The sequence below is a fragment of the Corallococcus sp. AB045 genome (assembly GCF_003668895.1).
In the GTDB taxonomy this organism is placed as follows: domain Bacteria; phylum Myxococcota; class Myxococcia; order Myxococcales; family Myxococcaceae; genus Corallococcus; species Corallococcus coralloides.
This window is the reverse complement of record NZ_RAWN01000068.1, coordinates 1-44,711: the sequence shown is the minus strand read 5'-3', so window position 1 is coordinate 44,711 and position 44,711 is coordinate 1. Positions and strand designations below refer to the sequence as shown.

The 44,711-nt window shown below is 67.1% G+C and carries 32 protein-coding genes, 1 tRNA gene and 1 pseudogene; 21 read left to right on the top strand and 13 right to left on the bottom strand.

Going from position 1 to position 44,711, the window contains the following annotated elements; all coding sequences use genetic code 11:
- Nucleotides 1-95: 95 nt before the first annotated feature.
- From D7Y21_RS18250 to D7Y21_RS18235, 5 genes and pseudogenes are all read right to left on the bottom strand, one after another.
- Nucleotides 96-707 carry a hypothetical protein gene (locus D7Y21_RS18250; protein ID WP_233612172.1) on the bottom strand — a complete coding sequence of 204 codons (612 nt, stop codon included), beginning with the start codon at nucleotides 705-707 and terminating at the stop codon, nucleotides 96-98.
- Nucleotides 708-1,372: 665 nt separating this feature from the next.
- On the bottom strand, nucleotides 1,373-2,500 hold the full coding sequence (locus D7Y21_RS42790; RefSeq protein WP_233612171.1) for a hypothetical protein: 1,128 nt from the start codon (nucleotides 2,498-2,500) through the stop codon (nucleotides 1,373-1,375).
- 225 nt (nucleotides 2,501-2,725) lie between these two features.
- Nucleotides 2,726-3,139 (bottom strand): annotated as a pseudogene (locus D7Y21_RS43665) (toll/interleukin-1 receptor domain-containing protein); the annotation flags it as partial.
- Nucleotides 3,140-3,342: 203 nt separating this feature from the next.
- Nucleotides 3,343-3,441 (bottom strand) — tRNA-Sec (locus D7Y21_RS18240).
- Nucleotides 3,442-3,483: 42 nt separating this feature from the next.
- Nucleotides 3,484-4,452 carry a cyclopropane-fatty-acyl-phospholipid synthase family protein gene (locus tag D7Y21_RS18235; protein WP_121714673.1) on the bottom strand — a complete coding sequence of 323 codons (969 nt, stop codon included), beginning with the start codon at nucleotides 4,450-4,452 and terminating at the stop codon, nucleotides 3,484-3,486.
- A gap of 178 nt (nucleotides 4,453-4,630) precedes the next feature.
- Here D7Y21_RS18235 and D7Y21_RS18230 point away from each other — a divergent pair, with 178 nt between their 5' ends.
- A complete protein-coding gene (locus tag D7Y21_RS18230; RefSeq protein ID WP_158627310.1) occupies nucleotides 4,631-7,015 on the top strand; it encodes a DUF3857 domain-containing protein in 2,385 nt (794 codons plus the stop codon).
- A gap of 3 nt (nucleotides 7,016-7,018) precedes the next feature.
- On the opposite strand, the gene D7Y21_RS18225 is transcribed toward D7Y21_RS18230, so the two are convergent.
- Nucleotides 7,019-7,312, bottom strand: a complete 294-nt coding sequence (locus tag D7Y21_RS18225; protein ID WP_121714681.1) for a hypothetical protein — start codon at nucleotides 7,310-7,312, stop codon at nucleotides 7,019-7,021.
- Nucleotides 7,313-7,341: 29 nt separating this feature from the next.
- Nucleotides 7,342-8,415 carry a metallopeptidase family protein gene (locus D7Y21_RS18220; RefSeq protein WP_199735439.1) on the bottom strand — a complete coding sequence of 358 codons (1,074 nt, stop codon included), beginning with the start codon at nucleotides 8,413-8,415 and terminating at the stop codon, nucleotides 7,342-7,344.
- 88 nt (nucleotides 8,416-8,503) lie between these two features.
- On the opposite strand from D7Y21_RS18220, the gene D7Y21_RS18215 reads away from it, so the two are divergent.
- Together D7Y21_RS18215 and groL are read left to right on the top strand one after the other, a co-directional pair.
- Entirely contained in the window at nucleotides 8,504-8,860 is a 357-nt protein-coding gene (locus D7Y21_RS18215) for a response regulator (protein WP_120546639.1), read from the top strand.
- 181 nt (nucleotides 8,861-9,041) lie between these two features.
- Nucleotides 9,042-10,685 (top strand): chaperonin GroEL, encoded by a 1,644-nt coding sequence (gene groL / locus D7Y21_RS18210; RefSeq protein ID WP_120568284.1) that lies wholly within the window; start codon nucleotides 9,042-9,044, stop codon nucleotides 10,683-10,685.
- An 84-nt stretch (nucleotides 10,686-10,769) separates the two neighbouring features.
- Here groL and sinK read toward each other — a convergent pair whose 3' ends face one another.
- Nucleotides 10,770-12,287, bottom strand: coding sequence for a hybrid histidine protein kinase/response regulator SinK (gene sinK, locus D7Y21_RS18205; RefSeq protein ID WP_158619470.1), 1,518 nt, complete (start codon nucleotides 12,285-12,287; stop codon nucleotides 10,770-10,772).
- A gap of 170 nt (nucleotides 12,288-12,457) precedes the next feature.
- Here sinK and D7Y21_RS18200 point away from each other — a divergent pair, with 170 nt between their 5' ends.
- Nucleotides 12,458-12,847, top strand: coding sequence for a demethoxyubiquinone hydroxylase family protein (locus tag D7Y21_RS18200; protein WP_120568286.1), 390 nt, complete (start codon nucleotides 12,458-12,460; stop codon nucleotides 12,845-12,847).
- A gap of 15 nt (nucleotides 12,848-12,862) precedes the next feature.
- Here the strand turns inward: D7Y21_RS18200 and D7Y21_RS18195 are convergent, their stop codons facing one another.
- On the bottom strand, nucleotides 12,863-14,251 hold the full coding sequence (locus D7Y21_RS18195) for a diguanylate cyclase (protein ID WP_120568287.1): 1,389 nt from the start codon (nucleotides 14,249-14,251) through the stop codon (nucleotides 12,863-12,865).
- A gap of 52 nt (nucleotides 14,252-14,303) precedes the next feature.
- Here D7Y21_RS18195 and D7Y21_RS18190 point away from each other — a divergent pair, with 52 nt between their 5' ends.
- From D7Y21_RS18190 to D7Y21_RS41470, 6 genes are all read left to right on the top strand, one after another.
- Entirely contained in the window at nucleotides 14,304-15,116 is an 813-nt protein-coding gene (locus D7Y21_RS18190; protein ID WP_233592097.1) for a chemotaxis protein CheW, read from the top strand.
- Nucleotides 15,117-15,233: 117 nt separating this feature from the next.
- Nucleotides 15,234-16,499, top strand: a complete 1,266-nt coding sequence (locus tag D7Y21_RS18185) for a PleD family two-component system response regulator (protein WP_121714669.1) — start codon at nucleotides 15,234-15,236, stop codon at nucleotides 16,497-16,499.
- Between the two features lie 53 nt (nucleotides 16,500-16,552).
- Entirely contained in the window at nucleotides 16,553-20,032 is a 3,480-nt protein-coding gene (locus tag D7Y21_RS18180) for a valine--tRNA ligase (protein ID WP_121714667.1), read from the top strand.
- A gap of 9 nt (nucleotides 20,033-20,041) precedes the next feature.
- On the top strand, nucleotides 20,042-20,917 hold the full coding sequence (nadC, locus tag D7Y21_RS18175) for a carboxylating nicotinate-nucleotide diphosphorylase (protein ID WP_199724693.1): 876 nt from the start codon (nucleotides 20,042-20,044) through the stop codon (nucleotides 20,915-20,917).
- 1,527 nt (nucleotides 20,918-22,444) lie between these two features.
- Entirely contained in the window at nucleotides 22,445-28,996 is a 6,552-nt protein-coding gene (locus D7Y21_RS41475; RefSeq protein WP_158627309.1) for a polymorphic toxin type 17 domain-containing protein, read from the top strand.
- Nucleotides 28,997-29,007: 11 nt separating this feature from the next.
- Nucleotides 29,008-29,259 carry a hypothetical protein gene (locus D7Y21_RS41470; protein ID WP_147443431.1) on the top strand — a complete coding sequence of 84 codons (252 nt, stop codon included), beginning with the start codon at nucleotides 29,008-29,010 and terminating at the stop codon, nucleotides 29,257-29,259.
- A 543-nt stretch (nucleotides 29,260-29,802) separates the two neighbouring features.
- On the opposite strand, the gene D7Y21_RS18150 is transcribed toward D7Y21_RS41470, so the two are convergent.
- On the bottom strand, nucleotides 29,803-31,416 hold the full coding sequence (locus tag D7Y21_RS18150) for an alkaline phosphatase family protein (protein ID WP_121714665.1): 1,614 nt from the start codon (nucleotides 31,414-31,416) through the stop codon (nucleotides 29,803-29,805).
- A 93-nt stretch (nucleotides 31,417-31,509) separates the two neighbouring features.
- Here D7Y21_RS18150 and D7Y21_RS18145 point away from each other — a divergent pair, with 93 nt between their 5' ends.
- The 4 genes from D7Y21_RS18145 to D7Y21_RS18130 all read left to right on the top strand — a co-directional run bounded on the left by D7Y21_RS18145 (nucleotide 31,510) and on the right by D7Y21_RS18130 (nucleotide 33,999).
- Complete coding sequence (locus tag D7Y21_RS18145; RefSeq protein ID WP_120599800.1) at nucleotides 31,510-31,920, top strand: thioesterase family protein; 411 nt, start codon at nucleotides 31,510-31,512, stop codon at nucleotides 31,918-31,920.
- 41 nt (nucleotides 31,921-31,961) lie between these two features.
- Nucleotides 31,962-32,927 carry a class II fructose-bisphosphatase gene (gene glpX / locus D7Y21_RS18140; RefSeq protein WP_121714663.1) on the top strand — a complete coding sequence of 322 codons (966 nt, stop codon included), beginning with the start codon at nucleotides 31,962-31,964 and terminating at the stop codon, nucleotides 32,925-32,927.
- Between the two features lie 47 nt (nucleotides 32,928-32,974).
- Nucleotides 32,975-33,400: a type II toxin-antitoxin system RatA family toxin gene (locus D7Y21_RS18135; protein WP_014396139.1), complete on the top strand. Its 426-nt coding sequence runs from the start codon at nucleotides 32,975-32,977 to the stop codon at nucleotides 33,398-33,400.
- 419 nt (nucleotides 33,401-33,819) lie between these two features.
- Nucleotides 33,820-33,999, top strand: a complete 180-nt coding sequence (locus tag D7Y21_RS18130; protein ID WP_043321424.1) for a hypothetical protein — start codon at nucleotides 33,820-33,822, stop codon at nucleotides 33,997-33,999.
- Nucleotides 34,000-34,104: 105 nt separating this feature from the next.
- Here the strand turns inward: D7Y21_RS18130 and D7Y21_RS18125 are convergent, their stop codons facing one another.
- Nucleotides 34,105-35,193, bottom strand: coding sequence for an ADP-ribosylglycohydrolase family protein (locus D7Y21_RS18125; protein ID WP_120568307.1), 1,089 nt, complete (start codon nucleotides 35,191-35,193; stop codon nucleotides 34,105-34,107).
- Nucleotides 35,194-35,273: 80 nt separating this feature from the next.
- On the opposite strand from D7Y21_RS18125, the gene eno reads away from it, so the two are divergent.
- Genes eno through D7Y21_RS18110 form a run of 3 tightly spaced genes read left to right on the top strand, consistent with a single transcriptional unit; the run spans nucleotide 35,274 to nucleotide 38,295 of the window.
- Nucleotides 35,274-36,572: a phosphopyruvate hydratase gene (gene eno, locus D7Y21_RS18120; RefSeq protein WP_121714661.1), complete on the top strand. Its 1,299-nt coding sequence runs from the start codon at nucleotides 35,274-35,276 to the stop codon at nucleotides 36,570-36,572.
- Nucleotides 36,573-36,574: 2 nt separating this feature from the next.
- Complete coding sequence (gene surE / locus D7Y21_RS18115; protein ID WP_120568295.1) at nucleotides 36,575-37,366, top strand: 5'/3'-nucleotidase SurE; 792 nt, start codon at nucleotides 36,575-36,577, stop codon at nucleotides 37,364-37,366.
- A gap of 44 nt (nucleotides 37,367-37,410) precedes the next feature.
- Nucleotides 37,411-38,295, top strand: coding sequence for a peptidoglycan DD-metalloendopeptidase family protein (locus tag D7Y21_RS18110; RefSeq protein ID WP_233592098.1), 885 nt, complete (start codon nucleotides 37,411-37,413; stop codon nucleotides 38,293-38,295).
- Here D7Y21_RS18110 and D7Y21_RS18105 read toward each other — a convergent pair.
- Nucleotides 38,292-39,302 carry a 2-dehydropantoate 2-reductase gene (locus D7Y21_RS18105; protein WP_121714659.1) on the bottom strand — a complete coding sequence of 337 codons (1,011 nt, stop codon included), beginning with the start codon at nucleotides 39,300-39,302 and terminating at the stop codon, nucleotides 38,292-38,294. The two genes, D7Y21_RS18110 and D7Y21_RS18105, sit on opposite strands and share 4 nt — an antisense overlap.
- On the bottom strand, nucleotides 39,299-40,819 hold the full coding sequence (locus D7Y21_RS18100; protein WP_233612170.1) for an acyl--CoA ligase: 1,521 nt from the start codon (nucleotides 40,817-40,819) through the stop codon (nucleotides 39,299-39,301). Before D7Y21_RS18100 ends, D7Y21_RS18105 begins: the two co-directional genes overlap by 4 nt.
- Before the next feature lie 139 nt (nucleotides 40,820-40,958).
- Between D7Y21_RS18100 and D7Y21_RS18095 the strand changes: the two genes are divergently transcribed.
- From D7Y21_RS18095 to D7Y21_RS18080, 4 genes are all read left to right on the top strand, one after another.
- Entirely contained in the window at nucleotides 40,959-41,741 is a 783-nt protein-coding gene (locus D7Y21_RS18095; protein WP_120568298.1) for an SDR family oxidoreductase, read from the top strand.
- Between the two features lie 63 nt (nucleotides 41,742-41,804).
- The gene (locus tag D7Y21_RS18090) at nucleotides 41,805-42,836 is read left to right on the top strand and encodes a CsgG/HfaB family protein (RefSeq protein WP_233592100.1); all 1,032 of its coding nucleotides are present in this window, start codon (nucleotides 41,805-41,807) and stop codon (nucleotides 42,834-42,836) included.
- Between the two features lie 17 nt (nucleotides 42,837-42,853).
- Nucleotides 42,854-43,996: a lipopolysaccharide assembly protein LapB gene (locus D7Y21_RS18085; RefSeq protein ID WP_120568300.1), complete on the top strand. Its 1,143-nt coding sequence runs from the start codon at nucleotides 42,854-42,856 to the stop codon at nucleotides 43,994-43,996.
- Nucleotides 43,997-43,998: 2 nt separating this feature from the next.
- Nucleotides 43,999-44,616: a hypothetical protein gene (locus tag D7Y21_RS18080; RefSeq protein WP_199735438.1), complete on the top strand. Its 618-nt coding sequence runs from the start codon at nucleotides 43,999-44,001 to the stop codon at nucleotides 44,614-44,616.
- Nucleotides 44,617-44,711 lie beyond the last annotated feature (95 nt).

Genomic DNA, 44,711 nt, shown 5'->3' with positions numbered 1-44,711 from the left:
ACCCCCGCCATCGAGCGCCGCATCAAAGCCGCTCTTACACATGGAGCGAGCCGCCAAAGGACGAGGCAACATCATCGTCGTCGCAGCCACTCCCGCTAACACAGGTGTTTTGATGACAGTTCCGGCACCGCGAGCAGGATGCAGTACGTAGTCCACGTCCAAAGGACCGCCGCCATCATGGCCTGGGGGTTGGCCATGTCCTTGAAGGCGTCCATCATCTCGTCCCGTACGACGCCCTGGGCCAGGGCCATGGCCAGGGCGTAACGGCCATCCCCAGCGACAGTGGGGCTCTCCACCAGGAGGCTCAGGCAATCGCCGGGCTCGTTCGTGCGCCCGCACCAGCGCAGGTATGCGCGCGTCAACTCCACCTCTGTTGAGGGGGGCTCGCCGTCCAGGTGTTCGCCCGGTCCCAGCGGGATGACACGGTGGCTGCGCGACTCGTACAGGTACGAACCGCTGCGCGGATCCATCTCGAAAAACCGCCGGGCCGTTTCCTGGGGATGCGTGGACGGCCGCACGTTCCGGGCGAGCGCTTCTACGGCTTCAACGAAGTCGTCTTCGTCCAGAGCCACCGGGGCGGTATCGCCGCTGCGTGGGGTAAGGACGATGGACTCGCCGTGGCCCGTGTGCAGGCGCACGGACTTCGTGGTGCCGCTGCATCCAGCCAGCATCACGAGCAGTAGGAGAATTGACCATCGCGGCAGCACGTGGAGCCCTCCTGGCGCGGGCCCCCTTCACTCGGGAGCGCATCGGTGGCGCAAGGCCGGGTAATACCAGATAGAGCTGACAGATGCTCCGGGCTGCCCCGCCTGTGGTGGAGAGCATGGGGCCGACTGCGTGCCTACGGAAACGTCACTCCCGAGAGCGAGATCGCGCGCAGCCCGCCCGACTCCCACAGCTTGAGGGCGAACGGCCCCGTGCTGCATCCGGTGGTACCTGGAACTTGTCTCCGGCCCCGGATTTTGAGCGCGACTTAGTCCTCGTCCTTGTGGTGGACCTGCTCACCGTACGAGCAGCGGCCCATGTACATGTATGGAATCGGGTGCTGATGCATCAACACTCCACGATCCGCTGCTTGGGGCGGGAGCAGGCGCCGCGGGGGGGCACACAGCTCAACGCAACTTGACTGCAATATGCGAAACAATAGACAGATGTCGACCTGAAGAGGAAACTGCACAAGCTCGTTCCTTGCGTAGTCGATGAGCCGGTCCAGGCGGTGCGGCGGTTGCTCGCTGCGACGCTTCTCGCGAAGCTCTCTGCCTGGTTCCGCCACTGCCTATCCTTACGTCAGATCAACTGCACTCCGCGTTAGCTGGCGGCGGGTGGGGGGCGATCCTGTGTGAGCACGGGAGTGAGAGTGTTTAGATTGAGACTACGAATCATATCTCCCCGGATCCCAGGAGAAGATCTTCTTGGCAATGGCCAAGCGTCCTTTGGTCAGGCCTTGGCACACGACTTCAACCTCTGCGACGAGAAGCTCACGTAATGGTGGCTTAGTGCTGAGAGGTTCCTTGATTGAAATTTCTATGTGTTGATAGACGTATCGCTCCAGTTCCTTCAAATGGGCAGTGGTTGCGATCTCCATTTTCCCATCCTCCCGTATTGCTCCCTCTGGGACACGAAGTGGTTGCGCAAGCGGTGGGATGTCGGCTAGGTGTTTCGCAGAAATGCCTTGCAGCCACCGGCGCCATTCCTGCTCGTGTAGTCGCCATTTGCACTGCGCCGAAGCGATGCTGAAGGGCGCCTTGCCATCGTTTCTCACTTGGATCGTTTGTTTTCTCACGCCGTCCGAGAGAGAGCCCATCCCCAATAGGAGCCGGGGGAGCACTGTGAGTTCTTGTTCTCGTTTCTCAAGTTCTAGTTCAGCAAGCCGCTGAGTGTAGTCCTTGTTCTTGGCGTGTTCCGCAATTGCGCTGTGGCGAATGGTGTTTATGTTGAATGTTTTGGGCACATTTAGTGAGCCATCTCGGCTCTTGGAGGGGCTAGGCGGAGAAGAGAGTTGGCTCCCTGTGGATTGACTGTTTAGGGTGGGTGAGGAAGCGCTGAGAACACTCGGAAGCTCTTTGCCAGTTATGAGTTTGAATGTGCGTTGTGCGTATGTGTTGTCCGGGTGTTGCAGGCATATGCGTTCGATGCGATCGAATTGTTGCTCGAGTTCTGGTGAGAATGTTTGAGACATGTGGAGAAGTGCAGATAGGCTCATCTCGACTGTGTGTTCTGGCACCGTTCCCTCAAGCAGCAGAAAGATCTGCTCTCGTGCGCCGGGAATCGTCGTTGCAGAATAGGCCAGATTGAGGCCGGTTTTGGGACGACCGGCAAAAGTATCCTCTGCCAGGGAACGGGTGAGTCGCGTGATGGCGTGATGTGATTCAGTGGTCTTGCAGGCCGTGATACGTAGGAGCAAGTCGTACGCTGTCTCATCATCCGTCGCCGTATCGGAGACAATGTCTGCCGCAGCCTCTATTAAGTCAGACGGAGGAAGGCTCTTGGCGGCGACCAAGGAATTCCAGCGACTCAATCCCTCTTGCCTTGTTATAGGTCGCTTCTGGGTAATGAGTCGTTTGACCTCGGCCCACTCAAGAGGCTTGTCGTCGGGTGGGGATGGTGTCGGACCTGATTGTGAATTTGCTTTTGAGCTTGTGGATGGGACATTGCGAGCGAAAAGAGGCGGGCCAAGAGGTGGAGGTCCTTGACGTGCTTCCAAGAGGCTCCGTAGGAGTTCTTGAAACCCTGCAGGGCTTTTGGGATCTTCTCTTAGATCGATCATGAGCGCAGCAACACACCAACTGGGGGATGCCTCGGACCACGAGCCGTCGCGCAGAACCGGAATGAATTTTTTCCGATTTACGCCGGTCAAGACTTCTCCGGTGATTACCCCTCCCTCGTAACCCACACCTCCTCTCCGATTGTCTGATCTGGCCTTGTATTGGGGGGTACAGATGAGGACTACGAACCTGCTATCTCGAATCGCCCCCTCCATAAAGGCAGAGAGTTCTTCTCCCGGGTGGACGTTCCACCGATCTAAAATTGCATCAACCCCGTTGTTCCTGAGACGTGTTGCCAGGTCAATTACCCATGCCTTGTGCTCTTCGCTGTCCCATGAGTAGGAGATGAAGACTTTGGGTGGTGTAGATTCCATAAAGGAGGCAGGCGTCACTTCGGTGGACTCGGAACTGGGCCTTTGGGATGGCATGCCCAATGGCGGGTAGCATGCAGGACAGGCGAAGATTCTTCTTCGTACTGCCTAGTGCAGAGAGTGGCCGGGCACCAATCAAGAGGTGCCAATCTTGTATCAAGACTCGTACCTTACCCCGGCAGCAACGGCGATCGAGGCCGTGTAATTGGCGGTAGGGCACGGGAATCGAACTCGCCAGGGACTGCTCTCGCAGCCCCTCACCGGTTTTGAAGACCGGGCCGGCCACCAGGTCCGGAGGCCCTACCGCGGGTGATTACCGCCGCTCCGCGCCGGTCCGTCAACCACGGTCACGGCTTGCGCGCGGACACCACGGCGTACTCGTCGCAGTTGAACAGCGCGGGCCACTGGAGTTGCTCCGGCGTCATCCGCATCGCCTTGTGCACGTCCGCGCGCACCTGGTGCAGGGACGTGCTCCCCGGACTGCGCTCCAGCTGCGTCATGCCCCGCAGCGCCACCAGCGCCGTGTTCACCGCCGGGTATACGTCATCCGCGATCGACTCCACCTTCGCGTCCTGGAACCCCGCCCGCCGCAGTTCCTCCCGGTAGCGCTCCGTCGACCAGACGTTCTCCTCCGGAAACGCAATCAGCCCCCGCCAGTAGCGGTAGCGCAGCCTCGCGCGCAGTCCCGCGCCCGACTCGCGGTCCGTCTTCTGCGCCATGTCCGCCATCACCAGCCGGCCTCCCGGCTTGAGCACCCGGAAGGCCTCGCGCAGGAAGTCCTGCCGCGTCCGGAAGTGCATCGCGGACTCCAGCGCGAACACCACGTCGAACGCTCCCTCCGGCCCCGGCAGCGCCGTCGCGCTCCCCACCTCCAGCCGGACCACGCCCTCCAGCCCCGTCAGCTTCACGCGCTCCCGGCCCACCTTCACCTGGTTCGGCGTGATGTTCACCCCGACGATGCTCGCGGGCTTGAACTCCTCCGCCCACAGCAGGTCCTGGTCCGCGTACCCGAAGCCGCAGTCCAGGACGGCATCCCCAGGCCCCAGCTTCGCCGTCCTCGCCAGCAGGCGCGCCATCTCCGCCTGCGCGGACCGGAACAGCTCCCCAACGCGCTCCACGTTGGAGTCGTCCACCTTCTCCACGTGCTTCCAGTAGCCCAGGTTGATCCAGAAGGGCTCCCGGCCCGTCGTCACCCGGATGTCCCGCGGCGTCGGCATCCCCGCCACCCAGGCCCCTGTCTCGTTCGTGTAGAAGCGCTCCGGGTCCGCCAGGAACGCACTCTTCAGCCGCGTCGCGACCTGCTTCACGTTGACCATCCCAAGCCTCCTTGGACTCCCAACCGATGGCCGGAACCCTAGCCCGTGTCACGGCAATTCCAGACCTGGCTCGCATGTCGGTTTTCACTGGTGAATGGAGCGGGGACGCTCGCCCGGTGTCCCAGGGGGTGCCTTGCCCGGCGCGTCATCCGGGCTCCATGATGGGCGCCCTTCCTCCATGCGCCGAACCCTCCGTTCCGTCCTCCTGGCACCGGGCTTCCTGCCGGTGTCCGTCCTGCTGTTGTGTCTGTGTCTGTCCTTGAGCGCGCATGCGGCGACGGCGTTGCCCTTCCGGGTCGGGCCTCCCTCCAGGTGGGTGAAGCCGCTCCCCATTCCTCCGGACTCCCGCCCGAAAGCAGCGGGTGACGACGAGACGAGCGTCGCCTGGCTGCTGACGGATAAACAGGTGCGCGTGTCTGGCCCTTCGCGCGAGCAGTACGTGCACGCGGCCCGGAAGGTCCTCTCGCCGCAAGGCATCGAGCGCGTCACGGACATCCAGATCCGCTTCGACCCGACCTACCAGAAGCTCACCGTCCACGGCATCTGGCGCATCCGCGACGGCCGCCGCGAGGACGTCTTCCAGGCCTCCGAAGCCCGCGTCATCCAGCAGGAGACCGAGCTCCAGAACCGGCTCTACAACGGCACCCTCTCCGTGGTGCCGTTCCTGCGCGACGTGCGCGTCGGCGACACGGTGGAGGTGGCGTACTCCCTCGCAGGGGCCAACCCCGTCTTCGGCGGCCGCTTCTCCGACGCCGTCGTCGCGGGCCAGCCTTTCCCCGTGGTCCACTTCGCCTACCGGCTGCTGTGGCCGGAGGGGCGGGGGCGCACGCTCTTCATCCGGGACTTCGCCGCGCCGGGCCTGTCGCGCTCGGAGTCGATGCTGGACGGCGAACGGGAAATCGTCCTGGAGCGCCGCGACGTGCCCTCCGTCCGCTCCGAGGACCACGTCCCCGGATGGCAGCCCGTCTACCCCTGGGTCCAGCTGAGCGAATACAAGGACTGGAACGACGTCGCGCGCTGGGCCTCCTCGCTCTTCCAGGTGCCCACGCGCTCGAAGGCGCTGGAGCAGGAGGTCCGCCGGCTCGCGAAGGAGCCCACGCCCGAGGCGCGCTTCCTCGCCGCGCTGCGCTTCGTCCAGGACGAGGTGCGCTACCTGGGCATCGAGATGGGCCCCAACTCCCACCAGCCCCATCCGCCCGACGAAGTCCTCCAGCGCCGCTTCGGCGACTGCAAGGACAAGTCCCTGCTGCTGGTGGCGCTGCTCAAGGGCCTGGGCATCGACGCGCGGCCGGCGCTCGTGAACACGGACCTCACGCAGCTGTTGGACGGCTGGCGTCCCACCTCCACCGCGTTCGACCACGCCATCGTCCACGCCACCGTGGCCGGCCGTGAGCTGTGGGTGGATCCCACGTCGACGCTGGAGCGGGGAGGACTGGACAGCTACGAGCCGCCTCCCTACGGCCGGGCCCTCATCGTCGCCCCCGGCACCACGGCGCTCTCCGTCATCCCCGCGCCCACGCTGAAGGAGCCCTCCGTCTTCGTGGACGAGACCTACGTCGCGAAGGACCGCGACGGGCCCGCGACGCTCGACGTGGTCACCACCCGCACGGGCGAATCCGCCAACTCCATGCGCCGCATGCTCGCGAGCACGTCCCTGTCCGAGCTGTCCCGCTACTACGTCAACTACTACGCGAAGAAGGACGCGAAGATCACCGTCGAGAAGCCCATGACGGTGGACGACGACACCGCGAAGAACGTGCTCGTCCTGCACGAGCACTACCGCATCGAGGACTTCTGGTCCTCCGACGGCCGCCGGGACTTCAGCGCGCACACCCTCCGCGAGTACCTCACCGAGCCGAGCTACTCCCGCCGCGCCTTCCCGCTGGAGGTGCGGCACCCCGTCTTCGCCCGCCACCGCATCACGCTGAAGTCCAGCGAGCCTCTTCCCGGTGGCAAGGAGCACAGCGCCGTGGACGATCCGGCCTTCCGCTTCGAGGCCGACACACGCGCCGACGGCAAGACGGTGGTGCTCGACTACCGCTACCGCAGCCTCGCGGACTCCGTCCCGCCGGAGCGCATCGCGGAGTACGTGAAGGCCGTGCGCACCACCGACGATCATCGCGGCTATTACGTCCAGCTCGGGAGCCGTCCTGCCCGCCGGGCCTCGCGAGCTCCGTCCGGCGATGCGGATACCCTCCTCCTGGGCGTCATCACGACGTGCCTCGTGCTGTGGTTCGTCATCGCGCAGGGGGGCCCGTTGGAGCTCTGGCGCAAGGGCCGCGCCTGGGGCCGGCGCCGCGCCTTCGCACGCAAGTTCGACGCCGACCACCGGGGCGACAGCGCCGGGTCCGCCATCCCCATCACCAGCCCCCAGGAGCTGCTGTCCACGCTGGGCCGCCTGCGCTGCGCCTGCGGGGCCTCCAGCGAGGCCCCACGGGACTCGCTCCGCCACGAGACCATCGTCCTGGGCGACCGCCACCTCACCCTGGTGCAGTGGCAGTGCCCCGCCTGCGCCCGCGCCCGCCGCGCCTACTTCGAGGACAAGGGCTCGCGCGCCGCCTGACGCCTACTGGCAGATGCCCGGACAGTCCGCGCTGCCCCCGGGCTGGCACGTGTCGGACGGATCATCCACGCAGGTGTTCCCGGACACGTTCCCCGCGCAGCCCCCGAAGAGCCCGCCGCAGCACTCGACATACCCCTCCGGCACGTCACACGGCGTCGGGAAGGACTGGCACGTCTCGCTGTCCGAGCGCGCGAACACCACCACCTGCGGACACGTGCGCGGCTCTTCGTTGTCGTCGCCCAGGCAGCCCGTCAGGCCCAGCACCGCCATCAGCCCCAGCTTCGTCCATGCATGCATGGCGCGCATCAGGGCAGGGGAGAACGGCGCTAGTCCAGCCCCCGCTCCCACAGGTCGTCTTCATCCAGACCCATCAAGTGACCGACTTCGTGCATCACCGTGATGCCAATCTGTTCGATCAGCTCCTCGCGGGTGCGCGCGAAGCGCTCCAGGTTCTTCTGGTACAGCACGATGGAGGGCGGGAAGTGATCCGCCGCGTCCATCACGCTGCGCTCGCCCACGGGCGTGCCCCGGAACACGCCCAGGATGCACGGCGACAGTGGCGGCTGCTGACCCAGCAGGTCCTCATCCGACGGCAGGTCCTCCACCGCCAGCGTCACGTTGTCCATGTACTGCTTCACCTGCGAGGGCAGGGCGCGCATCGCGTCCTCCACCGCGCGGTCGAACGCCGCCTCCTCCAGCGCCACCGGCGGCGGCAGCTCCTCCGGCGCCAGCGCTTGCGCCCGGGAGAAGCGCTTCTTCGCCTCCTTCGCATCCTGGCGCCGCTCGGCGACGAGCCCCAGGTAGTGGTGCGCCCACGCCTCGTCCGGCGCGTCCTTCAACACCCGCTCGAAGGCCTCCTGCGCGGGCTGAAAGCGGCACAATTCGAACAGCGCGATGCCCCGCTCCAGCTGCGCGTCCGGCGAGCGCGGCATGTGCGCCAGCGCCTGGTCCAGGATTTTCAGCGCGGACTCGCACTCCCCCAGCTGGTTGAGGCCCATGCCCTCCAGGAGGAGGAACTCGTAGACGAGCTCCACGTCGTCGTCCCGCTGCGCCAGCTTCCGCCCGCGGCCGCACCACTCCAGCCCTTCCTCCACCGCCTCGCGGTCCTCGCCGGTGCGGCACACGAGGAACTCCGCCGCGCCAAAGAGGATCTCCAGGTCTTCCGGGGCCATCTTGAGGGCGGCGCCATAGGCCTTGCCCGCGTCCTCCAGGCGGCCCACCTCCACCAGCGCGGCGGCCCGGTAGTGCAGGGCTTCTGGTGAGTCGGGAACGTCCCGGAGCAGGGCGTCGGCGCTGGTGAGCGCGGCCTCGAAGTCCCTCGCCTCGAAGGCGTCCGCGACCCCCTCCAGCCGCGCGTCCATGTCCCGCGCCTCCCCTTGCTTCGCCATGCGCTTCGCCATACGGGCCGGCAGCTAAGAAGCCGCCCTTCGCGTTGTCAACGACCGGCGTCGCTGTTACCTTCCAGCGCCCCGTTTCGGCCCGAACCCCGTGAACATCCTGGTCGTCGATGACGATTACGAGCTGTGCACCATGCTCTCTCGCTACCTGGAGATGCATGGCTACACCGTGTTCTCGGCGTCGGACGCGCTCCAGGCCCTGGACATCATGGAGCGGCACCCCGTGGGGCTGGTCATCACCGACTACCTGATGCCCCACCTGGACGGCATCCACTTCACGGAGATGCTGAAGGCGGACCCCCGCTTCCAGAACATCTCCGTCCTGATGATGACCGCCAGCACGGATGCCAACATCTCCGACCGGGGCCTGCGCAAGGGCGTCGCCATCACCCTGCAGAAGCCCCTGGACATGGGGCAGCTGCTCAACCTCGTGCGCTTCGCGGAGTAGGGCCTTCCTTGAGGCTGCCTGGGCCCCCCACCCGGGCGGGCCGGAAGGCGTCCTCAGGCCCACACGCCTGCCCCTTTCCGTTGACATCGTCGATGCGGCCCTTATGTTGGCGCTCGACATGGCCGAGTGCTAACGGCCATCCCCATTTGTAGAAATTCCCCAAGTATTATCGGAGGTTACGATGGCAGCGAAGGAAATCTTCTTCCACCAGTCCGCGCGCGATTCCATCCTGCGCGGCGTCCGGATCCTCGCGGATGCGGTCGCGGTGACGCTCGGTCCCAAGGGCCGCAACGTGGTCATCGAGAAGAGCTTCGGCTCGCCCACCATCACCAAGGACGGCGTCACCGTCGCCAAGGAGATCGATCTCGAGAACCGCTTCGAGAACATGGGCGCGCAGATGGTGAAGGAGGTCGCGTCGAAGACCTCCGACAAGGCCGGCGACGGCACCACGACGGCGACCGTGCTCGCGCGCGCCATCTATGAGGAGGGCCTGAAGCTGGTGGCCGCCGGCCACAGCCCCATGGACCTCAAGCGCGGCATCGACAAGGCGGTGGAGGTGGTGGTGGCGGAGCTGAAGAAGCTCTCCAAGCCCACGTCCGACAAGCAGGCCATCGCGCAGGTGGGCACCATCTCCGCGAACGGTGACGAGACCATCGGCACCATCATCGCGGACGCGATGGAGAAGGTGGGCAAGGAGGGCGTCATCACCGTCGAAGAGGCCAAGGGCCTGGAGACGACGCTCGACGTGGTGGAGGGCATGCAGTTCGACCGTGGCTACGTGTCGCCGTACTTCGTCACGAACCGCGACCGCATGGAGGTCGTCCACGAAGACCCCTACATCCTCATCAGCGAGAAGAAGGTCTCGTCGATGCAGGACATGATCCCCGTGCTGGAGCAGGTGGCGCGCTCGGGCAAGCCGCTGCTCATCATCGCGGACGACATCGAGGGCGAGGCCCTGGCCACCCTGGTGGTGAACAAGATCCGCGGCGTGCTGAACGTGGCCGCGGTGAAGGCGCCGGGCTTCGGTGACCGCCGCAAGGAGATGCTCAAGGACATCGCCACGCTGACGGGCGGCATGGTGGTGAGCGAGGAGCTGGGTCACAAGTACGAGAACCTGACCCTCAACGACCTGGGCCGCGCCAAGCGCATCACGGTGGACAAGGACAACACCACCATCGTGGACGGTGCAGGCCAGAAGGCGGACATCGAGGGCCGCATCAAGCTCATCCGCACCCAGATTGAGACGGTCACCAGCGACTACGACCGCGAGAAGCTCCAGGAGCGCATGGCGAAGCTCGTGGGCGGCGTGGCGGTCATCAACGTCGGCGCGGCGACCGAAGTGGAGATGAAGGAGAAGAAGGCCCGCGTGGAGGACGCGCTGCACGCGACCCGCGCGGCCGTCGAAGAGGGCATCGTCCCTGGCGGCGGCGTGGCCTACATCCGCAGCCTCAAGGCGCTGGACGGCCTGAAGCTGGGCGGCGAGCAGAACTTCGGCGTGGACATCATCCGCAAGGCGCTGCAGGAGCCGCTGCGCAAGATCTCCAGCAACGCCGGCGTCGAGGGCGCGGTCGTCATCAACAAGGTCAAGGACGGCACCGGCGCGTTCGGCTTCAACGCCCGCACGGAGACCTACGAGGACCTGGAGAAGGCCGGCGTCATCGACCCGACGAAGGTCGAGCGCACCGCGCTGCAGAACGCCGCCTCCGTGGCGTCCCTGCTGCTCACCACCGAGGCGATGATCGCCGAGCGCCCGAAGAAGAAGGCCAAGGGCGGCGCGGGCGGCGGCGCCATGCCGGAGTACGGCGGCGACGACATGGACTACTGAGCCGGCTGAAGGCTCCGTAGCTCCGTAAGGGTTTCCGGCCCCGGTGGGCCTCGCGAAAGCGGGGCGCCCGGGGCCGGAGTCTTTTCAGGAAGCGGTCTTCTTGAAGGCCAGGCCCAGCTCGCGGCTGAGCGCCGCGGTGTCGGAGAGCAGCTTGGGCAGGCACGCGGCGGCCCCGGCGCGCAGCGACGCCAGCGCCGTGTCCATGGTGAGGTGTTCCGCCAGGACGACGAAGGGCGCGCCCTGGCTCAGGGCCCGGGCCAGCTCCAGCGCCTTCTTGCCGTAGGCCGGCGCGAAGTCCCACGACACCACCACGCCCACGGGCGGCTCCATCGTGACCACCTCCGCGCCCGCGACGACGCGCGCCTCCAGCCCCAGGAGGGTCAGCGCCTCCGAAATCAGCCGCGCGGTGGCCGGGTTGTCCTCCAGCACGTCCACCCGGCGCACGGCGGCGCTGGGGGCCGGGACGGGCGGCGCGGCCGGCGTGTACAGCGCCTGCCGCAACAGCGCGCGCACCTGGCGGATGTCGTCGAAGGGCTTGAGCAGGTAGTCCACCACGCCCAGTTGGAGCGCCTGCTGCGTCGTCACCAGCGAGGGGTATCCCGTCATCAGGATGACGCGCGACGCGGGGTCCAGCTTCCGCGCGTGCTGGGCCAGCTCCAGGCCGGAGATCCCGGGCAGGTTCTTGTCCGTGACGATGAGGTCCACGCGCGACGAGCGGAGGATTTCGAGCGCGGCCTCGCCCGTGGCCGCTTCAATGACTTCGCACTCCTTGTCCATCAGGTCCTTGAAGACCATCCGGATGATGCCCTCGTCGTCCACCACCAGCAGGCGCTTGCGCGGCGGGCGCGGCGCGTCCGTGGGCGGGAAGAGCACGCGGAACACCGTGGCCGGGGGCGGCACCTCGCGCAGCGTCGTGGGCGGCACCAGGGCAATCTGCGCGTGGTGCTCCTGCGCGATGCGGCGACAGACGGCGAGCCCCAGGCCCGTGCCGCGTTTGCTGGCGGAGACGTAGGGCTCGAAGATGCGCGTCTTGAGCTCGTCCGGGATGCCCGGTCCCCAGTCGGACACGTAGAGGGCCGCGGAGGCGCCGTCGCGCGCGAGCGTCACCTTCACGCGGCCCCGGCCGGACATGGCGTCGCGGGCGTTGTTGAGCAGGTTGAGCGTGAGCTGCTCAATCAGCCGCGCGTTGCCCTGGATGGTGAGGTCCTCGGGGGCCTCCACCTCCAGGGAGATGCGCGCCGAGTCCGGGTTGACGCTGAACACCTTCGCCGCCGCCCAGATGGGCGCCGCCAGGGACAGCCGCTGCTGCGGGGCCGGCCGCTCGCTGGCCAGGCGGATGAAGTCGGAGACGATCTGCTCCATCCGCTCCACCTGCGCGAGCAGCAGCTTCAGCGGGCCGCTGGAGCCAGCTTCCTCGGCGAGCAGCTGGGCGTAGGCCTTCGCGCCCAGGAGGGGCTGACGCAGCTCGTGGAGGACCTCCGCGGCGACCTGATGGGTGTGGGCGTTGGCGCGTTGCAGCGCCACGGCCGCGAGCCGTGCCTTCTCCAGGTCCCCCGCGTCCAGGGCCTGGAGCAGCTGCGCGAGCGGCGAGGGGGTCTCCATGCGCGGGAGCATGGCGGAGGCGGGTGTTCACGCGCAACGCACCCCCCGCGGGATTCGGTTGACCGCGCTCGCGGCCGAACGGATGCTCGCGCACGCCCTCCAGCCCGGCCTGACGGAAAATGCTGCTGCCCGCTCGCCCGCTGGGGACTCTCCCTGTCGCTGAGGTCCTCATGCCGCAGACGAACCCGTTCCACTCGCTGGTGCCCCGGAAGCTGACGGACTCCGAACTGGCCCGCTCCATCCGGCTCAACATCGAGGCGGAGCTGGACGCCATCAACCTCTACGCCGCGCACCTGGACGCGACGGACAACGAGGAGGCGAAGGCCATCCTGCGGCACGTCATGGACGAGGAGCGCGAGCACGCGGCCCTCTTCTGGCAGCTCATCGCGCGGTTGGATCCGGAGCAGGCCCAGCACGACCGCGAGGCGTCGCAGAAGTACCGCCTCATCACCACCGGCGCGTCCCACGAAGAGGTGGAGGCGGTGAGCGAGGGCGGCGGCAGCGTACCCGCGGAGGTGGAGCTGCCCAAGCACCTCACCGTGGGCAGCCTGCGCAAGTAGCGCGCGCTCCGGTTTTCAGCCCTGGCCCTGCGGGGGCGGGGGATTCTGACGGCGCTCGGCCGGGGTGGCTTCCAGGTCCTGCGCCGCCATGTAGACGACGTTCCGGGTGCCACGCTTGCCCCGGTACATGGCCCGGTCGGACAGGTCCAGCAGGTGGTCCTTGTCCTGGGCGTGCTCGGGGAAGCTGGCCACGCCGATGCAGGTGGTGAGCTTGAGCGCCAGCCCCTCGCGGCCCAGGAACTGATGGGTCTCCATGGTGCGGCGGATGCGCTCGGCGACCTTGAGGGCCCCGCCGGAGTCCGTGCCGCGCAGGAGCACCACGTACTCGTCACCGCCGAAGCGCGCCACCACGTCCGGGTCGCGCACGCAGCCCTTGAGCACGCGCGCGGCCTCCACCAGCACGCGCGAGCCCACCAGGTGCCCGTGCGTGTCGTTGATGGCCTTGAAGCGGTCCAGGTCCAGGAACAGCAGGGAGAAGGGGCGCTCCGTCTGGAGGGCCTCGTTCACCTCGCGGTCCAGCACCAGGTGCAGGTAGCGCGTGTTGAACAGGCGGGTGAGGTCGTCGACGTAGGCCAGGTCCTCCACGGCGGCGAAGCGGCCCAGGTTGCGCAGGGCCAGCGCCCAGTTGCGCACGAGGAAGCCCACCGTCTCCGCGTGGTGCTCCGCGGGCGCGTTGTCGTGGAAGAGCACCGCGTGGCCCAGCACCAGCTCGCCGTCCACGGCGGGGAAGGAGAGGGTGCGCGGCCAGGGAACTTGAAGTCCGTCGAGCTCCACGGGCGTGCGTGTGCCCGAAAGCCGCTCGATGAGCTGCGGGACCAACGCCTCGTGCAGGTCCACCGGCAGCCCGCGCATGCCGTGTGAGCGGAAGCCCGTGCCGCTGGGTTCCCGCTCCAGGAGCATCACCGCGGAGGCGTTGGCCATGGACTCCAGCGCGTCCGACGCGGCCATGGACAGCCGCTCACGGTCGAGCGTGGTGGCGATGCGCTGGCCCGCCTCCAGCAGCGCGACGTGCTGGCGCAGGGACGCGTTCTCACGCATCAGGTCGCGCGTGGTGAGCGCGCGGCGCAGCGCGTGCTCCAGGGCCTCCGGCGCCACGGGCTTGACCAGGTACTCCGCCGCGCCGCTCTTGATGGCGCGCACCGCGGGGGCCACCTTGTCCAGGCCGGTGATGACCAGCACCTCCACGCCGGGGTAGCGCTCGCGCACGTGGCGCAGCACCTCCATGCCGTCGCCGCCGGGGAGGATGAGGTCGGTCACCACCGCGTCGAACCGCTCCGCGGAGAGGGCGGCCTTCGCGTCCGCCACGGTGGGCACCGCCGTGACGAGGTGTCCCGCGGCCGTGAGGTAGTCGCCGTAGAGATTGCGGGCGATCTTTTCGTCGTCGACGAGGAGCAGTCGCGCCATGACTGTTCAGGGCTTAGCACCCAACGCTGGAAGGCTGCTAGGGTCCCAGGCCGTGCCCTTTGAAAGCGGACGGCGGCTCTGCCTGCTGGTGGAGGCCGGTGAGACGCGTTACGCGGTGGAGGCCACGTCCGTCATCGAGGTCGCGATGCCGGGCGCCCGCGGCGCGAGTCTGCGCGGCGTACTGGAAGTGAAGGACCTCTCCGCGCTGCTCGGCGGCCTGCCGGAGGACGTGCCGGGCATGGTCGTGGTCCTGGACGTCAGCCCCACGCTCGCGGTGCGGGTGCGCTCAGTGGTGGAGGTCGCGGATGTCGCGAGGGATCCGTTCTTCCTGCTGCCTCCGGGCCTGGCGGACTCGCTGGCGCCGCTGAGCCGGGGCGCGGTGCTGCACAAGGACCGGCTGTACCTGGAGCTCATCGTGGAGGCGCTGCCGCACCGGGCGGGCCCCCGGGCGACCCCGCCGGAGCCCCGGCCCGTTCACTGGGCGGACGAGCCCCCGGAGCGGGCGCTGGTGCTGGAGTCCCAGGGGGTGCTGTTCGGCGTCCCGCTCGCTTGCGTCTCCCAGGTGGTGCCCCGGGGCGAGGCGTTCAGCGTGCTCCCGGTGCAGAGCGGGCCGGTGGCGGGCGTCTATCCGCACGCGCAGGCGCTGTGGCCCATCTGTTCGATTCCAGCGCTGCTGGGAGCGCCAGCTCGGGTGGAGGAGCTGTTCGTCCTCACGGAATTGGCGGGGCGGAACGTGGGGCTGGCGGCCACCCGGGTGCTTGGTGTGCTGCAGAAGTTCAAGCCGGCCGAGCTTCTCGGAACGTTCCGGGCGCCGGGGCTGCCGGATCCGGTGATGTTACTGGACCTGCAGCGCATGTTTTCTTGATCGGCCCAACGCGCGAATCCTAAGCTTCTCCGATTGACACAGGGCGTGCAGGCAGGCTTGCTCGCCCGAAATCTCAAACGAATTCAGGGGGGTATGCGCCCCCCGAGGCCGGAGCCGATGCCCAAGAATCTACTGATCGCCGACGACTCGCTCACCATCCGCAAGGTGATCGGGATGATCTTCGCGACGGAAGACTTCCAGGTGACCGCGGTGGACAACGGGCTGGACGCCATCTCCCGCACGCGCGAGCTGCGTCCGGACGTGGTGCTCGCCGACGTGATGATGCCGGGCAAGAGCGGCTACGAGGTCTGCGAGGCGCTCAAGAGCGACCCCGCCACGCAGGCCATCCCGGTGCTGCTGCTGGCTGGCACCTTCGAGGCGTTCGACGAGAACCGCGCGAAGGCCGCGCGGGCGGACGACCACATCACCAAGCCCTTCGAGAGCCAGATCCTCCTCGACAAGGTGAAGGCGCTGGTGGGCCAGAAGTCCAACACGATGCCCGCGTCCGCCGCGACGCGCGTGCTGCCCCAGACCGCCGCTCCGGTTGCCCCGGCCAGTGCGCCGCCCGCCGCCGCCGCGCCTCCGGGTGCGCGTCCCGCGGGTGCGCCGCCTCCGGGCGCTGTTCCTCCGGGTGCGCGTCCTCCGGGCGCGGGTATGCCGCCGCCGGGTGCGCGTCCTCCGGGCGCGGGTGTGCCGCCGCCTCCGGGCGCGGCGCGTCCGCTGCCGGGTGCCATGCCGCCGGGCGCGCGTCCTCCGGGGGCGCCGCCTCCGGGCGCCATGCCGCCGGGTGCACGTCCTCCGCCGGGTGCGCCGCCTCCGGGCATGGGTGCGCGTCCTCCGGGGGCGCCGCCTCCGGGCGCCATGCCGCCGGGTGCGCGTCCTCCGCCGGGTGCCATGCCGCCGGGCGCGCGTCCTCCGGGTGCGCCGCCTCCGGGCATGGCCGCGCGTCCTCCGGGCCCTGGCGCCCCGAACATTCCGGGCGGTTTCCCGCGTCCTCCGGGCGCCGCGCCGCTGCCGGCCGCGCCCCCGCCCGCCGCGGTGCCTCCGGCCGCCCGTGCCCGGGATCCGTTCGGCCTGGGCGCTCCGGCCGCGCCGCCCGCAGCGCAGGCCCGGACGGAGAGCATCCGCATCGAGGACTCGCTGCCTGAGCCCAGCGGCGCGGAGGAGATCTCCCTGGACATCGGCGGCCCCTCGCCGGCGACTCCGCCCGCGCGCGCCCGTCCGGCCGCGGATGGCGGCGAGGCACTGCTGCGCGAGGCGCTGTCGAAGGCGTCCCGCGAGGTCATCGAGAAGATTGCCTGGGAGGTCGTACCGCAGCTGGCGGAGACCATCATCCGGGAAGAGCTGGAGCGGCTCATCAAGGACCGCGAGACCCAGCATTGATTCGCAGTCCCCTCTGATTCCCCGCCGGCCCCGTCGGGGGCCGGCCGCTTGCAATGACTGACACGACTGAACTGTCCAAGGCCTACGAGCCCTCCGAGGTGGAGGCGCGGTGGTACAACCACTGGCTGGAGCGCGACTACTTCCGCGCCGAAGCCCCTTCCTCCAAGCCGCCGTTCAGCATCGTGCTGCCGCCGCCCAACGTGACGGGCAGCCTGCACATCGGCCACGCGCTCACCGCGACCATCCAGGACATCCTCACGCGCTGGAAGCGGATGAGCGGCTTCAACGCGCTCTGGCTGCCGGGCACGGACCACGCGGGCATCGCCACGCAGATGGTGGTGGAGAAGGAGCTCAAGAAGACGGAGGGCAAGAGCCGCCACGACCTGGGCCGCGAGGCGTTCCTCGAGCGCGTCTGGACGTGGAAGGGCAAGTTCGGCGCGCGCATCGGCGAGCAGCACCGCTACCTGGGCGCGTCGCTGGACTGGAGCCGCGAGCGCTTCACCATGGATGAGCAGTCCTCGGCCGCGGTGCGCGAGGTGTTCGTCCGGCTGTACGAAGAGGGCCTGATGTACCGGGCCCAAAAGCTGATCAACTGGTGCCCGTCCTGCCGCACGGCCCTCTCCGACCTGGAAGTGGAGCACGAGGAGAAGAACGGCTCGCTCTGGCACATCCGCTACCCGGTGAAGGGCACGGAGCGCTTCCTCACCGTGGCGACGACGCGCCCGGAGACGCTGCTGGGCGACACGGCCGTCGCCGTGCACCCGGATGATCCGCGCTACCAGGACCTCATCGGCAAGAGCGTGGCGTTGCCGCTCACCGACCGGGAGATCCCCGTCATCGCGGACGGCGAGCTGGTGAACATGGAGTTCGGCACCGGCGTGGTGAAGGTCACGCCCGCGCACGACTTCAACGACTACCAGACGGGCCTGCGCCACAAGCTGCCGATGCTGTCCATCCTGGACGAAGCGGCGCGGATGACGAAGGACACCGGCAAGTACGCGGGTGTGGATCGCGCCGAAGCGCGCAAGCAGGTGCTGGCGGACCTGACGGAGCAGGGCCTGCTGGAGAAGGAGGAGCCGCACAAGCTGAACGTGGGCACCTGCCAGCGCTGCGCCACGGTGGTGGAGCCGCGCCTGTCGCCGCAGTGGTTCATCAAGATCGAACCGCTGGCGAAGCCGGCCATCCAGGCCGTGGAGGAGGGCCGCACGAAGTTCGTCCCCGAGTCCTGGACGAACACGTACTTCCACTGGATGAACAACATCCACGACTGGTGCGTGAGCCGCCAGCTGTGGTGGGGCCACCAGATTCCGGCGTGGTACTGCGCGGCGTGCACGCCAGCGGAGGAGCGCTCGAAGGACACGGCGGACGTCATCGTGTCGCGCACGCCGCCGGAGTCCTGCCCGAAGTGCGGTGGCAAGGACCTGACGCAGGATCCGGACGTGCTGGACACCTGGTTCTCGTCCGCGCTGTGGCCGTTCTCCACGCTCGGCTGGCCGAAGCAGACGGCGGACCTCCAGACCTTCTACCCGACGTCCGTGATGGAGACGGGCCACGACATCATCTTCTTCTGGGTCGCCCGGATGATGATGATGGGCCTGCACTTCATGAACGACGTGCCCTTCCGCACCGTGTACCTGCACGCGATGGTGCGCGACGAGAAGGGCGAGAAGATGTCCAAGACGAAGGGGAACGTGATCGATCCCCTGGACGTCATCTTGGGCGCGAAGGCGGAAGCGCTGCAGCCGTCGCTGCGCAACCGCTTCCCGCAGGGGATGCCCGCGCACGGCGCGGACGCGCTGCGCTTCACGCTGGCGTCGCTCACGCAGCAGGGCCGAGACATCAAGCTGTCCATGGACCGCCTGGGGGGCTACAAGGCGTTCTGCAACAAGCTGTGGAACGCCAGCCGCTTCGCCCTGATGAACATGGGCGACTTCAACCTGGACAAGACGCCGCTGGAGGGCCGCAAGCTGACGCTGGCGGACCGGTGGATCCTCTCCCGGCTGCAGAAGGCCACCGAGCAGACGCGCGCGTCGCTGGAGGCGTTCGGCTTCGCGGAGGCCGCGTCCACGCTGTACCAGTTCCTGTGGGCGGAGTTCTGCGACTGGTACATCGAGCTGGCGAAGGGCTCGCTGTACGGCGAGGACGCGGAGGCCAAGGACACCACGCGCGCGGTGCTGGTGACGTGCCTGGACCGCATCCTGCGGCTGATGCACCCGTTCATGCCGTTCATCACCGAGGAGATCTGGCAGAAGCTGCCGATGTCCCGGCCCACGGAGAGCATCTGCATCGCGGCGTACCCGGAGCCGGAGTCGGCGTGGGTGGACGCGGCCGCGGAAGGCGAGATGGCGCCGGTCATCGCGGCCATCGAGGGCCTGCGCACGCTGCGCGGCGAGAGCAACCTGCCGCCGTCCGCCAAGGTGAAGGCGGTGGTGCAGAGCCCGGACGCGACGACGCGCGAATTGCTGGAGCGTTGGCGCGCGTACCTGATGCCGCTCGCGGGCCTGTCCGAGGTGGTGGTGGGCCCCCCGGGCGCCAAGCCTCCGCAGGCGGCGGCGTTCGTGAGCGGCAACCTGGAGATCTACGTGCCCCTGGCGGGCCTGGTGGACCTGGACGCGGAGCGCGACCGCCTGAAGAAGGAGATCGCCCGGGCCGAGCAGGAACTCGCCGGTTTGCAGCGCAAGCTGGACAACCCGAACTTCGTGGCCCGTGCTCCGCCGGACGTGGTGGAGAAGGACAAGGCCCGGGTGACGGAGCTCCAGGAGCGCACGGTCAAGCTGCAGGATCACCTCCAGCGCATCGCCCCGGAGCCCCCCATGTCCGAGACGCCGTCACCGTTACCGGGCAGCACCGAGTCCGAAGCCCCTGAAGCGTCCGAGTCCCCCGCGCCCGAGAGCGCCCAGGTGAAGGTGGCCGCCGAGCCGCAGGCACCGAAGGACGAAGCGGTGAACCTGGGCCAGGAGCTGAAGGGCGAGATTGAAGCCGAAGAGGCCTCGCAGGCGCCCCAGGCCGCGGATCCGGTGGTCGAGGAGGCCCTCAACAAGCTGCGCGAGGGCACCAAGGAAGGGCTGTCTCCGGCGGACCACCACGACCTGGGCGTCGCGTACATGAGCATGGGCCTCGTGGACGATGCGATGCGCGAGTTCGACCGGGCCAAGGAGGGCGGCGACTCCCGCGAGGCGCCGGAGGGTTCGGCGAAGCCGGTGAAGAAGGCCCCGGCGAAGAAGGCGGCGGGCAAGAAGACGGCCGCGAAGAAGGCTCCGGCGAAGAAGGCCTCCGCGAAGAAGGCGGCGGTGAAAAAGGCCCCTGCGAAGAAGGCCTCCGCGAAGAAGGCGGCGGGCAAGAAGTCCGCCGCGAAGAAGGCTCCGGCGAAGAAGGCGGCGGGCAAGAAGACGGCCGCGAAGAAGGCGGCGGTGAAGAAGGCCCCGGCGAAGAAGGCCTCCGCGAAGAAGGCGGCGGGGAAGAAGACCGCCGCGAAGAAGGCCGCGGCGAAGAAGACCACTCGGGGCAAGCCGGCTCGCAAGGCGCGCCGGTAGGAGGCGGAAGTGCAGCAGGATTATCTCGATCGGCTCATCGCGCTGTCCCTCGACGAGGACCTGGGTGCTGCGGGGGACGTCACCTCGCTGGCAGTGGTCCCCGCCGACGCGGAGGGCAGCGGTGAGCTGGTCGCGAAGGAGCAGATGATCGTCGCCGGCCTGGACGCCTTCGTCCGCGTCTTCCACATGGTGGACGCGGAGGTGGAGGTGGAGGTCCTCAAGCGCGACGGCGAGGAGATCAAACCGAAGGTGGTCGCCGCGCGCGTCCACGGCAAGCTGCGCTCTCTGCTGGCCGCGGAGCGCACCGCGCTCAACCTGGTGCAGCGCGCCGCCGGCATCGCGACGCTGGCCCAGCAGGCGATGACCTCCGTGCGAGGCTCGAAGCTGCGGGTGCTGGACACGCGCAAGACGCCGCCGGGCATGCGGGGGCTCGCGAAGCACGCGGTGCGCATGGGCGGCGCGTCCAACCACCGCTTCGGCCTCTTCGACGGCATCCTCATCAAGGACAACCACATCGCGGCGGTGGGCGGCGACATCACCGAAGCGGTCCGCCGCGCGAAGCTGAACGGTCCCCGGCTGGTGAAGATTGAAGTGGAGGTCACCAACTTCAAGCAGCTGGAGGAGGCCATCGCCGCGGGCGCGGACGTCATCATGTTGGACAACATGGACGACGCGCAGATCCGCGAAGCGGTGAAGCTGACGGCCAGCCGCGTGCCCATCGAAGTCTCGGGCGGCGTCACGTTGGACCGGCTGCCAAGGCTCGCGAAGCTGGGCGTGGACTTCGTGTCGATGGGCGCGCTGACGCACTCGGCGCGGGCCATGGACCTGTCGCTGGAGATCGCGACGACGAAGAAGAAGCCCGCGCGCAAGCCCCGCTCCGCGTAGGGCTGAAGCGAACGACATTCCAGGCTGCGAGAATGGGTAGGCGGGTCAGGGAAGACTGACCCGGCCTGCCCATTTTCTTTTGGAAGGACTACGCCTCCTCTGCGCGTGCCAGCTCGCAGGCCCAGTTACCCTCCGGGGAAGTGAGATCGTTGCCCTCGGCAACGAGATTGTCCTCAAGGAATGGGGGATTGACCGTCTGGGATGCGGCCCTGTACGAATGCAGGTTCCGGCGCTCCCCATCCACCCCTAATGGTTCGAGCGAGCCCGCAAAGGGCTCAGGCCGAAGTGTGCCCATCATGCCCAATGGTTTCTCGAAGTACTGGCTTGTCCTTGCAGTTCTGGTGTTGCTGCTCCCCCAATCTCGTGCATGGGGCGCTGTTTGCAGTGCCGGCGATGAGGCGGGTTGCTCAATGAGCAATGGCTGTCCTGGCACGATGACCTGCTTTGGTGTGGGCTATTGGGGAAAGTGCCAGCCCATGGCAGGGATTGGAGCAGGAACTTGTACAGGCTGTGGCGGTGCCACTGGCAAGGTCGTTTGCGGCGACAGTGGCCAAGTCCTTGCGTGCAAGACATCCGAAACGGAGTTGTGCAACAACTGCGACGACAACGCCGACGGAGTTATCGACAATGCCCCGGGGCAGGGTGCAAGAACCCTGACGCGAAGTTGTAACCGGACAGATACGCCGTGTCCGATCTCGGGCACCCAGAGCTGCACAACCGGATCGTGGAGCGCCTGCGCGGGATGTGGTGGGCGCGTCGCGTGCACCAACTGCAACAAGACTGGGCTTAGAATCTGTGACGCCTCCTGTAACCTGGGAAGCTGCGTCGTGGGCGAAGAGGACTGCAATGCCTGTGATGATGACGGCGATGGTCGCATCGACAACATTCCGGGAACCGACAACCCGTTGATCCGCACGTGTGAGAGCCCCTGCTCGGTCAAGCCCACCCAGACCTGTAGCCGTCCGAATGGTTATTGGGACGGCTTATGCTGGGGGTGTGCAGGCACAGCGCCGTGCACGGGCTGTGGTGGCAAGCAGGGAACAGGACAATGCACCTACTTCTGCCAGGTAAGCCAGGGTAACTGCAATGTCGGTCCAGAAGTATGCAACGCCTGTGACGACAACGCTGATGGGTTTATCGACAACGCGCTTGGAGCCAGCCAAAGTCACACTTTGACTGAGGCTTGCGTCATTTCAAACGGTGAATGCACGGTGGCCGGGACGAACTACTGCGCTCCAGGCCGTTATGGGACCTGTGTCTCAAATGTTCCTGAGGCATGCAACGGCGCTGACGATAACTGTGACGGAAACATCGACGAACTGGTGTGCAGGGCTCAGGCTGGCGGAACCGGCACCTGCGTGAGAACCACCTGTGAGACCCAGGGCGCGGCTTGCGGTTCGATCAGCGATGGCTGTGGTGGCAACCTGTACTGCGGGACCTGCGACGCGGGCCGGGTGTGTCAATCAAACTCTTGCGTCTCCGTGCAGTAGGGTGGGGAACGGTATTCGGGACTGCTGGGGGCGGCAGATGGCAAAGCGTACTGAGCGGACTTGGTCGCGTCGTGAAGAAATCACAGCTCCTTCCGTGAAAACAAAAAAATGGGGAGCTGCCGTCCTTCTGTTGTTTTATTTCAATGGACTGATGGCTGGGTGCATGAATGCGCTCCAGTCTGAAGATGCTCGGCCAGTGCGTCAGAGCATGAACCTGGATGCGGGCTTCACCCCTCCAGCACCAGGCACCATTCTGCCCACGGAGGTGGATGCGACGGGCCTTGCCGCTGGACCGGTCGCGGGCTCGGCGGGCGTCTCGATGAATGGCGCCGCGCTCTACAACATCCCGCTATGGACGCCGCCCTCTCGAGCCGGAATCGGACCGGAGCTGTCCCTGAACTACAGCAGTCAGTCAGGGGTGGGAATGGCGGGCATGGGCTGGGATGTATCAGGCATCTCCCGCATCACCCGTTGTGGCAAGTCCCTTGCCTTGGACGGAGTCGAAGCGGACCCCACCCTGGATGATGGCCCCAACGGAGACCGTTATTGCCTCGACGGGCAACGGTTGATCAATGTTGCAGGGGCCTACGGAACGGAGGGCTCCGAATACCGCGCGGAGTTCAACGGGCACGAGAAGATCGTGGCACTCGGTGTCTCTGACATGGGGCCGAGTACCTTCCGGGTGTATCAGACCGATGGCACCATCCGTACCTACGGCCCGATCGCGCCCGGCTTCAAGACGAAGGTCACGTACACGCCGCAGACGGACACGTATGTTCGCAACGTGGAGAAGTACATCAAATTTGAGTGGGGATTGACTCGGGTCGAAGACACGATGGGAAATTACATGACCATCGACTACTCGATTCTCGGGAGTTCTCAGGCAGGCTTCGAGATTCTTCCGAAGACAATCCGGTATACGGGGTTCGCGGGCGCACCCGCACTTGCGCCGACGCGCAGGATCGAGTTCGTCTACGAAGACGATCCATTCGCCACGGATCGATGGATTTCTGGATACAAGATGCGCCGAGCCAAGAGGCTTGCATCGCTGGAGATGTATGGCCCGGCACCCAGTGTCGAAGGCAAGCTCAAGACTTATCACTTCAAGTATCGGACCGGCTATCACGTTCGGGAGTCCGCCAGCCTCCTGAGAACACTGTCCGAATGCGATGGTCAGGGTGTCTGCAAGGAGGACCTTGTCTTCGAATACGACATTCCTCCGATGCGATTGCGGAACGAGACGGTCAAGTTCACGTTCTCGGGAGTTGCCGGGCGCAACCAGTGCTACTTCGGAGATCTCGACGGAGATGGGCGCGACGATGTTGTCTATGGGGCAAGTGATAATCGGTACTACTATCGATTGAGCCAGGGCGTGGGGTTTGGGGCGCCTGTTCTTGCAAAGGGACTGCCTGAGATTGTAAGGCAGCCGCAGAACGACTCGTCACTGCCACCACTGGATACCATTGAGGCGGAAAGCAATGCGCTTTTTGACCTTGATGGAGACCGGCGCTCGGAGTTCATGCTGACGAAGTACCAATGGTACTGGGTGGTTGTAGGCGGCGGTTTGCCCAATGAGCGGCGCGCGAATGTTGGCAACCTGCTGTATCGCAACTACAAGAATGCCCAGGGCGATGTTGAGTTCATGCTGGCGTACCAGGAACCGCTTGCGTACCCGCGTGAGTTGCAGGACTGGCGGGTCACCGACCTGAACGGGGACGGGCTTCCTGAATACGTTGCCTACAGCCCTGCGCACCAGGGAATTGTCTATCGCACGTTCAATCCGACAGGGTTTGGACCCTTGACGCTACTGGCCCCCTGGCAGCCTGAGTCGCCTCGGCGCAACTTCAAGGTCTTCCAGTTGGGCCGTGAAATCCGCTCTGGGTATGGCGACGGTCGGTTCGCGACCTTCTCGCCTGCGGGTGTTCCCGGAACAGGTGGTTATGACGGCCGGCGCGCGCCCGAAGACTACCTCACGCCCGCGGACGTCAATGGTGATGGCCTGCAAGACTATCTCATCACCCACCCAATCCCGCCGATGAATGGTAATGGGGTCAGGGAGAAGACCTGTTACGCGATCAACACGGGGAATGGATACGAAGAGCCTGTTTGCGCTTCGACCTTGAATGGCTTCGATTCAGAAGGACGCCTTCTGGTGACCGATCTGAATGCAGATGGCCGGGCTGAACTCCGCACTGGGTTCGGTCTCTATGCGCTTTGGCAGACGGGTGATGCTTGGTCTGACTGGTTCGTCAGGAGTGTGCCGCTCCCAACCGATGCGTTGTATCCAATTGGAACCATCCGGCGCATCGAGAATCAGGCGGATGTGAACGGAGATGGCGTTCCGGATTTCTATTCTTGCAGCGGCTCTAGCGTGGAGGTGGATGTTTCCAAGGGGGCACAGCAACCGCTCTTGGTGTCTGTCCGAAATGGCGCTGCCTATAGTTCGTTCGAGTACAGCCACGTGGGAGACCGGATCGTCTACACTCCCACGGAGCCTGCATTGCCCATTCCCGACACAACCCCCATGCATCGCGGCATCTGGGTCGTCAAACGGGCTTTTGGAGGCGTAGGTGCATTGCCAGCTTATGCCCTGAACTATCAGTATGCAGGCAGCCTCGTTGCGAAAGGACGAGGGTGGCTGGGCTTCGGCGAGCGGATTGTCACAGACGAAAATACAGGAAGCCGGACGACGTCCTCCGTTTCCCGCGGTGCGCCGGGACGTGCGGCGCTGCCTGCTTCCGTGCTTGTCGAGACACCATTGGATGGAATCGTTCGGATTGAACGGCAGACGTGGAATTATGCCTTTCGTTCGGGACCTCTAATTAATCTGGAGAAGGTTGTCTCGACTGGAGAGACTTGCGACCGGAATCTGCAGTACGGAAGCCAGATTTGTTTCCAGGTGGTGGTCAATGAGCAAGAATTCGATGCCTACGGGAATCCGACTTCGACTCAGTCTAACAAGCTCTGGGGTGTGACTCTAAACGAGGGTTCATCCAGCGTGGTCCAGCATCTCTATGAGCCGCCAGATACAGGCCGGTGGCTGGTCTCCCGTCCGCAGCGGGTCGACAGCCAGTGGTCCAATTCACTGGGGACCGTCAGTCAAGCGGTTGAGTATCATACTCATCCATTGACTGGACTTGTAGAGCGGATCATCCGCTCTCCAGAGGGCGCAGCGTCGGAACGGCTGACAACGCAATTCTTCTACAATGAGCTGGGGCTGCCTACCGCAATAGAATTGTCCGGCCTGTCGGGTTCCATCAGGAGGCGGACGCTCGGGTATGCACCGCCGGATTCCATCTTCCCGGAATGGGAGCAAGAGGGAGCCATTCGCAGGGAGTCCCTGTACCATTCTGGGTTGGGTAGCCTGTTAAGCGCGCGTGATAACACCGGAGGGGAAACGACCTTCAGTTATGACGGCTTCGGCAGAGGACGACGGGTGGACGTCCCGGGATTGGGCGATCAATCGACCTCGTACCAGCGCAGGGCTGGTGCCGAAGGGGGTTGGATCATCTCTTCCCTGGTGGGAGGCGGGTCGGAGAGCCAGATTGAGATGGATGCCCTGGGGCGCCCTCTCCTTGAACGGTGGGTTCGAGCTGGACCGCAGCCCGAGTATGTCTATGTCCAGACGGAATATAAGGCAGACGGCAAGGTCTGGCGCGTCAGCCAGCCGCACACGGCGAATGAACCCCCCGCGTACACGTATCTAGATACGGATGGGCTTGGGCGGCCGGTCAAGCTGACGCACTTGGATGGGCGCTTCAGGACCTGGAACTATTCGATCCTTCAGGCGGACTCCGTGGACGAGGGTGGAAGGCACACCCGAGTCCACTACAATGGTTTGGGTCAGGTGGCCTCGACCGCGAACGTGCTGCCTGGTGGTGTGCTCCACACCACGACGTTCCAGTACAACGCGCTGGGTGGGCTTGCCCGGGTCTGGGATCCAAAAGGCAATTTGACGACCCTGGAGTACGACTCCCTGGGCAGGCAAACCGCCTTGGTGGACGCGGATCAGGGACGCACCTCGGTGAGATTCAACGCCTTCGACGAAGTTGTTCATCGGACCGACGCGCTGGGCGTAACGGACATTCAGCGAGATGATTTTGGCCGACCGTTGAATGTTGTGTCCCCGGATGGGGCGACGACCTACACCTGGGACACTTCGCCTGGGCCACAAGGCCTGGGGCGCCTGGCCACGGTGACGAGTCCGGATGGCGTGCTGACGGAGTTCGCCTACGACGTGTTGGGACGGCCCTCGGAGACCGCCTGGACCATCTCCGGCCGGCGCTTCGCGACAGATGTTTCATATGACGATTACGGAAGGCCGTTGACCTTCGCGTATCCCGAAGCCGGTCCCGTGGAGAATCCCAGCAGGCTGGTGGTCCAGAAGACCTATGACGGTTCGGGGAGTCTGGCTTCCATCCGGAATCCGCTGACGGGGACGGAGTATTGGAAGGTCCTGGAGAGCAATTCTCTTGGCCAGATCAAGCGTGAAATGTCAGGAAATGGCGTTGTCACGCAACGTATCTTCGACAAGGTCGGCACGCTTCGGTTCATGGAGGCCACCGGAGTGGTTCCTGTCCAGCGAATGTCATTCGGTTTTGCGCCCGATGGCAATTTGAAGGAGCGCCACGACCTGATCGCGGGGACGTCCGAGGATTTCAACTACGACGAACTCGACCGGCTGACGCATTGGCAGGTGACCCAGAATGGTGCCATTTCCAGGCAGGAGTTCCATTATGACTCAATCGGGAATCTGGAGTCCCATCAGATTTCCGCCGGGCCTGGATTCACCAGTTCGTTCACCTACAGTGGGCCGCAGTCGCATGCCCCCAACAGTCGGACGCAAAAGGGGGTGACCCGGTTCCTGCAATACGACGCTGTGGGGAACCAGGTGGATGATGGGCTTGGCCGCACCGTGCAGTATTCGGCGTTTGATCTGCCAAAGCAGATTGCCTTGAACCAGGAGACGACGTCCTTCAAGTACGACGGTGCTCAGCGCCGGGTCTTGAAGACACAGGCCAACGGCGACGAGGTCTTGAGCCTTCGCGGCATCTACGAACGCAAGCGCGTTTCAAACGTGGTGGAGCACACGTTCAACGTGAATGCAGAAGGGGGCCTTGTCGCTCAGATTCACTGGCAAGAGAATGCGGATGGGACACTCGTGAGTGAGCGCGTCTCCTACGTGCATTCAGACCTCCTGGGCACGCCGTCCGTCGTGACCGATGCCGAGGGGTACGTCATTGAACGCCTGAAGTTCGCTCCGTTTGGAACACGGCAGACCCCGGAGGACCTTGCCCAGGTCATGGCCGCTGCGCCTCTGCTGGGGAGGTCCTTCCAGGGGCACCCCGTGGATGAGGAAACCGGTCTGGTTGACATGGGCGGGCGGCTTTACGATCCAGGCTTTGGATCGTTCTTGACGCCTGACCCTGTCGCAACGGGTTCGCTCAATCGGTATCGCTTCGGCCTGAACAACCCTTTCGCCAATACCGACCCAACGGGCTTTAGCGTGTTCGGTACGGGCTTGAGTATCTTCAGGACGATTTTGGGCGGAGGTGGCATGGCGGGAGGAGGGCTCAATCCCAATCCCATCCCAGGCCATTATGACTCCGTGGATTGGAATTACGGGAGTTCCCGTGGCGGCGGAGGAACTGGTTCTGTCAATACAGGGGAGAGCACGAAGCCCTCCACGACTCCCAATGGTTCGCGATACTATTATCAGGCGAATCGGATTTCGCCTATCTCCAATCTCTATGGCGGAAGCGGCGGTGATGCGTCATCGCGCGTCAGCACCCCAACCGGGAGCTGGATTGACGGTGCGGCAAACGCTGCTGGGGCGATGCTGGCGAACTTGCCGGCCGCCTACGTGTCTTCACTCACGGGCCCTTTTAACCCTTATGAGTCCGCGCTTCGGTCTATCGACACGTTGCATCAGTTGAGGGCCAGCACCAAGGAGCACGGCGTTCTAGGGGGATTGGTTGATACGTTCAACCCTGCGGGAAAGGCGATGGAGGAAGGGTGGCTTGCCAGTGCGGCGTATGACTCCGGGGACAGTTATGCGGCTGGCGCACACGGTTTCTATGCGTCTGTTTATGCTGTTCAAACCATTCTCTTGGCTTCAGGTAGTGCAAAGGGGGGGGCTGGGGGAGGGAGAGGTCTTGGAGCTGCCTCGATAGAGGTTGAACTGGCCGGCTCTGCGCGGACATTTGGGGGTTCCTTGTCGGGAATCGCTCTGCCTGGCGCTGGCGCGTTTCGAACCTACTTGACGAAGACAGTACCAAGCATCCGATCTCGCTTGAGGGATGCGGGTTTGCCTGGCGGACGACGGACCACTCCCCGGGACGGACATTTACGTTACCGGCCCCCTGAGGGCTACCGCCCTGGAAACCCGCTGCCAAGGGGACCAGGAGGGGGATACCTTGATCGGCACGGTAATGAGTGGGTCAAAGGCCCATACCATGGAGATCCATCAAGAGGGTTTAAATTTGAATGGGATGTTCAGCTTTCCGCGGCTGGTAGGGCTCATTTCAGGGACTGGCTTGGAAAGGTGAAATATATCAACGTTGCTCCTGATGGGAATCTCTCGCATTGAGGTGTCATTTCATGTTGACTGATGCTGAGTTGGCACGCCAAAGAGGGTATCGGTTCTATGTATCCAGGAAAGAGCAGCGAGGGGGGCGATGGTTGAAGGTTTATGAAGGCGAGATGTTGGAGGAGGCCCTTCGCGTTGGAAGGGAGGCAAAGGCGTTTGAGGTGGCTGTCTTCCTGGAGACGGCGCATGGCGGGTTTGTTTACTGGACGAGCAAGCATCCGGATGTCTTCAACTCATCGGTGCTGACTACCGAAATGAGCTGAATTCGCTGCGTCATGTCGTGTGTGCTGCTTGTCTTGTGCCTCCAGGCATCAATTCGACGCACAGCCCCCTCTGTGGGGGCCGGGACTGCGAAGATGAGCGCAGGGCCATCAGCACCACGACGTTTCCCGGGTGAATCCAGGGGCACGGCTACTGGAGCACGAAGCGCACGAGAGGCGGCCGTTATTGGCCCCTCGGTGCGCCGTGCGCCTGGGCAGACAGTTGACACGGATGGCACCCACCCGCGTCAGGGGCGTCCAGCGGCCTCTTGGGCGAATTCCTCGGGCGCCCGGGGCCGAGCCATACTCGCGTGCCATGGATGTATTGCAGAAGGCCTCGTCGAGGAAGACAAGGCGCCGCACGTCCACGACGCTCAAGAGTTCGGTCTGAATGCGCCGACGCCAGTGGGGCCGCGGCGCGACGTCTCCGGTATCTTGGCTAACCGCAGGGCTCGGGCTTGAGGCAAGGTGGCGTTCAGACGATCGCGCCCAATATTGCCAAGCGTAGAGCCCCCCCGACTCAAATGGTCGGCTCTTGCGACCCTATTATCTTCCCAACGCCTCCACGCGCGGCTTGCCCTCGGCCGACGCGGGCATCCCCATCTCCAGAATCGCGGACAGCGTGGGCGCCACGTCCACGGGGTTGATCTCCTCCAGGTACAGCCCCGGCTTCACGCCCTTGCCCGCGAACACCACCGGCACCTGCGTGTCATACGAGTACGGCGTGCCGTGGTTCGTGCCGCGCGGGTAGTCGCTGACGACCTGGAACGGCTTCGCCATGAACAGCACGTCGCCGCTGCGCACCGGGTAGTAGCCACGGCGCATCGCCGCCATGAGCCCTCCCTGGTCCGGCGCCGTGTCCAGGTCGTCCTTCGCCACCGCCCAGACGGCATAGGGCTGCTTCGCCAGCCACGCCGCCGCCGCGCGCCGCACCGCCACCGCGTCCACCTGTCCGGACTCCAGCGCCTTGCCGCCCAGGTACACGTCCAGCTCCAGCAGCTTCACCGTCACGTCCACGCCGAACTTCGCCTTCAGCTCCTGCGCCAGGCCCTTCGCCGCCTCCACCGGGTTGAGCCGCGCGGCCGGCACGCCCGCCTGCGCCCACGCCTCCGGAATCTCCGCGCCGCCGTGGTCCGCCGACAACGCGATGACCAGGTTCGCCTTGCCCCCCGCCGCGCGCTCGGCCGCGGCGATGAGCTCCCCCATCGCCACGTCCAACCGCAGCATCGTGTCCTGCATCTCCCACGAGTACGGCCCGAACGCGTGGAACACCGCGTCCGTGCCGCTGAAGCTCACCGCGAGGATGTCCGGCACGTCGTCCTTGCCCAGGCCCTCGCCCTCCAGCGCCGCCTTCGCCGCCTGCACCAGCAGGTCATGCGAGAACCCCGACACCGCGAACGCCCGGTACGACGCCGGCCCGGGCGCCTGCTGCCCGCCCTTCAACACGTGTGGGAACACACGCCCCATGCCGTAGGCCTCCGGCTCCATGGGGCGGTCGTCCTCGCCCACGTACTCGGCGCGCGGACGCAACAGCTCCCACGTCTTGCTGAACGCCGCGTCCGGCAGCTTGCGCGCGTTGAACGCCTGCATCCACGTGGGCTCCGCCTTCGCGTACCAGGTGCTCGTCACCATCCGGCCCGTCGCCTCGTCGAACCACCAGGCCTGGCCCTGGCGCCCGGCCAGCGGAATGGCCGCCCGCGACTTGTACGACAGCGCCACCACCTTGCCCCGGCCCTGCGTGGACACGCGCAGCCGGTCCGCCAGCGTCTCCGCCATCAGGTTCACCGGGCTGGTGTCCGACCCGGGAGGCGTCTCCCCATTCAGCACCGGATGCGTCGGGTCCGTGTAGACCTGCACCGCCTGTCCGGCCGCGCGGTCGTAGATGTCGTTGTCCACGATGCCGTGGCGCCAGGGGTTCGCGCCCGTGGCCAGCGTGGCGTGCCCTGGCGCCGTCCGGGCCTCCGCGTAGGCATACCGAGCGTAGGGGTAGTACGCGCCCGTGGAGAGCAGCCGGCCCAGGCCCCCCGTCAGGCGCGGACGGTTTCTCAACAGGACGTCGCTGCCCATGGCGTCCACGCTGATGAACAGCGTGAGCTTCGGGGCCTTGGCGGAGGCGGGCAGGGCGAACAGGACGAGGAGGGCGGCAATCAGGCGCGACATGGTGCGGCAGCCTCTCCGGCCGGATGAACAGAAGCAACCAACATGCGCGCCCACCGCTTGGACACGTCACCCCGCCCTGATATGGGCGCCTCAATGGTCGAGGCACGGCTGCGCGTCATCTACGGCGACACGGATCAGATGGGGGTCGTCTACTACGCGAACTACTTCCGCTACTTCGAGTTCGCCCGCAGTGAGTTCTTCCGTGCCCACGGAGGCAGCTACCGCGAACTGGAGAGCACCGGGCTGCTCCTGCCCGTGGTGGAGGCCAGCGCCCACTACAAGGCCTCCGCGCGCTACGACGACATGCTCCTCATCCGCACCACCCTGGGAGAGTTGCGCCGCGCGTCACTCGTGTTCACCTACGAGTTGCTGCGCGACGGTGACTCCCCCACGCTGCTGTGCACCGGCCGCACCATGCACGCCTGCGTGGGGCGTGACGGCAAACCCCAGCGGCTGCCCGAAGCCATCGCCCGCCTGAAGGCCGCGGACGACTCCGACACCTGACTTTTTCCCTTCCCGAATTCCCGAACGAGGAGCACCCGACAATGGATCGCAACCTGGCAATGGAGGTCGTGCGCGTCACCGAGATGGCGGCCATCGCCTCCGCCCGGCTCATGGGCCGCGGCAACAAGGACGAGTCCGACCAGGCCGCCGTGGACGCGATGCGCCGCGCCTTCGACGCGCTGAACATCGACGGCACGGTCGTCATCGGCGAGGGCGAGCGCGACGAGGCGCCCATGCTCTACATCGGTGAGAAGGTCGGCCGCCGCGACGACGGCGCCCCCGCGGTGGACATCGCCCTGGACCCGCTGGAGGGCACCAACCTGTGCGCCTACGGCCGCCCGGGCTCAATCTCCGTCGTGGCCATGTCCAGCCAGGGCGGCCTGCTCAACGCGCCCGACACGTACATGGAGAAGCTCGCCGTGGGCCCGCGCGCCAAGGGCGCCATCGACCTGACGAAGTCCCCCACGGAGAACCTGCGCGCCATCGCGGAGCGCATGAAGCTCTACGTGGAGGACCTCACGGTCATGATTCTGGACCGCGAGCGCCACGCCGACCTCATCAAGGAGGTCCGCGCCGCGGGCGCGCGCGTGCGCCTCATCGAGGACGGTGACGTGGCGGGCGCCATCGCCACCTGCTTCGAGGGCTCCGGCGTGGACGTGCTCATGGGCATTGGCGGCGCGCCGGAAGGCGTCATCGCCGCGGCCGCCATCCGCGCCACGGGCGGCGACCTGCAGGGGCGGCTGGTGCCTCGCAACCAGGGGGAAATCGACCGCGCCAGGAAGATGGGCATCACCGACATCCACAAGATCTACACCGCGGAGGAGCTGGCCCGCGGCGAGGTGATGTTCGCCGCCACGGGCGTGACGAGCGGCGACTTCCTCAAGGGCGTGCGCTTCTTCGGCGGCGGCTGTGAGACGCACTCCGTCGTCATGCGCAGCAAGACGGGCACCGTCCGCTTCATCCAGTCCAACCACAAGTTCGACAAGAAGCCGGGCTACGCGCCGTAAGCTGTCCGTCAGCCTCGTCCGTCCTTCACTCCTTCGGAGACACCGCCATGGCCGGCGCCACGCGCACCATCACCATCAACGCCCCCGTCGAGAAGGTCTTCGACATCATCACCAACTACGACCGCTACGCGGAGTTCCTCCCGGAGGTGAAGAAGGTCTCCACCTCCCAGCGCCAGGGGAACACCGTCCAGGTGCACTACGAGGTCGATGTGGTGAAGCGCATCCGCTACACCATCCGCGTCACCGAGGAGCGCCCCAAGCGCATGTCCTGGACCTTCGTCGAGGGCGAGGTGATGAAGGACAACAAGGGCAGCTGGACGCTGGAGCCCGAGGGCGAGGGCAAGACGCGCGCGACCTACAACGTGGAGATGGCCCTGGGCGCCCTCATCCCCAAGGCCATCATCAACACCCTGACGGAAACCCAGCTCCCCAAGATGCTGGAGGCCTTCAAGCGCCGCGCGGAAGCCCCCTGACGGCTTTCGTCGACGGCTTTCGTCACCACTGACGACCCGCGTCAGTTTTCCGCCCGCCTGCCTGTCATCCCACACGGCCCATGCCGTGCACGGGAGCAGGGGGGCGGGCGGGCCCTTTTCGGCTGGAGCCGTGCCACGCGAGCGGAGGGGGGCCACCTGAAATGAGTCGTGTTGCGGCGCGCGGCGAACGCATTAGGATCAGGCGAATTTTGAACGTCCACGGACACTTCCCTGACATCCGTGGCACGGTTGCTGTGTCCCGGATGTCGGGAGGTGGACGAGCAGCCATGCGGAATCAGGGTGCCATCCCCAGAAAGAAACCGGGGTTCTTAATTTGCATCAAAGAGATGTGGAAGTGGTAAGGGGGCGGGACGGCGGGCGTACATCGGGGTACGTAGGCTGAGGGAGAAACCGAACCCATGCTCGACGCTTTCATCATTGAAGAAATCAAGCGCCGCGAGCGGCTCCGCCGCGAGGATTACGAGCGGCCGGTGGTGGAGCTCCCACTGCCTGCACCCGATGACCGTCCCCACCGGAGGACGGACACCGAGGAAGAGAAGCCGTCACGAGGCGTCGTCGTCATCGACCTGCTCGGTTGATGACCCATCCCACCCGTGGCCCCTGCGCCACGGCGTGTCCCGGAGCCCGCGGCCGGGCTGTCCCTCAACGGACAGCCCCCGCGGGCTTCGCACTTGCGGGCCTCCTCACCCCGGCGCCAGCAGCAGCAGGTGCCGGGGGTGGTACACCTCCCACAGCACCGTTCCCTTCTGGAGGGGGTTGTAGGGCTGGAGGGCCAGGAGGACCTTCTGGCGCCATTCCTCTGGCAGCGCGCCCTCGCCGTGGAAGGCGCCCACCAGCGCCCCGGTGACGGAGCCGTGGACCTCCGTGTCGCCGCCCCGGTGGACGACGTCCAGGAGCGCCGCCTCTGCGGTGGGGACGTGGAGCAGCTCCCAGAAGGCCAGCCGGAACGCTGCACGCACCGCGTTATTGCCGGGCCGGTGCATGTGCAGCTCTGGGCCATAGAGCTGCGGGTCGTCCTGGGCCGCCAGGGCCAGGTCCTCACGCAGGAGCTTCGCGGCGAAGGCCACCTCCTGGACGTAGTCCTTCTCCAGCTTTCCCAGGGCGGCGGCCGCCAGGGAGATGCCCACCTCCGCGGCGGGCAGCAGGTCCGCGGCCTTCAGGTTCGGTCCGCCCGTCACCGCCTTGGCGATGGCGGCGCACAGCCCCGCGCCCGCCAGCTGGCTGCGTGGGTCGAAGTGGGTGAGGGCTGTGTCCTCCAGCGCCGCCTTCGCCAGGGCGAAGGAGTCCCTCGCCAGGTGCACGCCCAGGGGCACCACGCGCGGGAGGGCGCCCGCGGGGGCCAGCCGCCGGAGGTTCTTCTGCCACACGCGCTTGCCGGCGTCCTTCAGCTGGGGCGGGAGGCTCGCGTCACACTCCTGGAACAGCTCCTTCATGGGCCCGCTGACGGAGATGGCGTGCGACTGCCAGGCCCGGTAGCGCTTGAGGGCGTCCCCCGCGTCGTAGCGCTTCATGTCCCGCAGGCTCAGGGCCAGCGCCACCGCGAGCTGGGTGGGCTCCGTCACCTGCCCCTTGCGCAGGTCGTGCGGGCCGCCTCCGTGCATGCCCTGGTACGGCCCCTCGGCGAGCTGGGGGAAGGCTGGCGCGTAGAAGGGCCTGCCCGCGGTGGGGACGGCCAGGGCGTTGCCGATGGCGAGGCCCAGGAGGGCGCCCCGGGCGCGCTGGCCGGGCAGTGGGTCGGGGCCCGTGACGCGGCGCTTGGGAGGAGGAGGCATTCGGCGGCTGGACACTGTAGCAGGCGGCCAGTGCGAGCGTGCTTGCCCGTTCCGCCCGTGCTTCGTAGAACCGGCGCCCTATGACCGAGATCGCTCAAATCCTGGCGCGTGAAGTGCTCGATTCCCGTGGCAATCCGACCGTGGAGGCCGAAGTGCTGCTCGTGGGCGGCTCGCGTGGCCGCGCGACGGTGCCCTCTGGCGCCTCCACCGGCGAGCACGAGGCGCACGAGCTGCGTGACGGCGACAAGGGCCGCTACCTGGGCAAGGGCGTGAAGAAGGCCGTGGACCACGTGCGCGACACCATCGGGCCGGCGCTCATCGGCATGGACGCCGTGGACCAGGTGGCCGTGGACCAGCGGATGATCGAGCTGGACGGCACGTCCACCAAGTCCAAGCTGGGCGCCAACTCCATCCTCGCCGTCTCCATGGCCACCGCGCGCGCCGCCGCTGACGCGCACGGCCTGCCGCTGTACCGCTACGTGGGCGGTCTGCAGGCGCGCACGCTGCCCGTGCCGCTGATGAACATCCTCAACGGCGGCGCGCACGCGGACACCCGCGTGGACGTGCAGGAGTTCATGGTGGTGCCCGCCGGCGCGACGACGTTCGCGGAGGGCCTGCGCTGGGGCGCGGAGGTGTTCCACGCGCTCAAGAAGATTCTGAAGGCCCGCAAGCTGGCCACGGGCGTGGGCGACGAGGGCGGCTACGCCCCGGACCTGCCGGCCAACGAAGAGGCGCTCAAGCTCATCATGGAGGCCATCGACGCCGCGGGCTTCAAGGCGGGCGAGCAGCTGTTCCTGGCGCTGGACGTGGCCGCGAGCGAGTTCTTCGACAAGGGCTCCAAGAAGTACAAGCTCAAGGGCGAGGGCAAGGAGTACGACTCGCAGGGCCTGCTGGAGTACTACCGGGGCCTGTCCCAGAAGTACCCCATCATCTCCATCGAAGACGGCATGGCGGAGGATGACTGGGAGGGCTGGAAGAAGCTCACCGACGCGCTGGGTGACAAGGTGCAGCTGGTGGGTGACGACCTCTTCGTCACCAACGTGGAGCGGCTGTCCAGGGGCATCGAGACGGGCACGGCGAACTCCATCCTGGTGAAGGTGAACCAGATTGGTTCGCTCACGGAGACGTTCGACGCGGTGCGCATGGCGCACAAGGCGGGCATGACGTCCATCATGAGCCACCGCTCCGGCGAGTCCGAGGACACCACCATCGCGGACCTGGCGGTGGCGCTGGACTGCGGGCAGATCAAGACGGGCTCGGCGTCGCGCTCCGACCGCGTGGCCAAGTACAACCAGCTCCTGCGCATCGAAGAGGAGCTGGGCGCCGGTGCGCGGTACGCGGGCCGCACCGCCTTCCGCTCGCTCGCGAAGAAGCAGTGACCGTGAGCACTTCGCGCCCCCGCATCCTCGTCTCCAACGACGACGGCTACTTCTCCGAAGGGCTGCAGACGTTGGTGGAGGCGGTGAGCCCCCTGGGCGAGGTGTGGGTGGTGGCGCCTGACCGTGAGCAGAGCGCCGCCTCCCATGCCATCAGCCTGCACCGGCCGCTGCGCATCAAGGAGGTGCGCGAGCGGTGGTTCGCCGTGGACGGCACCCCCACGGATTGCTCGTATCTGGCGGTGAACCACTTGCTGAAGGACAATCGTCCCCAGCTCATGGTCTCCGGCATCAATCACGGCGCGAACCTAGCGGACGACATCATGTACTCCGGGACGGTGGCGGCGGCCATGGAGGCCGCGTTCCTGGGCGTCCCGGCCATCGCGTTCAGCCTGGTGACGCGGGGGCCGTTCGACTTCGGGCCGGCGGGCCGCTTCGCGCGGGCGCTGGTGACGGAGGCGCTGTCGCGGCCCCTGCCGCCCCGGATGCTCCTCAACGTGAACATCCCTGGCGGCGTGGAGCCGGACGGCTACGTCATCACCAAGCAGGGGCGTCACTCCTACGGCAGCAACGTCGTGGAGAAGGAGGACCCGCGCGGCCGCAAGTACTACTGGATTGGCGGCACGGAGTACGCGCACGACGACATCCCGGGCAGCGACTGCAACACCGTCATCGATGAGAAGCGCGTGTCGGTGACGCCGCTGCACTTCGAGATGACCGACCACGGTCGCATCCCCGAGCTCTCGGGGTGGAACCTGCAGGGCTTCAAGCGGCACGGTTCGGGCGGCGGTGCCTGAGGTTGGGGCCGGGCGGCTCCAGCCGAGCGGGCAGGGCGCTCTGGGTGTTGCTCGCGGCCGCGCTGTTCAGCGGCTGCGTGGGCACCCAGGCCGCTTCCTCCTCCCAGCTGGACACGGCCGGCGTGCGGCCCGAGTCGACGAGCAACGGCAAGCCGCTGTCCTTCGCGCTGAGGCCCACGCACGAGGAGCCGGAGCTGGTGGCGGTGCGCCACCGCGTGGCGGCGGGCGAGACGATGTACCGCATCGCCAAGACGTACGGCATCACGGTGGACGAGCTGGCCCAGGCCAACGGCATCAAGGATCCGCGCGAGCTGGCGGTGGGCAAGGAGTTGCTGATTCCGGGCAGCGAGCCTCCGAAGTACGGCGACCCCGGGCCGCTGTCCGACGAGGAGCCGGAGCTGGTGCTCTCCAAGCCGGGGCAGGCGCCGGTGTCCACGCCGCGCCGCTCGGTGCCGGCGGTGTCGCGCCGCGAGGATCCGCCGCGTGCGCGCGTGGTGTCGGGGCGTCCGGGCGCGCCGTCGCGTCCGAGGCTCGCGACGCAGGGGATGCTCGACTGGCCGTTGAGGGGCGTGCTGTATGGCCGCTTCGGCAAGAAGGGCAAGGAGCCGCACGACGGCATCGACCTGGCGGCGCCCGCGGGCACGCCCATCAAGACGGCGCAGGAGGGCACGGTCCTCTACGCGGGCGAGCAGAAGGGCTACGGCCTCATCGTCATCGTGGAGCACGCGTCGCCGCTGATCACGCTCTACGCGCACAACCGCGACCTGCGCGTGAAGACGGGGCAGAAGGTCCGGCGCGGGCAGGTCATCGCCACGGTGGGTGAGTCCGGCCGCACGTCCGGCCCGCACGTGCACTTTGAAGTGCGCGTGGACGGCAAGCCGGCGGATCCGCTGGAGTACCTGGGCGTGATGCCGTCCGCGTCCGATTAGGTTGCCTCGGGAGCGGGTGGTGTCGCGCGGGGAGGGTAGCCTCCGGCGTGGCGGGCGCGCTCGCGCACCAGGGCGAGGATGTTCTCGCAGGTGGGCATGGGCTTGCCGGTGAGCTGGCCCAGCTCCACGACGGCGCCCAGCAGCGCGTCGATCTCCATGGGCCGCCCGCGCTCCAGGTCCTGGAGCATGGACGTCTTGTGCGCGCCGACCTGGGCCGCGCCCTGGATGCGCTGATCCACGTCGATGAGGAAGCGGGTGCCCAGCGTTTCCGCCACGGCCTGGGCCTCCAGCATCATCGTGCGGGCCACGGCGCGCAGGTCCGGCTGGCGGGCGAGGACGTCGAGCGTCGCGCCGGTGAGCACGGACAGCGGGTTGAAGGCGAGGTTGCCCCAGAGCTTCACCCAGATTTCATCGCGGATGCGGGGGCGCACGGGCGACTTGAGGCCGGCCTTCATCATGAGCTGCGACAGGGCCTGCACGCGCGGGCTCTTGCTGCCGTCGGGTTCGCCCAGCGTCACGCGGTCGTTGTACGTGTGCACGATGACGCCGGGAGAGACGACCTCCGCGGCCGGGTACACCACGGTGGCGATGACGCGCTCGGGAGGCAGGGTGCGCAGGATCACGCCGCCGGGATCCACGCTCTCGACGTGGCGGCCCGCGTACGGGCCTTCGAGCCCGTGGAAGTACCAGTAGGGCACGCCGTTGATGCCGGTGACGAGCGCCGTCTCCGGGCCCAGCAGCCGGGCGATTTGAGGCGCCGCGGCGGGCAGGGCGTGGGCCTTGAGCGTGAGGAAGACGTAGTCCTGCGGGCCCGCGTCGTCGGGCGACTCCGTGCAATGCGGACGCACGGTGACCGTCTCGCCGCCGCTGGTGAGCGTGACGCCGTGGGCGCGCATCGCGTCCAGGTGGGCGCCTCGCGCGATGAAGGTGACGTCCGCGCCGGCCTGGAGCAGCTTGACGCCCAGGAAGCCGCCGATGGCGCCCGCGCCGAAGATGGCGATCCTCATGACGTGAGCCCCAGCCGCTGCGCGAGCCCGATGCGCTGCACCTTGCCAGTGGGGCCCTTGGGCAGCTCCGTGAGGAAGACGATGCGGCGGGGCACCTTGAAGTCCGCCACGCGTGAGGCCACGAAGTCGCGCAGCTCGCGCTCGGTGGGCGCGTGGCCCTCACGAAGGACGACGGCGGCGGCCACGTCCTCACCGAGCTTGGGGTGGGGCAGGGCGAACGTCACGGCCTGCTGCACGGCGGGATGATCCAGCAGCACGGTGTCCACCTCCAGCGGGCTCACCTTCTCCCCGCCGCGATTGATCAGCTCCTTCAGCCGTCCGGTGAGTCGCAGGTAGCCCTGCGCGTCGAGCGTCCCCTGGTCGCCCGTGCGGAACCATCCGTGGGTGAAGGCGCGCGCGTTGGCTTCGGGGTTGTTCACATAGCCGGACATGACGTTGGGACCGCGGATGACCACTTCGCCAGTCGCGCCCGAGGGCAGCAGCGTGCCCGCGTCGTCCATGATGGCGACCTCCGGCCCGGCGGCGAGCCCTACTGAGCCCGCGTACCGGGGACGCGGCGGCAGCGGGTTGGAGGCCATCTGGTGCGCGGCCTCCGTCATGCCGTAGCTCTCGATGACGGGCACGCTGAAGACGCGCTCCAGTTCCTCCATCACCTGCGGCGGCAGCGACGCGGAGGAGGACCGGATGAAGCGCAGGTGGTGGTCCTTCAGGCTGTCCGCGTTGCGGTGGGCGCGCTCCAGCAGCGCCTGATGCATGGTGGGCACGGCCGTGTACCAGGTGGGGCGGACCTCCTCGAACCAGGAGAAGAAGCGCAGGGCGTTGAAGCCGGGCGTGCACACCACGCGGCCTCCGGCGCCCAGGCTGGACAGCACCGCCGCCACGAGCCCGTGGATGTGGAACAGCGGCATGATGTTGAGGCACGCATCCGTGGGCCCCAGGCCCAGCTGCGCGCCGATGTGCCGCGCGGAGGCGCGGAGGTTCGCGTGTGTCAGTGGCACCTGCTTGGGCCGCGCGGTCGTGCCCGACGTGTGCAGCACCAGCGCGACGTCGTCCGCGCTGGCGGGGCCGGTGCGATGCGCCGTGCCCGAGAAGGGCTGCCCGGCCACGAGCGTGAAGTGCCCCGCGAGCCCCTCCTGCGTCGGACGCAGTTCGATGAGCGGGAGGTCGCGTGCGCGCGCGACCTCGCGGGCCGGTCCCTCCGCTCCTTCGAGCACGATGAGGGCACGGGCCTTGAGGTCGTCCAGGTAGAACGTGAGCTCATCCGCGCGGTAGGCGGGATTGAGCGGCGCGGTCGTCGCGGCGCTGGCCACGGCGAGGAAGGCCGCCGCCATCTCCGGCCCGTTGGGGAGCACCAGCGCGACGCGGTCTCCCTGCCCCAGGCCCCACGCATTCAATTGCTCGCGGACCTTCGCGGTGAGGTCCCGCAGCGCGCCGTACGTCATGCCCTGCCTGCCGGGCGCACCGAGCGCTACGTCCTCCGTCCGTCCGCGTGCGAGCAGCGCTTCGAGGGTGTCCATCCGCTCCATGCCGGGCTCCACGTCCTCGGGGTCCTCTTCCGAATATGGCCGTGGATCCCCAGGGGCAACCGCTTTGTGCGCGGGCCCGGGCCTTCTGCTCGCGTAGTGCTGCTATATCGGCGCGCCGGGAGGCATCACCATGTCGCGGAAAGTGGCGCTCATCACCGGCGCGTCAGCAGGGCTCGGAGTGCAGTTCGCGGAGCAGTTCGCGAAGGACGGGCACGACGTCATCCTCGTCGCGCGCGGCGTGGCGAAGCTGGAGGAACTGGCCCGCAGACTGGAGCAGGCGCACGGTGTGAAGGCGCACGTGCTGCCTGCGGACCTGGGACAGCCCTCCGCGCCAGAGCAGCTCTTCGCGCGCGTGCAGGAGCTGGGGCTCGCGGTGGACTTCCTTGTGAACAACGCGGGGTTCGGTTCCTCCGGGCCGTTCCTGGAGCAGGACCTGGGGCGCGAGGCGGAGATGGTGGAGGTCAACTGCGCCGCGCTGCTCAAGCTCACGCACCTGTTCGCGCGGCCCATGCGCGAGCGCAAGCAGGGGCGCATCCTCAACATCGCGTCCACCGCGGGCTTCCTGCCGGGGCCGTACATGGCCACGTACTACGCGACGAAGGCGTTCGTGCTGTCGTTCACGGAGGCGCTCGCGGTCGAGCTGGAGGGCACGGGCGTGACGGTGACCTGCCACTGCCCGGGCGCCACGAAGACGGAGTTCGCCGGGCGCGCCGGCAACGCGGAGTCTCGCCTGTTCAATCGGCCGGGCGTGGCGGAGGCGCCCGAGGTCGCGGGCCATGCCTACGCGGCGATGATGAAGGGGCGGGTGGTCTCCATCCACGGCGTGCTCAACTGGCTGGCGGCCTTCTCGGTGCGGGTCAGCCCGCGCGTCGTGGTGCGTTCCCTGGCGGCGAAGCTCAACCATCAGGGGTGAGCGGGCAGGGAAGCGGCCACGGAAGGCCTGGGCGCGGGCCGGGAGGAGGGTAGAGTGTCGGCCGTGTCCCGCCTCCCCCGGCTCTTCATCTCGTGCCTCGTAGCGCTGTCGTCGCCTGTCTTCGCCCAGGAGGGGGCGGCCGTCGCCGAGCCGCTCACGGTGGCGGTGCTGCCTCTGGCCGCCAACGCGGCGGGGAGGGATGCCGCGCAGGGCATCACGTTGCTCATCTCGGGCCGGCTCGCGGAGTCGCCCCGGCTGCGCGTGCTGTCCCAGCGGGACCTCCAGCAGCGGGTCGGCGCTGAGCGCCAGCAGGAGCTGGTGGGCAGCGCCCCTTGTGAGAAGGGCGAGTGCGTCCAGGAGCTGTCCTCGCTGACGGGCGCGCGCTACGTCCTCACGGGCCGGTTGGATCGCTTCGGGGGGCAGTACCTCCTCGACGCGAGCCTCGTGGACACGCGGGATGGCCGCACGCTCGCGCGGCCACGCACGGAGGCCTCCGAGGACGGCGAGCTCCTGCGCGCGGTCGTCGCCGTGTCCGACGAGTTGAGCATCGCGCTGGAGTCGCCCGGTGAGGTCGTTCCGGCCCGGCCGCTCCTGGGCGGCGCGGTCGCGTCGTCGCCGGGGGGCGGGCTGACGCTGGGGCTGCGCTTCAACAACAGCTTCATCGACAAGCTGTCGTCCTTGAATCCGGGCCTGGACCTGGAGATGGGCTACTGGTTCCACCCGGAATGGCAGGGCTTCGTGCAGGTCGGCTTCACCTGGGTGCATGCCGGCGGCGACGAAGAGGGCGAGCTCAACGTGCTGCCCAGCATCGTGGGGGCGCGGCACTATCACCGCCTGGAGAAGGACCTGCGGCCGTACTGGGGCTTCGGCCTGGGCGTGCAGTTGTCGTTCGGCGACTACGGCATCTTCCAGAGTACGGGCCCGCTGCCGTCCGTCGTGGGATTCGTGGGGTTGGAGTACCTGCTGGCGGGCCACGTGGGCTTCCAGCTGGAGCTGGGAACGAACATCGCGCAGGCGGTGCTGGGGCTCGCGGACGACGGCGCGGGCGACGGCCTCAACTTCGATGTCAACGCCGGCATCGCGTATCACTTCTGAGTCTTCCGGAGCCTCTCATGTCCTCGCGTCTGCGTGCCCTGCCGCTCATTGCCCTGCTGGCCTCCGGGGCCTGCACCGAAACGCCGAAGCTCGATCCGAAGGACCAGGCGGAAGGGCTCTACCTCCAGGGCAACTCCGAGTACCTCAAGGGCAACTTCGACGCCGCGCTCAAGTCCTTCGACGAGATGAAGACGCTGGCGCCCGCGGATCCGCGCCTGCCCGCCGCGAGGGGTGAGGTGCTCCTGTCGATGAGCCGGCTGGAGGAGGCCGCGAAGGAGTTCGAGGTGGCGCTGCGGTTGGATGCGAAGCGCTCCACCAACTGGAGCCGGCTGGGGTTCATCCAGGCGCAGCTGGGCAAGAAGGACGAAGCGCGGCAGTCGCTGCAGAAGGCGCTGGCGCTGCATCCGAAGGACTTCAACGCGCTGGAGCAGCTGGGAGAGCTGGCCGAGGAGCGAGGCGACCACGACGAGGCGGTGCGCGACTTCACGCAGGCGGCCGAGGCCGCTCCGGACGCGTCGAAGGCCGACCTGCTGGTGCGGGCGGTGGACGTGCTGACGAAGCAGGGGCGGCAGGACGAGGTGCTCGGGCTGTTGCGCAAGGTGACGGGGCAGGGCGTGCGCACGCCGGAGGTGCTGACGGCGCTGGGAGACGCGGAGGTGCGCGCGGGCCGGTTGCCGGAGGCGGCGGCGGCGTACGACGAGGCCGCGAAGAAGTCGCCGAAGGATCCAACGCTGTGGGAGCTGGTGGCGGAGATCCAGCTCAAGCTGGGCAAGCGTGAAGAGGCGCTGAAGGCCTACGGCGAATCGCTGAAGGTGAAGGACCGCGCCATCGTGCACGTGGCGCTCGCGAGAGCGCACCTGGCGACGGACGACCGCGTGGCGGCGGAAGGGGAGCTGCAGAAGGCCCTGGAGACGGTGTCGGGCGCGGACGTGGGGGAGATGCAGGAGCTGGCGGACCTGCTCACGGTGATGGGGCGCAAGCAGGACGCCCTGCGCATCCTGACGAGCCTGGGCTCGGAGCCGGGGCATGCGAAGGACATGGAGCTGCAGTTGTCCACCGCGAGGCTCGCGCGTGACTTGAAGGACACGGCCACCGTGCAGGCCGCGTGCGCCCGCGTGGCCGCGGCGGCGACGGATGGTGGCGTGGTGAAGTGCCCGTAGGCTTGCGTCGTGGGTGGCAGTGCCTGCTGTTGCTGGTCCTCCTGACGGGCTGCGCGTCCGTCCGGGTCGTGCGTCTGGACACGGGGCGCGCGGACCCGGTCGTCGTGACGCCCCGGGAGGAGGAGGCTCCGCTGGAGGACGCGGAGCTGACGCAGGGCGAGTTCAAGAGGGCTGTTGCGGAGCTCGCGCGGGAGGTCCGTCCGTTCGCGCATCCGCTGCGGGATGCGCGGGCGTTGTTCGGCATGCCCGAACGCAGTGGCGTGTTCGGGTACGAGGCACGCACGCATCGGATCCGCCCTCTGGGAGAGGCGGAAGCGCGGGAACTGCACCTGCTGGACGATGCGTCGGCGGAGCTGACGCGCGCCTATGGGCGGTGGTGCGAGCGAAAGAAGCAGGGGCGGGACTGCCTTTCGTTGTTGGAGGAGGGGCCGCTGCTTGGAAGTGACGGGCGGTATGCGCTGGCCCTGGCGTTGGCGATGGACTCGGTGTGGGAGGAGACGGCGGAGGCACTGCGGGGTGTGGTGAATCCGCAGGCGGTCCTGGCCACCGTGACAGCCTCGGTCACGGTGTACCTGCTGTTGTGGTCATTGCCGGAACTGTCATCAAAACACCTGTGTTAGCGGGAGTGGCTGCGACGACGATGATGTTGCCTCGTCCTTTGGCGGCTCGCTCCATGTGTAAGAGCGGCTTTGATGCGGCGCTCGATGGCGGGGGT

Coding starts and splice junctions, on each gene's coding strand:
- D7Y21_RS18085 (WP_120568300.1), top strand. CDS start 42,854: ATGTCCTCGCGTCTGCGTGCCCTGCCGCTCATTGCCCTGCTGGCCTCC.
- glpX (WP_121714663.1), top strand. CDS start 31,962: ATGGATCGCAACCTGGCAATGGAGGTCGTGCGCGTCACCGAGATGGCG.
- D7Y21_RS18145 (WP_120599800.1), top strand. CDS start 31,510: ATGGTCGAGGCACGGCTGCGCGTCATCTACGGCGACACGGATCAGATG.
- D7Y21_RS41470 (WP_147443431.1), top strand. CDS start 29,008: ATGTTGACTGATGCTGAGTTGGCACGCCAAAGAGGGTATCGGTTCTAT.
- D7Y21_RS18185 (WP_121714669.1), top strand. CDS start 15,234: ATGCCCAAGAATCTACTGATCGCCGACGACTCGCTCACCATCCGCAAG.
- D7Y21_RS18180 (WP_121714667.1), top strand. CDS start 16,553: ATGACTGACACGACTGAACTGTCCAAGGCCTACGAGCCCTCCGAGGTG.
- D7Y21_RS18230 (WP_158627310.1), top strand. CDS start 4,631: ATGCGCCGAACCCTCCGTTCCGTCCTCCTGGCACCGGGCTTCCTGCCG.
- D7Y21_RS18100 (WP_233612170.1), bottom strand. CDS start 40,819: ATGGACACCCTCGAAGCGCTGCTCGCACGCGGACGGACGGAGGACGTA.
- D7Y21_RS18130 (WP_043321424.1), top strand. CDS start 33,820: ATGCTCGACGCTTTCATCATTGAAGAAATCAAGCGCCGCGAGCGGCTC.
- D7Y21_RS18195 (WP_120568287.1), bottom strand. CDS start 14,251: ATGGCGCGACTGCTCCTCGTCGACGACGAAAAGATCGCCCGCAATCTC.
- D7Y21_RS18135 (WP_014396139.1), top strand. CDS start 32,975: ATGGCCGGCGCCACGCGCACCATCACCATCAACGCCCCCGTCGAGAAG.
- D7Y21_RS18200 (WP_120568286.1), top strand. CDS start 12,458: ATGCCGCAGACGAACCCGTTCCACTCGCTGGTGCCCCGGAAGCTGACG.
- D7Y21_RS41475 (WP_158627309.1), top strand. CDS start 22,445: ATGGCAAAGCGTACTGAGCGGACTTGGTCGCGTCGTGAAGAAATCACA.
- eno (WP_121714661.1), top strand. CDS start 35,274: ATGACCGAGATCGCTCAAATCCTGGCGCGTGAAGTGCTCGATTCCCGT.
- groL (WP_120568284.1), top strand. CDS start 9,042: ATGGCAGCGAAGGAAATCTTCTTCCACCAGTCCGCGCGCGATTCCATC.
- D7Y21_RS18095 (WP_120568298.1), top strand. CDS start 40,959: ATGTCGCGGAAAGTGGCGCTCATCACCGGCGCGTCAGCAGGGCTCGGA.
- D7Y21_RS18235 (WP_121714673.1), bottom strand. CDS start 4,452: ATGGTCAACGTGAAGCAGGTCGCGACGCGGCTGAAGAGTGCGTTCCTG.
- D7Y21_RS18105 (WP_121714659.1), bottom strand. CDS start 39,302: ATGAGGATCGCCATCTTCGGCGCGGGCGCCATCGGCGGCTTCCTGGGC.
- D7Y21_RS18225 (WP_121714681.1), bottom strand. CDS start 7,312: ATGCATGCATGGACGAAGCTGGGGCTGATGGCGGTGCTGGGCCTGACG.
- D7Y21_RS18125 (WP_120568307.1), bottom strand. CDS start 35,193: ATGCCTCCTCCTCCCAAGCGCCGCGTCACGGGCCCCGACCCACTGCCC.
- D7Y21_RS18150 (WP_121714665.1), bottom strand. CDS start 31,416: ATGTCGCGCCTGATTGCCGCCCTCCTCGTCCTGTTCGCCCTGCCCGCC.
- D7Y21_RS18220 (WP_199735439.1), bottom strand. CDS start 8,415: ATGGCGAAGCGCATGGCGAAGCAAGGGGAGGCGCGGGACATGGACGCG.
- sinK (WP_158619470.1), bottom strand. CDS start 12,287: ATGGAGACCCCCTCGCCGCTCGCGCAGCTGCTCCAGGCCCTGGACGCG.